Here is a 42,973-nt window from a genome sequence, read left to right on the forward strand (position 1 = left end):
CAGGCCACCGAGCCTGTCCGTCCATGTCCGCCGTCCGACGAGGAAGGGGTGAGCGGCGTGCTCAGGACCGTCAACCGGGTGCTGCTCGGCCTGGCCGGACTGGTACTCGTCTGCGTGGGCGGCGGGGTCCTGGCCGCGGCCACGGGACTCTCCGTACCGTCGTGGTGGCCCTGGTCCGGCAAGAACGACGTCCTGCTCACTCAGGCGGACCGGACCCGCTGGCGCTCCGAGGGCTGGTGGTGGCCGGTGGTGATCGCGGTCCTCGCCGTCCTGGTGGTGCTCGCCCTGTGGTGGCTGCTGGCGCAGCTGCGCCGCGCCCGCCTCGCCGAAGTGCTCGTGGACAGCGGCGACGGCGAGGGCGCACTGCTGCGCGGCCGTGCCCTGGAGGGCATGCTCGCGGGAGAGGCGGGCGCCCTGGACGGGGTGGACCGCGCCCACGTCGTCCTGACCGGCCGGCGCAGCGCTCCGCAGACCAGGATCCGGCTGCTGATGGAGCCGCACGCCGCACCCGACGAGACGCTGGGCCGGCTCAGCGACGAGGCGCTGGCCCATGCCCGGGACTCGGCGGGGCTGGAGCGACTCCCCGCCGAGGTGCGGCTGAAGGCGGTCAAGCACCGGGCGGAACGGGTGAGCTGACGGGTACGCGACGGCCCGGGGGCCGGACGATCGCCCTGTCGCGGTCGTCCGGCCCCCGGCGCATCGTGTCTTCCGCCGGGCACCCGGCTCAGAAGCCGCGCCGGGACCCGCCGTCGACCGGCACCATGATGCCCGTCAGGTACGAGGCGGCGGGCGAGAGCAGGAAGGCCGCCGTCCGGCCGAACTCCTGCGGAGTGCCGTAGCGGCGCAGCGGGATGGCCGCCTCGTTGGCCGTGCGCGAGGCCTCCGCGTCGCCGGACAGCGCGTCCAGTTCACGGACCCGGTCCGTGTCGATCCGGGCCGGCAGCACGCCCAGCACCCGGATGCCCCGCGGGCCGAGCTCGTCGGCCAGCGACTTGGCGAAGCCCGCCAGGCCGGGGCGCAGCCCGTTGGAGATGGTCAGTCCCGCGATCGGCTCGTGGACGGAGCCGGAGAGCACGAAGCCGATGACACCGCCCTCGCCGAGCGCCGCGGCCGCCGCCCGGGCCAGACGCACCGCGCCCAGGAACACCGATTCGAAGGACGACCGCCACTGCTCGTCGGTGTTGTCCGCGGCGGAGCCCGGCGCCGGGCCCCCGACGCTGATGAGGATGCCGTCGAGCCGGCCGAGCCCCTCCAGCGCGGACTCCACGAGCCGCTGCGCCGCCGCGGGGTCGGCGTTGTCGGCGGCCAGCCCGACGGCGTCCGGCCCCAGTTCGGCGGCGGCCGCCTCGGCGCGCTTCTCGTCACGGCCGGTGATGATCACCTTCGCGCCGTCGGCGACGAGTGCGCGTGCCGTGGCGTTGCCGAGTCCCCGGGTCGCTCCGGTGACGATGTACACACGGTCCTTCAGTCCAAGATCCATGGCCCTATCCTGCCGCGTCGTCTCGCGCCGTGTCCTCGGCGGTCCGCTCCTCGGTCAGGGCCACCGCCGTCCCGACCAGCCCGATGTGGCTGAAGGCCTGCGGGAAATTGCCCAGCTGCCGCATGCCGGCGGTGTCGTACTCCTCGGCCAGCAGCCCCACATCGTTGCGCAGCGCCAGCAGCCGCTCGAAGAGTTCGGTGGCCTCGTCGGTGCGCCCCGTCATCCGCAGCGCGTCCGCCAGCCAGAACGAGCAGGCCAGGAACGCGCCCTCACCGCCGGGCAGTCCGTCGACCGAGGTGCCGTCGGTGCTGTAGCGGCGCACCAGACCCTCGCTGTCCAGCTCGTCCCGTACGGCGTCCACCGTCCCGATGACGCGCGGATCGTCCGGCGGCAGGAACCCGGTCCGGGCGATCAGGAGCGTCGCGGCGTCCAGCTCCCGTGACCCGTAGGACTGGGTGAAGGTGTTGCGCACCGGGTCGTACCCCTTCTCGCACACCTCCCGGTGCACGGCGTCCCGCATCGCCCGCCAGCGGTCGGCGTCGCCGGACAGTGAGGGGTCCTCCTCCAGACTGCGCACCGCCCGGTCGGCCGCCACCCAGGCCATGACCTTGGAGTGCACGAAATGGCGCCGCTGCCCGCGGATCTCCCACAGTCCCTCGTCCGGCTCGCGCCAGGTGGACTCCAGGAAGCCGAGCAGGCTGAGCTGCAGGCTCCAGGCGTGCGGTTTGTCGTCGAGTCCGGCGTCCCGGGCCAGCCGGAGCGAGTCGATGACCTCCCCGTACACATCCAGCTGACGCTGGCGGACCGCGGCGTTGCCGATCCGGACCGGGGCGGAGTTCTCGTAGCCGCGCAGCCACGGCAGCTCCGACTCGGGCAGTCTGCGCTCGCCCGCCAGCCCGTACATGATCTGCAGATCGGCCGGGTCCCCGGCGACGGCGCGCAGCAGCCAGTCCCGCCAGGCGGCCGCCTCCTGCACATAACCGGCCGAGAGCAGCGCGCCGAGGGTGAGGGTGGAGTCCCGCAGCCAGCAGAAGCGGTAGTCCCAGTTCCGTACGCCTCCGATCTCCTCCGGCAGCGAGGTGGTGGGAGCCGCCACGATGCCGCCGGTCGGGCCGAAGGTGAGCGCCTTGAGGGTGATCAGCGAACGGATCACCGCCTCCCGGTAGGGCCCCTGGTACTTGCAGCGCGCGGACCAATCGGACCAGTCGGACAGCGTGTTCTCCAGCGCCTCGTACGGGTCGACGAGATCCGGGCGGGGGGAGTGCGAGGGGTGCCAGGTCAGGACGAAGGCCACCCGCTCACCCGCGGAGACGCTGAACGAGGAACACGTGGAGAACTGCTGCCCCCAGGTCTTGACCGGCGGCTCGCTGCGCAGCCAGGCGGAGTCCGGTCCCGCGACCGCCACCCGGTGGCCCTGGGAGCGGCGCATCCACGGCACGATGGAGCCGAAGTCGAAGCGCAGCCGGATCACCGAGGTCATGTCGACGGTGCCGCTGACCCCCTCGACGATGCGCATCACGTCGGGTTCCTGGTCCCGCTGGGGCATGAAGTCGATGACCTTCACGGTGCCCGTGCGGGTCTCCCAGAAGGTCTCCAGGACGAGGGTGTCGTCCACGTAGGCGCGCCGGGTGCAGGTGTCCGCGCCCTTGGGGGCGATGCGCCAGTGGCCGTTGTCCTCGTCGCCGAGCAGCGCCGCGAAGCAGGCGCCCGAGTCGAAGCGGGGCAGACAGAGCCAGTCGACAGAACCGTTCCTGCCGACCAGAGCCGCTGTCTGGAGATCGCCGATGAGGGCGTAGTCCTCGATACGTGGGGTCACGTGTGGCGTGTTCCCGAACCTGGCCGTCGTTAAGCAGCCACCCGGCCAGGAGAGGCGGGAGTCACGCGCCGGGCACCCGTCCCGACGAGCCGTCAGGCCTTCGCGGGCTCGGGCTCCGCGGCGGCTGCCTGCCCGGCGGCCTCGGCCGCCGCCACCCGGTCGCGCTTCTCCCTGCGGGCCAGCACCACGAAGCCCACCGGGACGCCGGCGGCGAACAGCCACCACTGCACGGCGTACGCCATGTGCGGGCCGATGGAGCTGTCGTCGGGAGCCTCGATCAGCTCGGGGGTGTCGCCCTTCGGTTCCGGCCCGGTCTGCTCGATGTAGCCGCCGAGCACCGGCCGGGACAGGAGCTTCGCCTGCTGGGCGCTGTTGATCAGCATCACCTGGCGGTCCGGCAGGTCCGAGATGTCCTTGATGCCGCTGCTGCCCGTCGTCTCGTCGGCCTTGAGCCGCCCGGTGACGGTCACCTCGCCCCTGGGCACGGCCGGTACGTCGGGGAAGGCGTGCTGGTCGGCGGCGGACGGGACCCAGCCGCGGTTGATCATGACCGTGCCGCCGCCCTTGAGGTCGAACGGGATCAGCACGTGGACGCCGATGCTGCCGTCCGTGGCGGTCCTGCGCCGGACGACGACCTCGTGCTTCTCGTCGTACGTCCCGGTGGCCGTCACCGCGCGCCAGTAGTCCGAGCGCGGAACGGTGTGGCCGGGGGAGGTGAGGGTGGCGACAGGGACGGGCTCCGCCTTGAGGTTGTGCGAGATCAGGGCGTTCTGCGCGACCTTGTGCTCATGCCGGTGCAGCTGCCAGAAGCCCAGCTCGACCATCGTGGGAATCAGGACGAGGGTGATGAGGGCGAGAATCAGCCACTGCCGGGTCAACAGGAAGCGGTACACCCCATGACGGTACAACTGCGTCATGGGGTGCATCGCGCAGGGGGTGGGGGCGGGGGCGTGGAGCCCGGTGCTCAGACTTTGTCGACGATGCCCACCTTTCCCTCCGCGCGGGCGCAGTGACCGCCGCAGAACCAGTGCCCGTCGACCTCGACCCCCTGGCCGATGACCTGGACCCGGCAGTGCTCACAGATGGGCGCCATGCGGTGAATGGCGCAGGAGAAGCAGTCGAAGACGTGAATCGCGCCCTGCGCGTGCACCTCGAAGGACATGCCGTAGTCGTTTCCGCATACTTCGCAACGTGCCATGCGCCACAGGGTGGGACGCCGGGGCGGGGGCGGGCGAGCGGCGGGCGGGCGAGTCGCCCCCGGTTCACTCCGATGACCGCGTCGGCGCCGGGACCTGACGGGCCCGTTCGTCCGTCGCCGCGGCCACGTCCCTCAGCAGATGGGTGAAGGCGCTCTCGTCCAGGATCGGCGTACCGAACGACTTCGCCTTCACCGTCTTCGACGTCGCCGCGTCCGGGTCGTTGGTGACGAGCAGGCTCGTCAGCCGGGAGACGCTCGTCGCCACGTGCAGCCCCGCCTCCACGGCCCGGTCCTCCAGGAGTTCGCGGTCGACCGAGGTGTCTCCGGAGAACGCCACCCGCATGCCCTGCATGAGCGGTTTGTCCTTCTCGTACCGTCCCGGATTCGGGTACGGACAGGACGGGCGCTTGCGCGAGGGGCGCCAGCTGTTCTGCGACCCGTACGAGGACTGGTAGCCGACGCGCGGGGTCACGGGCGAGTCCGACCACTCGGTCAGCGGCCGGCACTCCAGCAGCGGCAGCCGCACCCCGCCCCGCGCCGCCGCGTGCAGGGACGGGCGGAACGCCTCGGCCAGCACCCGGGCGTCGTCCAGCGCGTGGTGCGCGCGCTGCTGCACCACGCCGAAGTGCGCGGCCAGCGACTCCAGCTTGTGGTTGGGCAGCGGCAGCCGCAGCTCCTTGGAGAGCGCGATGGTGCACAGCCGCTGCTGGACGGGGGCGACGACGGCGGCCCGTGCGTACTCCCGGGCCAGCATCGACCAGTCGAAGGCGGCGTTGTGCGCGACCAGGACGCGGTCGGCGAGCCGCTCGGAGAGCTGGGCGGCGACCTCGGGGAAGAGCGGGGCGCCTTCCAGGACGTCGCTCGTCAGTCCGTGGATCCAGACGGGACCGGGATCGCGCTCCGGGTTGACGAGGGTGTACCAGTGGTCCTCGACGTTGCCCAGGGCGTCCAGGCGGTAGACGGCGGCGGAGATGATCCGGTCGTCCCGTGCGAGTCCGGTGGTCTCCACGTCGACGACCGCGTACCCCTGTGGGTAGGCGGTCGGCCACGGTGCTGCGGTCTGGCGGTCGTCGAGCATGGTCACAGACAATACGGGCCGCCACCGACAGTCCCCTATTCGGCCGTCAACCCATCCCCGGCCGCCGCTGGTCCCCGGCGCCGGCCAGCAGCCCGTCCACCAGCGCCCGCAGGGAGGTGACGAACAGCCGGTCCGGGTCGGCCGGCCGGGCCAGCGCGCGGGCCAGCGCCGGGTCGTCGCCCCCGGAGGAGGCCGACCAGAGCTCGCCCTCACCGGGGGACTGGACGGGGGACCGCTCCCGGTTGCGCTCGACGAGCAGGAAGCCGACGGTGTGGAACTGCACCGCCCGCACCGCGGCGGCCGCCCGGGCCCCGCGCAGCCCGGCGGCGTGCACCTCGTGGACGAGCGCCTGCTGGGCCGGCAGGAACATCCGTTCCGTCAGCCCCCGTTCGTGGACCATCGCGATCAGGTGCGGCCGCGCGCGCAGCTCCCGGCGCAGCACGCGGGCCACGGAGACGATCCGGCCGGCCGGGGTGCGCCCGGCCGGGCGCAGGGTGCCCACCTCCTGGACGGTGCGCTCGACGAGGGCGTCCAGCAGCGACTCGCGGTTGCCGACGTGCCAGTAGATCGAGGTGACGGCGGTGCCCAGCTCCGCGGCCAGCCTGCGCATGGTGAGGGCCTGCGGACCGTCCCGCACGAGCGCGGCAGCCGCCGCGAGGATCTCCTCGCGGGTCAGCGACGAACGGGCCACAGGTCCTCCGGGCTTTCGAGAGCTTCGTGCACGCACGCCTATTACCCTTCACGAGCTCCGGTGTAACTGTGTTACAGAACCCGGCACGGACAACCGAGAAGGGTGGCACCGCATGGCACGTGTACGGTACGGCGCGCGCACCGAGGCCGAGATCGCGGCGGCCCGCGAGGCCCGCTCCCGGCTCCCCGACATCTGGTCCACCGGCGTGAGCGCCGTCTGGGAGAGCGACCCCGACGCGGTGGCGGCCGTTCTCCCGCCACCCCTGAAACCCTCCGGGCGCCCGCTCGTCCGGGCGAGCATCAGCAAGGTCGACCTGCCGGGGTACCCCCTCGGGGCCGGCTCCGTCGCCGTCGCCGCCGTCCATGACGGACACGAGGGCTGGTACCCGCTGGTCATGCCGATGACCCACGAGCGGGCCCTGACCGGCGGCCGCGAGGTGTTCGGCGAGCCGAAGAAGCTCGGCGAGGTGAGCGTGGAGCGCGAAGGACTCCTCGTACGCGCCTTGCTCGCCCGCCACGGCATCGCCTTCGTCGAGGTCCGCGGCGCGGTCGCCGAACCCCTCCCGCTGCCCCCACCGGCCACCAAGCTCGACTTCTACTTCAAGTTCCTGCCCGCGGCGGACGGTGAGGGCTTCGACTCCGATCCCGTCCTGATCCACTGCACCCGCCACGAGAAGGTCCGCCGGCTGGAGCGCGTCACCGGCGACGTGGTGCTGCGCGAGTCCGTGTACGACCCGGTCGCCGACCTCCCCGTCCTGCGCGTCCTCGACCTCACCATCGGCGAGAAGACCAGCGACCAGCAGGGCCGGGCCGTCGAACGGGTGAGCGCCGACGCGCTGCTGCCGTACATCCACCAGCGCTACGACGACCCGCAGCAGATCCACGACGGCCCGCCGCGAGGGAGCGTCCGATGAGGCTTCAGGAGGGGCAGGTCGCGGTCGTCACCGGCGCCGCGAGCGGCATCGGACTCGCCATGGCCCGCAGGTTCGCCGCCGAGGGGCTCAAGGTCGTGCTCGCCGACGTGGAGGAGGCCGCGCTCGACAAGGCGGCCGGAGAACTGCGCCGCGAGGGCGCGCAGGTGCTGGCCGCGGTCGTGGACGTCGGCGAGCGCGACTCCGTCGACGCGCTTGCCGACGCCGCGTACGACGCCTTCGGCGCCGTGCACGTGCTGTGCAACAACGCCGGCGTCGGCTCCGGCGCCGAGGGCCGGATGTGGGAACACGACCCGAACGACTGGAAGTGGGCCTTCGCCGTCAACGTGTGGGGGGTCTTCCACGGCATCCAGGCCTTCCTGCCGCGCATGCTGGCGGACGGCGCCCCCGGCCACGTCGTCAACACCTCGTCCGGCGACGGCGGGATCGCCCCGCTGCCCACCGCGTCCGTGTACGCGGTCACCAAGTCCGCCGTCGTCACGATGACCGAGTCGCTCTACGCGCACCTGCGGGCGGAGGGCGCCCCGGTCGGCGCCTCGGTCCTCTTCCCCGGCCCGCACATGCTGCGCACCGGCCTGTGGGAGTCGCACCGCAACCGGCCCGAGCGGTACGCCAAGGAGCGCCCGCGCCGGACCCCGTACCGCAGCCTCGACCAGTGGGAGACCGCCATGCGGTCGGCGGGCCACGAGGTGGAGTTCACACCGGTGGAGGACGTCGCCGCGACCGTCGTGGACGGGATACGCGCCGACCGCTTCTGGATGCTGCCCGACAGCGAGCACAGCGACCGCCAGATCCGGGCCCGGTCGCAGTCGATGCTGGACCGGGCCAACCCGTCGTACCTGGAGAGCTTCGTACTCGACTGAGGCCCTACGTCCCGTCTGGAGTCAACGATGACCGACGACCCGTACCTGATCATCTCCTCCGACTGCCACGCCGGACTGCCCACGGAGGAGTACCGGCCCTACCTCGACCGCCGCTTCCACCGCGAGTTCGACGACTTCCTCGCCGGGCGGGACCGCCGCCGCGAGGAAATGACCCGCCTCGGCGTGCGCAACGAGGCCTTCGCCGACAAGTGGTTCCAGGACAACGAGGAAGGCCTGAGGGGTGGTTGGGACGCCACCCAGCGGCTCAAGGAACTCGACGGCGACGGCGTGGCCGCCGAGGTCGTCTTCCCCGACGCGGACGCCGTCGACAGCCGCACCGCGGCCCCCTTCGGCGTCGGCCTCGGCCTCTCCGGCGACCAGGACCCCGAGCTGGGCATGGCCGGCGCGCAGGCCCACAACCGCTGGCTCGCCGACTTCGTCGCCCAGCACCCCGAACGCCACTGCGGCGTCGCCCTGCTGCCCGTCACCGGCGAGACCGACCGGGTCGTCGCCGAGATCCACCGGGCCAGGGAGTCCGGTCTCGGGGCCCTGATGATCCCCTCCATGTGGGTGGACAAGGCCCCCTACCACGACCGTCGTTACGACCCCGTCTGGGCGGCCGCCGCCGAGACGGGCATGCCGGTCGTCACCCACTCCGGCGCCGCTCCCCGCCATGAGTACGGCGACCACCTCGGCATCTACGTATCCGAGGTCACCTGGTGGCCGTCCCGCCCGCTCTGGTTCCTCCTCTGGTCGGGCGCCTTCGAACGGCACCCCGGGCTGAAGTTCGGCATCGCCGAGTCCGGCTGCTGGTGGCTGCCGAACCTCCTGTGGTTCATGGACCGGCTCTACCTCGGCGCCCACGGCGGCAAGAAGCTCTCCCCGTTCGCCGAGCTCAAGCGCCCGCCCCACGAGTACCTGGACCGGCAGGTGTTCATCTGCGCCACCAACACCAAACGCCGTGAGCTCGCCCAGCGGTACGAGATCGGCGTCGGCAACATCCTGTGGGGCAGCGACTTCCCGCACCCCGAGGGCACCTGGCCGAACACCGCGAACTGGCTGCGCGACACCTTCCACGACATCCCCGTCGCCGAGACCCGCGTGATGCTGGGCCTCGCCGCCGCCGAGGTCTTCGGCTTCGACACGGACAAGCTCGCCCCGCTGGCCGCGCGCATCGGCCCCACCCCGGCCGACCTGGGCCAGAGCACCGACCAGAGCGCGGTCGAGGCCTCCTGGGCCCGCTCGCGCGAGGTCGGCCGGCACTGGCTGACCGACCACGACTTCCCCACCCTGGGGGTCTCGTGATGGACCGCTACACCGTCATCTCCGCCGACTGCCACGCCGGGGCCGATCTCCTCGACTACCGGCCCTACCTGGAGTCGGAGCACCACGACGACTTCGACGCCTGGGCCGCCGCCTACGTCAACCCGTACGAGGACCTGGTGGCCGACAGCGCCGACCGCAACTGGAACTCCGAGCGCCGCCTCGCCGAACTGGAGGCCGACGGCATCGTCGCGGAGGTCGTCTTCCCCAACACCATCCCGCCCTTCTTCCCCTCCGCCTCCCTGATGGCCCCGGCGCCCTCCCGGCAGGAGTACGCACAGCGCTGGGCGGGCCTGCGCGCCCACAACCGCTGGCTCGCCGACTTCTGCGCCGCGGCGCCGGGCCGGCGGGCGGGCGTCGCGCAGATCCTCCTCAACGACCCCGCCGAGGCGGTCCGCGAAGTGCGCCGCACCAAGGAGGCGGGCCTCACCGGCGGCATCCTGCTGCCGGGCGCCCCACCGGGCAGCGGCATCCCGGAGCTGTACTCCCCGGCGTACGACCCGCTGTGGGCGGTCTGCGCGGAGCTCGGCGTACCGGTCAACCACCACGGCGGCTCCGCCTCCCCGCCGCTCGGGGACGAACCCGCGGCCCGCGCCGTCTTCATGGTGGAGACCACCTGGTTCTCGCACCGCGCGCTGTGGCACCTGATCTTCGGCGGCGCGTTCCGCCGTCATCCCGGACTGAAACTGGTCCTCACCGAACAGGGCTCGGGCTGGATCCCGGGCGTCGTCGAGATGCTCGACTACTACCACGGGCGGCTTCTCGCGGCGGCCTCCCGGGCCGCGACCGCCGAGTCCAAGTTCGGTGCCGGGCTCGCCGCTTCGATGGGCGCGAGCCCCAGCGAGGTCTGGCGCGACAACTGCTACGTGGGCGCCAGCTTCATGCGGCCGCACGAGGTGCCGCTGCGGGACCGCATCGGCCTCGACAAGATCATGTGGGGCAGCGACTACCCGCACGACGAGGGCACTGCCCCCTACTCACGGGAGGGCCTGAGGATCGCGTACGCCGGACTGCCGCCCGCCGAGATCGCGGCCATGACCGGCGGCAACGCGGCCCGCGTCTACGGATTCGACCTGGCCGCACTCGACCGCGTCGCCGCCGCCGTCGGCCCGACCGTCGAGGAGATCGCCGAACCCCTGAAGGAGGTCCCGGCGGACGCGACGAGCCCCGCCTTCGCGCCGGGTGGGTCGGTACGCGTCTGGTGACGCCGCGAGGTGAGAGCATCTGCGGGTGACGGACACCCAGGCGCACCACGAACCGCACGGCAACGGCCTGGGCGCGCGGCTGAACTGGCTGCGCGCCGCGGTGCTCGGGGCCAACGACGGGGTGGTCTCCACCGCGGGCCTCGTCGTCGGCGTCGCCGGGGCCACCGGTGAGCGCGGCACGCTCCTGACGGCGGGGCTTGCGGGGCTGCTGGCCGGATCCATGTCGATGGCGGCGGGCGAGTACGTGTCGGTCTCCACCCAGCGCGATTCGGAACGGGCCGCGCTGGCGACGGAGAGGCGCGAGCTCCAGGAGACCCCGGAGGCGGAACTCGCCGAACTCACCGGCCTGCTGGAGGGCAAGGGGCTCAGCCGCGAGGTGGCCAGGGAGGCCGCCGTGCAGCTCACCGAACGCGACGCGCTGCGCGCCCACGCCGAGGTCGAGCTCGGCATCGACCCGGACGACCTGACGAACCCGTGGCACGCGGCCGGCGCGAGCTTCCTCGCCTTCACGGTGGGCGCGCTGCTGCCCCTGCTGGCGATCGTGCTGCCGCCGTCGTCGCTCCGCCTCCTGGTGACCGTGGTCGCGGTGCTCGCGGCGCTGGCGCTGACGGGCTGGTGGAGCGCCAGGCTGGGCAACGCGGCGGCGGGCCCGGCGGTGCTGCGGAACATGGGCGGGGGAGCGGTGGCGATGGCCGTGACGTACGCGGCGGGGGAGCTGCTGGGAGCGGCGGGGGTCTAAGCCGCGTTCACGCCGTGCGCACGATCCGTCCGGGCGGGAAGCCGTCGGTGCCCACCGCCCTTGAGCCGTAGGCGAGCGTGACGGTCAGGCCGGGCAGGCCGCTCAACGGCGTCAGGTCGGCGGCCCCCGCGTACGACTCGATGACGAGCGAGGTCAGGCCCGCCAGGTCCCGCAGCGGCGCCAGCCCGCCCGGGATGTCGCACTGGAACAGGGTGAGCGTGCGCAGTCCGGTGAGGGGAGCCAGCAGCCGGAGGTCCAGCGGTGACAGCTCCCGCAGACCGAGGGACTCCAGGCCGTGCAACTGCGGCATGCCTGACAGCTGCCGCAGCTGGGTGACGCCGCTCAGCGACAGCTCGCGCAGCTCCGGCCAGCGCTCCAGGCCCTCCAGGCTCACGTAGCGCGTCTGCCGCTGCAGGACGAGGCTGGTCACCTTCGGGCACACGGGGAGCTCACCGACGCTCTCGATGAGGAAGGGATGGCCGAGTGTCAGATGCCGGAGGTCGGGCATGTCCCCGATCGGCCCGGGGTCGAGCGCCGGGTTGAGCTCGATCAGTGAGAGCCACTCCAGACCCGGCCGCACCAGCGGACCGAGGTCCTCGACCCACGGGCACATGCTGACACCCAGCTCGCGCAGCCCGGTCATGGCCGCGATCTCGCTCAGGTCCTCGAGGTCCCGGTTGTGGTAGACGAAGAGCCGCTCCACGTCCGTACGGGACGTCAGGGACGAGAAGGCCTCGTGATCGCCCCGGAGATTCACCCTCCCCAGGCGCGGGATGTGGCGCAGGGCTTCCAGCTGGGCGGTGCTCTCCACGTAGGCGTACACGTCGTTCCAGGCGCCGGCTGCCATGATGTCCCGTGCGTACAGGTCCGCGTCGAAGGAACTCCAGGCGTCCGAGACGGCCGAGGCGACCTGCCTCCGTCCGTCGTCCCGGAAGCGAGCCACGACTTCGTACGCCGCGTCGCCCGAGATCCGTGCGGCCGTCCTGACGATCGCGGCCGCCTCGTCCGCCTCCACCTCGTCGGGACCCGGCAGCAGCCCGAGTACCAGCTCGCCGACCTTCGCCAGCGCCTCCACGTCGTCCAGCGTGAGGGGCGGCAGCATCCCCTCCGTACGGTCCGCCACCTCCCTGCGCACCTCGGGGTCGAGCTCCGGAGCGTGCTCCAGGCTCGCCGCCGCCAGCAACACCAGCCGGTGGCCGTACTCCGGTTCCTGGTCCGCACGCCGCAACAGCTTGTCCAGCAGCGCGGCCCGTTCGTCGACCCGTGCGTGGCCCACCGCCATCTGGACCACGTCGTCCCAGCCGTCGTCGTGCGCGTTGCGCACCAGCACCCCGAAGTCACGCGCTTCCACAGCCGCCTTCGCGCCCAGGTAGTCCAGGAACGTCCGGTGCACGAAGTCCACCGCGCCCGGCGCCGGTTCGCGCAACAGGCCGCTCCGGATCAGCAGATGCGAGAACACCTGCTCCGCCGACCCCCGGACCTGCGGCATCGCCCGCAGCCACTGCGCCGTCATCGCGACCGCCTCGTCGCGGCCCGCCTCCAGCTGTCCGTTGCGGATCAGCCAGTACGCCAGCCGCTGGAGCAGGGCCGTCTGCTCCTCCCGCGTGAGATCGACCCCCTCCACGTTCACGATCTCCCGTTCCGTGTCCCGCCGTACCAGCAGCATGTCCAGCGCCGCGTCGTACAGCTCCTTGCGGGCACGTGGCAGCTGCATCCGCCGGTCCCGGTTCAGCGCGCACAGCAGCGCGCACATCAGCGGGTTGGTCGCCAGTCGCCCGAGGTCCCGGCGCAGCCCGACCGCCCGGCGCAACGAGGCCTCGTACGCGTGCAGTTGTTCGCGCTCCTCGGGGGCCGGACACTCCAGCCGGGCGGTGTCGTGCCAGTGCCCGATGAAGGTACGGATGTCGGCCCGCTCCATCGGCAGCAGCGAGTGCGCGACGAAGTCCTGCTGCCCGAGCCAGCTCTCCGGGACGGCGGACGGCCGGGTCGTCACCACGTAGCGCGACCTCGGGTACGCGGTGATCAGATCCTGCAGCCACTTCTCGGTACGCCGGCGCAGCCGCATCGGGACCTCGTCGACCCCGTCCACCAGCACCAGGCCCAGCCCCCGGGACAGTATCCGGTCCGCCCAGCCCGCGGGCGCCGCGCCGTGCAGCGGGACGCCGGTCGCGCGCAGGAAGTCCTCCGGAGCGGGGAGCCTCTCGTCCGAGGTGAACGCGCGCAGCCGCAGGACGAACGGCACGCAGCGGTTCCAGTCCGCCAGATCGCTGCCGAACGTCCGGCGGGCGGCGTTCACCGCCAGCCACTGCACCAGGGTGCTCTTGCCCGAACCGGCCGGACCGCGCAGCAGCAGCCGGCTGCTCTCCGCGAGAGCCTGCTCGGCCCTGACGGTCACCCGCTCGGGCGCGGAGACGGGCCACCGGTCCGGGCCGGTGTCATGGGAGCTCATCGACAGGCTGATGTAGCTCGTCTCCAGGGGCCACTCGCCCGCCGACCGCCCCAGCGTCAGCCCGAACAGCCCCATCCGGCCGTGCGTCGCGGCCACGAACTCCGCGTAGCGCCGCTCGAAGTCCAGCGCCGCCGAGGCCGGGCGCGGGCCCAGCTGTTCCCGCACGTCCGCCACCAGCTTCCGGGTCCGCTCCGCCGCGCGGATCTGCTCCACCGCCGCCCGTGTCATGAAGGAGGGCTCGGCGGTCAGCTGCTCCACGACATGCGCGCAGCACCGCTCCAGCAGCTCCCCGTACAGTCCGGCCGCCCGGTCCGACAGCCCCGCCGGGGGCGCCGACAGCCCGGCGGCCAGCCGGCCCGGATCCAGGTTCAGGGCGAACAGCCGGTCCGCCCCCAGCGGCCCCGCCGCCGCGAGGGTGTCCGTGACCGCCGCCACGGCCGCCAGCCGCTCGTGCTCCGGAAGTCCGGCGTACGAGGCCTCCAGCCGGTTCCCGAGCTCCTTCGCCAGCCGGCCGGGCTTCGCCGGGCGGGGGAGGGGGCGCACCGGGTCCGGGACCAGGCCCGCGCCGGGCTTCGGGCTGAGCAGGGACCTGGCCACCGTGCCGAGCACCGTCGTGGCGAGCCGGACCAGCGCAACTTCCAGACCCTGCACCGCAGTTCCTCCCCCTGTCGGACCCTGGTGGAAGGATCGTACGACGGCCGCCCTGTCGGAAGGTGCCAAAGACTGCTGACAGCACGTCTCGCATACTTGTTGGTAACAACGTCTAGTCCGGGGCGGACCCGCCGCCCTACGGTGCAGGCATGCCGACGAACCTGCCCGATGTAGTGCTCTGGTCCATACCGGCCTTCGTCCTGCTCACCGTCCTGGAGATGGCGCTCCACCACTTCCACCCCGACGAGGACGCCGCCGGCTACGAGGCGAAGGACGCCGCCACCAGCATCACCATGGGGCTGGGCAGCCTGGCCTTCGACCTGCTGTGGAAAGTGCCCATCGTCGCGATCTACACCGCGGTGTACGAGCTGACCCCGCTCCGCGTCCCCCTCCTGTGGTGGACCGTCCCGCTGATGCTGCTGGGCCAGGACTTCTTCTACTACTGGTCCCACCGCGGCCACCACGTCATCCGGATCCTCTGGGCCTGCCACGTGGTCCACCACTCCAGCCGGAAGTTCAACCTCTCCACCGCGCTGCGCCAGCCCTGGACCTCGCTGACCGTCTGGCCGTTCTACCTCCCGCTGATCGCCTGCGGCGTCCACCCGGCGGCGCTGGCCTTCTGCTCGTCGGCCAACCTCGTCTACCAGTTCTGGGTGCACACCGAGCGGATCGGCACACTGCCCCGGCCCTTCGAGTACGTGCTGAACACCCCCTCCCACCACCGGGTGCACCACGCCTCCCAGGGCGGCTACCTCGACCGGAACTTCGGCGGCATCCTGATCGTGTGGGACCGGTGGTTCGGCTCCTTCACCGCGGAGACGGAACGGCCCGTGTACGGGCTCACGAAGAACATCGACACGTTCAACCCCCTGCGGGTCGCCACCCACGAGTACGCCGCCATCGCCCGCGACGTCCGCGCGGCGGGCAGCTGGAGCGAACGGGCCGGGCGGGTCTTCCGCGGGCCCGGCTGGCAGCCGGCCGGGGCCACGGCGGGCCAGGGCAAGGCCGCCACCGCGGCCCCCGCCCGGGAGCGCACCGGATGAGCGCCGGCCCGCTGCCCGGCCGGCCAGAGCGCCTCGTACGCCCGCTGCTCGTCGCGTTCCTGGTCGCCTGCGCCGCCGACCTCGCCGCGGTCCTCACCGACACCGGCCCCCTCCACCTCGTCGCCAAGCCGCTGCTGATGCCGCTGCTCGCCGCGTACGCCGCCGCCCGGCGCGGGCCCCGGCTGCTCATCGCCGCCCTGCTCTGCGGGTGGGCCGGGGACGTGTTCCTGCTGGCCGACGCCGACCTCGCCTTCCTCGTCGGGATGGGCGGCTTCGCCGCGGGGCACGTCTGCTACCTGGTGCTCTTCGGCCGGACCCGCGGCGCCCTGCTGCCCGGCATCGGGTACGCGGTGGTCCTGACCGTCTTCGTCGTCCTGATCTGGGACGGCCTTCCCGCCGGGCTGCGGGTCCCGATGGCCGGCTACAGCCTGCTGCTGACGTCCATGGCCTACCGGTCGGGCGTCCTCGGCCGGTACGCGGCCACCGGAGGCGCGCTCTTCCTGCTCTCCGACGCGCTGATCGCCACCGGCGTCGCCGACTGGCCGCAGCCGCCCGCGTCCGGCTTCTGGGTCATGCTCACCTACGTGGCGGCGCAGTTCCTGCTGACCCTGGGCGTGCTCGCGCCGAGGGCGAAGGGGGCCGGTGCGGTGTTCGGGGCGTACCGTGAGCGGAGTATCAGCATCTGAGACCAGCAAGGACCCCCACGCATGCGCGCCACCGTCATCCACGCCGCCCACGACATCCGCGTGCAGGAGGTCCCGGACCCGGTGATCCAGCAGCCCACCGATGTGGTGCTGCGGGTCCTGCGGGCCTGTATCTGCGGCAGCGACCTGTGGGCCTACCGCGGTGAGTCCGCCCGGCAGCCCGGCCAGCGCATCGGCCACGAGTTCCTGGGGATCGTCGAGGAGGCGGGCTCCGACGTCAACGGCTTCACCGTCGGCGACCTCGTCGTCGCCCCCTTCGTCTGGTCCGACGGCACCTGCGCCTACTGCGCCGAGGGCCTGACCACCTCGTGCCCGCAGGGCGGCTTCTGGGGCTCGGTCGGCTCCGACGGCGGGCAGGGCGAGGCCGTACGCGTCCCGTTCGCCGACGGCACCCTGGTCAAGCTGCCCGCCGCCGCGGCCTCCGACGACCGCCTGCTCACCGCGCTCCTGGCCCTCTCCGACGTCCTCGGCACCGGCCACCACGCCGCCGTCGGCGCCGGAGTCAGGCCCGGCTCCACGGTCGCCGTCGTCGGTGACGGAGCCGTGGGCCTGTGCGGCGTCATGGCCGCCAAGCGGCTCGGCGCCGAGCGGATCATCGCGCTCGGCCGCCACCGGGCCCGCACCGACATCGCCCGCGACTTCGGGGCGACCGACATCGTCGCCGAGCGCGGCGACGCGGCCGTCGCGGCCGTACGGGAACTGCTCGGTGGCGAGGGAGCCCAGGCGGTCATCGAGGCCGTCGGCACCGAGCAGTCGATGCGCACGGCCGTCGGGATCACCAGGGACGGCGGCTCGATCGGCTACGTCGGCGTGCCGCACGGCAGCGGCACCGGACTGGACCTCGGCGTGATGTTCGACCGGAACATCGCCCTGCGCGGCGGCGTCGCCCCGGTCCGCACGTACATCCCGGAACTGCTCCCCGACGTCCTGTCCGGCACCATCGACCCCTCGCCCGTCTTCGACCTGGCCATCGGCCTCGACGAGGTGCCGGCCGGCTACAAGGCGATGGACGAGCGCACGGCGCTGAAGGTCCTCATCAAGCCGTGAGCCACGCGGCCGCGTCCGCCCCCAGCGGTCCGGGCGGACGCGACCAGCCGGCGGGCGCTCCGTCGAAGGCCACCGGCGGCAGCGCGTGGCGCAGGCGCCCCAGCGGGCTGTCGGTCTCGGTGAGCCACTTCCGCGGGTCGTGGTCATCCTGCGCCGCGGGGCCCGGCGGGGCGGTGATCTCGTCGGTCAGCCAGGCCGCGGTGCGGGCGAGCGAGAGGGTGGCCAGCCGGGAGCCGCCCTCGTCGTGCTGCTCGGTCAGCGCCCGCAGCACGGCCGCTGCCAGCAGATAGCCGGTGCCGTGGTCCAGCGCCTGGGCGGGCAGCGCGCCCGGCGCGCCGTCCCGCTCTCCCGGCTCCCCCTCGGTCACGGCGATGCCGGTGGCGACCTGTACCAGGCTGTCGAAGCCGCGCCGCAGGGCCCACGGGCCGTGCCCCCAGGCCGACAGCCTGCCGATCACCAGGCCCGGCCTGCGCGATGCCAGGGACTCCGGCGTCAGCCCGAGCCCTTCCAGCGCACCGGGCCGGTACCCGGTGACGACCACGTCCGCCCCGGCCAGCAGCTCGTCGAAGACGGCGCGGCCCGCATCGCTCGCCAGGTCGATGCTCACCGACCGTTTCCCGAACCCCGTGTCGCTGTGCGCGTCCTGGCTCTCCGGGAGTTGCGGGGCGTCGACGCGCAGCACGTCCGCGCCGAGCAGCGCGAGCGTGCGGGTGGCGACCGGCCCCGCGATGACCCGGGTGAGGTCCAGGACGCGCAGCCCGGCAGCGGGCCGCAGCGGCGGGCCGGCGAGCGCGGCCGTCCGTCGCACCGGGGCGGCGCCGATCCGTTCCCGCTCCACCAGGGGCACGCCGGACAGGGCGAGACGGCGCGGGTCGGCGGCCCATTCCCCAGGGGTCCTCGCGGCGACGGCCAGCCCGCCCGCGGCGTACACCGCCTGCTCGATCTCGGCCGCCCGGCGCTCCGCGAAGGACGCGGCCACGGCACGCACGGCCAGGTCGTCGGCCGTCTCGGGGGGCAGGGCCAGGGTGCCCAGCAACCGGGCCCGGTGGTGAGGGTAGTTGGCGTGCGTACGGACCCAGCCGTCGGCCGTGCGCCAGAACCGGGACAGCGGGGCGAACGTGGTCGGCGCGCGGCCGTCGACGAGCAGATGGCGCTCGCTCACGAACGCGGTCGCCACCGCGCCGTCGTCGACCAGGACCCGCGGCACGGGGCCGCCGGTGCGGCGGGCCGCGAGCTCGGCGGCGGCCAGGGAACAGACCGCCACCGCGGCGCGCGCCAGCTCACGAACGGGCAGCCGGGAGGGCAGCAGGCCGGCCGGTCCCGAGGTTTCGATACGGCCGATCAGCGCGGGGTCGCCACCGAGGGCGGACCAGGCCTGCTCGGTGGCGGAGGCGGGGGCAGACGTCATCCCCGCACTATGGCACTGAGTGCCACGTGAGGGGTAGGGCCCGGGGCCGCACGCGCTTCGGCCGGTGCGGGGGGGGGGTGCGTGCCGCGCCCCCCGCACCGGCCGTCCGCTACCAGCGCACCGCGTCCAGCGCGTCCACCACTCCGGCTCCGTAGAAGCCGTTGCGGTTCTTGCCGCCCTCGCAGACCGCGTCGACCGTGCCGTCGCCGTTGATGTCGTACGGGTCACCGCACGCGGTGGCGTCGGCCTCCAGCGTCAGCAGGGCCTTGACCGCGGCAGCCGACGCGTGCGGGTGCTTCGACTTGATCAGGGCCACGACCCCCGCGACATGCGGGGAGGCCATCGAGGTGCCGGCCTTGTAGCCGTACTTGCCGCCCGGCAGCGTGGAGAGGATCAGACCGCTCGTCGCGGGCGGTGCGGGCGTCTGGTAGACCGTCGAGTCGCCGCCCGGAGCGGCCACGTCGATGACACCGTTCCCGTAGTTCGAGTACGAGGCCTTCAGCCCCTTCGCACCCGTCGCCGAGACCGTCACCACGCCCGGCAGCATCGTCGGGATGTCGAGGCACTGCCTCGGGTCGACGGTCCGGGTGACCGGCGTGGTGTCGTTCGGGCTGGTCGAGTCCTCGATCGTGTCGGCCGCCAGGTCCTCGGCCGAGTTGCCGGCCGCGGCGACGTTGACCGTGCCCTTGCTCTCGGCGTACCGCGTGGCCCGGGCGACCGCCTCGACCAGAGCGCCCTGGTCGGGGTCGTTCTTGCAGTTGTACATCCACGGGTCGGTGTAATAGCTGTTGTTGGTGACGTCCGCGCCGTGCTCGGCCGCCCACATGAAGCCGCAGACCACGGCCTCGGTGTAGAAGAAGCCGTTCGGGTTGCCGACCTTGATCCCGGAGACCTTCACGCCCGGCGCGACCCCCGTCACCCCGATGCCGTTCTTCGCGGCGGCTATCGTGCCCGCGACGTGCGTGCCGTGGTCGCTCTCACCGGCCGCCGGACGCCAGGCCCCCTCCGTGGTGTCCGGGGCCCCGGACACACAGTTCGCCGAGCCGGAGCGGTCGAAGTTCGCAGCGAGGTCCGGGTGGGTGTCGTCGACGCCCGTGTCGATGACCGCGACCGTGACCTTCGAGCTGCCCAGCGACTTCTCGTGCGCCTTGTCCGCCTTGATGGCGGGCAGGTCCCACTGCAACGGCTCCAGCGGATCCTGGGCCGCCGTCGCCTGCGCCGCGGCCGTACGCCCCTGCTCCGCCGTCAGGGGCTGATCGACGCCGATGTCCTTGGTCGCCTGCGGGACGATCGGGTTGGTACGGGTGGCGCCCGCCGAGTCGACCCCCTTGGCGCGGCGTATCGCCTGCGCGAACTCCGGGTTCTGCGAGTGGGCGACGATGACCCCTATCCGGTCGTAAGCGATCACCACCGTGCCGCCGGCCCGCTCGATCGCCTTGCGCACCTGCTTGACGGTGCCGGGACCGCCGTGCGTGTTGACCACGTACGACAGCTTCGGACCGTCCGTCGCGACCGCCGCCGGGGGCACGTCCCGCACCGGAGCGGCGGAGGCGGTGCCCGTCGGCAGGAAGCCGAGCGATGCGGTGAGGGCCAACCCGACGGGCAGCGTCAGTGCGCGCGTGCGTCCGGATCCCAGATGAGCCATGGGGTCTCCACTTCATCCGTGCCAGTGGACCGGACACGAAGTGTGCCCAGTCGCGTACATGACGAGTGAAGCTACCGCTGATCATCCCGGCTCATCAATGAGTTCGGGAGAACCGATCCGGGCCGGAGCGCCCGAAGGGGTGACGCACAGGAGGCGGAAACCGAGATGAACCGCTTCGCCGCGCGCCGCGTGCCGTTGTCAGGGGAGGCGTACCCCGACTCCCCGATAACGAGGTCCTCAGTGAAATCCACCGTCCCCACCACCACCGCACCCGCGTCGCGAGGAGATTCCGTGGCTACCGATGCACCGCCGCCCGAGGGCAGTACGGAGACCGGCCCCGCCCAGCCCACGACCGAGGCGTTCCTCGCGGAGCAGGCGAGCCAGGAATTCGGCGAACTCCGCCGCTCCTACCGCTCGTTCGCCTTCCCGCTGACCATCGCCTTCGTCCTCTGGTACCTGCTGTACGTGCTGCTCTCCAACTACGCCGGCGGCTTCATGGGCACCAAGGTGTACAGCAACTTCAACGTGGCCTTCGTCTTCGGCCTGGCCCAGTTCCTCACCACCTTCCTCATCGCCTGGTTCTACTCGCGGCACGCCAACGCCAAGCTCGACCCGAAGGCCGAAGCCATCAAGTCCCGTATGGAGGCCGACGCATGAGCGCCGCGTACCACTCCCACACCGCCGTGACGCTCGCCGCCTCGTCCACCAGCGAGCACCGGCCGCTGATCATCTCGCTCTTCGCGGTCTTCGTCGCCGCGACCCTCGGCATCACCGTCTGGGCCGGCCGCCAGACCAAGAGCGCCTCCGACTTCTACGCGGGCGGCCGCCAGTTCACCGCGTTCCAGAACGGCCTCGCGGTCTCCGGTGACTACATGTCCGCCGCGTCGTTCCTCGGCATCGCCGGAGCCATCGCCCTCTTCGGCTACGACGGCTTCCTCTACTCGATCGGCTTCCTCGTCGCCTGGCTGGTGGCGCTCCTCCTGGTGGCCGAACCGCTGCGCAACTCAGGCCGCTATACCATGGGCGACGTCCTCGCCTACCGGATGCGCCAGCGCCCGGTCCGCACCGCCGCGGGCGTTTCCACCATCGTCGTCTCGATCTTCTACCTGCTCGCGCAGATGGCGGGCGCGGGAGTTCTGGTCTCGCTGCTCCTCGGGATCACCAGTGACGCGGGAAAGATCCTCATCGTTGCGCTGGTCGGCGTATTGATGATCGTGTACGTCACCATCGGCGGCATGAAGGGCACCACCTGGGTGCAGATGGTCAAGGCCGTGCTCCTCATCGCCGGCGCCATCCTGATGACCCTCATGGTGCTGTGGAAGTTCGACTTCAACGTCTCCGACCTGCTGGGCACCGCCGCCGAGAAGAGCGGTCACGGCGCCTCGTTCCTGGAGCCCGGCCTGAAGTACGGGGCCACCGGCACCTCGAAGCTGGACTTCCTCTCGCTGGGCATCGCCCTGGTGCTGGGCACCGCCGGCCTGCCGCACATCCTGATCCGCTTCTACACGGTGCCGACCGCCAAGGCCGCCCGTAAGTCGGTCAACTGGGCCATCGGCATCATCGGCGCCTTCTACCTGATGACGATCGCGCTCGGATTCGGCGCCGCGGCCCTCATCGGGCCCGAGGAGATCAAGGCGAAGAACCCCGCGGGCAACGCGGCGGCCCCCCAGCTCGCCGAGTACCTCGGCGGGGTCGGCAGCACCGGCGGCGCCGTCATGCTCGCCGTGATCTCCGCCGTCGCCTTCGCCACCATCCTCGCCGTCGTCGCGGGACTCACCCTCGCCTCCTCGTCCTCCTTCGCCCACGACATCTACGCCAACGTCATCCGCAAGGGAAAGGCCACCGAGAAGGAGGAGATGAAGGCCGCCCGCTGGGCCACCGTCTTCATCGGCGCCGTCGCGATCCTCCTGGGCGCCTTCGCCCGCGACATGAACGTCGCCGGCCTGGTGGCGCTCGCCTTCGCCGTCGCCGCCTCGGCCAACCTGCCGACGCTCCTCTACAGCCTCTTCTGGAAGCGGTTCACCACCCAGGGCGCGCTGTGGTCGATCTACGGCGGTCTCGCCTCCTCGGTGCTCCTGGTGCTGTTCTCGCCGGTCGTGTCCGGAAACGCGAAGACCTCGATGTTCAAGGGCGTCGACTTCGCCTGGTTCCCGCTGGAGAACCCGGGCCTGATCTCCATTCCGCTGGGCTTCCTGCTCGGCTGGATCGGCTCCCTCCTGTCGAAGGAGGAGCCGGACAAGGGCAAGTACGCCGAACTGGAGGTCAAGTCCCTCACCGGCATCGGAGCCCACTGAGAGCAAGAGTTCACACGGGAAGCGGGTTCCCGTGTGCCCCGCACGCCCGGCCGCGTCGTAGAGTCCTACGACGCGGCCGCGCCGCTCCTCGTGCCAAACGGGCCCCTCCGTTGTCACAGGTCTCGCGTAGTCTCGGAAGAGTCAGATTCCGCAACCGGGAAGTCGCCGGGGGAGGGGGCCCACCACATGCTCATCGACACCTACGACCGGGTCGCCACCGACCTGCGTGTCTCTCTGACCGACCGCTGCAATCTGCGCTGCACCTACTGCATGCCCGAAGAGGGCCTCCAGTGGCTGGCGAAGCCCGACCTGCTGAGCGACGACGAGATCGTCCGGCTCGTCAGCATCGCCGTCACGCAGCTCGGCGTCACCGAGGTCCGCTTCACCGGCGGGGAGCCTCTGCTGCGCCCCGGACTCGTCTCCATCGTCCAGCGGTGCGCGGCCCTGGCGCCCCGCCCGAAGATGTCGCTCACGACCAACGGCATCGGGCTGAAGCGGACCGCCACCGCGCTGAAGGCCGCGGGCCTCGACCGGGTCAACGTCTCCCTGGACACCCTGCGCCCCGAGGTGTTCAAGACCCTCACCCGCCGCGACCGCCACCACGACGTCCTGGCCGGACTCGAGGCCGCGCGCGACGCAGGCCTCACCCCCGTCAAGGTGAACACCGTCCTGATGCCGGGGCTCAACGACGACGAGGCGCCCGACCTGCTCGCCTGGGCCGTGGACAACGGCTACGAGCTCCGCTTCATCGAGCAGATGCCGCTCGACGCCCAGCACGGCTGGAAGCGCGACGGCATGATCACGGCAGGCGACATCCTCCAGTCGCTGCGCACCCGCTTCGACCTCACCGCCGAGGACGACGGCGAGCGAGGCTCCGCCCCCGCCGAGCGCTGGCTGGTGGACGGCGGACCCCACCGGGTCGGCGTCATCGCCTCGGTCACCCGGCCGTTCTGCCGGGCCTGCGACCGCACCAGGCTCACCGCCGACGGACAGGTGCGCACCTGCCTGTTCGCCCGTGAGGAGACCGACCTGCGCGGCGCACTGCGCTCCGAGGCTCCGGACGAGGAGATCGCCCGGCTCTGGAAGCTCGCCATGTGGGGAAAGAAGGCCGGATCCGGCCTCGACGACCCGTCGTTCCTCCAGCCCGACCGCCCGATGTCGGCGATCGGCGGCTGAAAAGGGCGGTCCGGCAGCAGTACCGCCCGCCCGAAGGAGGACGGACGGGGACTGCCCCATCCGGTCAGGGGACGGCTACGCGGGCGGCGACTGCGGCGACTCCCACTCGGCCAGCGTCACCACGTCCTTCAGGAAGCCCCGGACCCCCAGGAACGAGGCGAGGTGCTCCCGGTGCTCGTCACAGGCCAGCCACGTCTTGCGGCGCTCCGGAGTGTGCAGCTTCGGGTTGTTCCAGGCGAGCACCCACACGGCATCGGCGCGGCAGCCCTTGGCCGAGCAGACGGGGGCGGTGGCAGCACCCGGGGAGGCGGAATCGGATTCGGGGGAGTTCACGTACTCAACCCTAGAGCCTGATCAGCGGGGCGGGCCCTGCGGCATCCCCGCCGGAGAAATGGCGACGCCGAGCAGCCACGGGGGGAGCTGCCCGGCGTCGGTCCGTCGCTCCGACGGGGGATGCGGAGCGCTCATGAAGTATGTCACGCAGACCGGGGTGCGGTGCACTGGAACTTCATGATTGATCTGAGCTTTTCTTGAGCTTCGGCCTGCTCCGGCTCAGCCGTGCTCCTGCGGGTCCGGGCTCCGGAAGGCGTGTCCGGTTTCCGGAGCGGACTCCGCCGGAGCGGCCATCGGCGCGGCGCCCAGAGCGAGCCGCGTCGGGGCGGGCACGAAGGTGGAAGGAAGGGCAGGACTGTTCTCCCGGCCCGCGTTGGCGATGACGACCGCGACATAGGGGAGCAGCACCCCCAACGCGAGCGCCACGATCGCCACATGGCGCTCCACGTTCCACAGGGCCGCCGCGGCGACCACCGAAACCGTGCGCACGGACATCGAGATCACATAGCGCCGCTGTCTGCCGCGCACATCCTCCGCGAGGCCCTGCCGCGCCCCCGTGATCCGGAAGACCTCCGCACCGCTCTGCTTCCCCAACACGTCTCCACCAACCTTCCCCGAGCTCCGACGAACTGGGGGAGACTCCGTTCCTGCGCCGGACGCCTCCCGGACCGGACCCGTCCACGGTACGCCCGGCGCCCCCCTGGCCGGAGACCGGGGCGCGCCGCATGCGTACACTTCCGCCCTCTGCGCACATACGGACCTGTCCGACATGCGGCGTAGCCGCACAGCGCTGAGACTGGGCCGTGCGCGACACCGCGTCGCACGAGGAGACGACATGAGCTGGTTGTGGGCAATCATCGTGGGCCTGGTGCTCGGTCTGATCGCGAAGGCGATCCTGCCGGGGAAGCAGGAGATCCCCCTGTGGCTGACGGTCATTTTCGGCATGATCGGCAGCATCCTCGGCAATGCTGTCGCCACCTGGATCGGTGTCAACGACACCAAGGGCATCGGCTGGACACGTCATGTGCTCCAGCTGATCGGAGCCGTGGTGGTGGTCGGTGTCGGCGACATGCTCTGGGCCTCGATCCGGGGCACCAGGCAGAAGACCTGAGCCCCGGGCCACCGAACGGCCGCGGCCGGACACGCGTCACGCGTGTCCGGCCGCAGTGGTGTCGTGGCGACGCGTCACGCTCCTCGCGGAGGCGCCGGACGCCTTGAGGCTCAGCCGGCCGCGACCTCGATCGCCGCCAGGTTCTTCTTGCCCCGGCGCAGCACCAGCCAGCGCCCGTGCAGCAACTCCTCGCGGGCCGGTGCCGCCTCGCCGTCGACGGCCTTCACGTTGTTCACGTAGGCGCCGCCCTCCTTGACCGTGCGCCGGGCGCCCGACTTGCTCGGCGCCAGACCGACCTCGACCAGCAGGTCGACGAGGGGGCCGAGCTCGGTGACCCGCGCGTGCGGCACCTCGGAGAGCGCCGCGCTCAGCGTCGCCTCGTCCAGCTCGCCGAGCTCGCCCTGACCGAACAGCGCCTTCGACGCGGCGATGACCGCGGCGCACTGGTCCGCGCCGTGCACCAGCGTCGTCAGCTCCTCGGCCAGCGCGCGCTGCGCCGCCCTCGCCTGGGGCCGCTCCTCGGTGACCTTCTCCAGCTCCTCCAGTTCGGCGGGGCTCAGGAAGCTGAGGATGCGCATGTAGCGCGAGATGTCGCGGTCGTCCACGTTCAGCCAGAACTGGTAGAACGCGTACGGCGTGGTCATCTCCGGGTCCAGCCAGACGGCGCCGCTCTCGGACTTGCCGAACTTGGTGCCGTCCGCCTTCGTCATCAGCGGGGTCGCCAGCGCGTGGACCTCGGCGCCCGGCTCCAGCCGGTGGATCAGGTCGAGACCCGCGGTGAGGTTGCCCCACTGGTCGCTGCCGCCCTGCTGGAGGGTGCAGCCGTGGCGCCGGTACAGCTCCAGGAAGTCCATGCTCTGGAGCAGCTGGTAGCTGAACTCGGTGTAGCTGATGCCCTCGTCGGACTCCAGCCGCCGGGCGATGGACTCCTTGGTGAGCATCTTGTTGACCCGGAAGTGCTTGCCGATGTCCCGCAGGAACTCGATCGCGGACATGCCCGCGGTCCAGTCCAGGTTGTTCACCATGACCGCCGCGTTCTCGCCCTCGAAGGACAGGAACGGCTCGATCTGGGACCGCAGCCGTGCCACCCAGGCGGCGATCGTCTCCGGGTCGTTCAGCGTGCGCTCGGCGGTCGGCCGGGGGTCACCGATCTGGCCGGTGGCCCCGCCCACCAGGGCGAGCGGCCGCAGACCGGCCTGCTGGAGCCGGCGCATGGTGAGCACCTGGACCAGATGACCGACGTGCAGGCTCGCCGCGGTGGGGTCGTAACCGCAATAGAACGTGACGGGACCGTCCGCGAGAGCCTTGCGCAGTGCGTCCTCATCGGTGGACTGGGCGAACAGCCCGCGCCACTTCAGCTCGTCGACGATGTCCGTCACGGTTCCGGTGCTCCTTGTGAGATAGGGGGCAGTGGTTGCCACGCTCAGTCTAGGTGGGTCATACGCCCCGGCTCACCGAGCTCATGTTGAAGTCCGGGACGCGCAGCGCGGGCATCGCGGCCCGGGTGAACCAGTCGCCCCACTCCCGCGGCAGCGTCTTCTCGGTGCGCCCCGCCTCGGTGGCCCGCGACAGCAGGTCCACGGGTGACTCGTTGAAGCGGAAGTTGTTCACCTCGCCGACCACCTCGCCGCCCTCCACGAGGTACACCCCGTCGCGGGTCAGCCCGGTCAGCAGCAGCGTCGCCGGGTCGACCTCGCGGATGTACCACATGCAGGTCAGCAGCAGACCCCGGCCGGTGGTCGCCGCCACCATGTCGTCCAGGGACCGCTCACCACCGCCCTCCAGCAGGAGGTTGTCGATGGCGGGGGCGAGCGGCAGCCCGGTCAGCCCCGCCGTGTGCCGGGTCGTCGTCAGCTGCTCGAGCCGGCCGTCCCTGATCCAGTCGGTCCGGGTCAGCGGCAGTCCGTTGTCGAAGACCGAACCGCCGTCCCCCGAGGAGTGGGCGATGACGAACGGCGCCGATTCCAGACCCGGCGCGTACGGGTCGCTGCTCAGCGTCAGCGGCAGCCCGGACAGCGTCTCGCCGAGCCGGGTCCCCCCGCCCGGCTTGGAGAACACCGTCCGGCCCTCGGCGGCGTCCCGGGCGGTCGCCGACCACAGCTGGTAGATCAGCAGGTCGGCGACGGCGGTCGGCGGCAGCAGCGTCTCGTACCGTCCGGCGGGCAGCTCGATCCGGCGCTCCGCCCAGCCCAGCCGCTGGGCCAGCTCGGCGTCCATCCCGGCCGGGTCGACGTCCTTGAAGTCACGCGTCGAGCGCCCCGCCCACGCCGAGCGCGACCGGTCGGGCGACTTGGCGTTCAGCTCCAGCGTTCCGTTCGGCTGGTCATGGCGCAGCCGCAGTCCGGTCGACGTGCCCAGGTAGGTCGACGTCATCTCGTGGTTCGCGAAGCCGTACAGCTCGCGGCCGCCGGAGCGGGCCCGGGCGAAGGCGTCGCCGAGCGCGGGGGCGAAGGCCGCGAAGACGTCCGAGCCCGTCTCCGCGGGCGCGTCCGTGAAGTCGGGCGACTCCGGCACCCCGGTGACCAGCGGCTGGGCGTCCTCGGCCGGACCGGCCCCCCGGGCGGCCGCCTCGGCGGCCCGCACCAGCGGCTCCAGATCGGCCGCGGTGACGGCGGACCGTGACACCACACCGGAGGCCGCCCCCTCGGCCCCGTCGACGGTGGCGATGACGGTCAGGGTGCGGCCCCGGGTGACCCCGTTCGTGGTGAGCGCGTTGCCCGCCCAGCGCAGATTGGCCGACGACTCCTCGTCGGCGATGACCACACAGCCGTCGGCGGTGGACAGTTCGAGCGCGCGCTCGACGATCTCGTGCGGCTTGCTGACGCGGCTCATCGTCCGGCCTCCTGCGTCGTGTTGAGGATGTTCACGCCTCGGAAGAGGGCGGAGGGGCAGCCGTGCGAAACGGCCGCGACCTGGCCCGGCTGGGCCTTGCCGCAGTTGAAGGCGCCGCCCAGGACGTACGTCTGCGGGCCGCCCACCTTCTCCATCGAGCCCCAGAAGTCCGTGGTCGTCGCCTGGTAGGCGACATCGCGCAGCTGCCCGGCGAGCCTGCCGTTCTCGATCCGGAAGAACCGCTGCCCGGTGAACTGGAAGTTGTACCGCTGCATGTCGATGGACCAGGACCGGTCGCCGACCACGTAGATCCCGCGCTCCACCCCGCCGATCAGGTCCTCCGTGGAGAGCCCGCCCGGGTCCGGCCGGAGCGACACGTTGGCCATGCGCTGCACGGGGACGTGGCCGGGGGAGTCCGCGTAGGCGCAGCCGTTGGACCGGCCGAGGCCCGTCAGCTTCGCGATCCTGCGGTCCGTCTGGTAGCCCACCAGCGTGCCGTCCTTGACCAGGTCCCAGGACTGCGCCTCGACACCCTCGTCGTCGTACCCGATCGTCGCGAGCCCGTGCTCGGCGGTGCGGTCGCCCGTCACGTTCATCACGGGCGAGCCGTACGCGAGCTTGCCCAGCTGGTCGAAGGTGGCGAACGACGTCCCCGCGTACGCCGCCTCGTACCCCAGCGCCCGGTCCAGCTCGGTGGCGTGGCCGATCGACTCGTGGATCGTCAGCCACAGGTTGGACGGGTCGACGACCAGGTCGTACGTCCCCGCCTCGACGTTCGGTGCCCGCATCTTCTCGGCCAGCAGCCCCGGGATCCGCTCCAGCTCCGCGTCCCAGTCCCAGCCGGTCCCCGTCAGGTACTCCCAGCCGCGCCCCACCGGCGGGGCGATCGTGCGCATGGAGTCGAACTCACCGGTCGTCGCGTCCACGGCGACCGCGGTGAACTGCGGATGCAGCCGCACCCGCTGCTGGGTGGTGACCGTCCCCGCCGTGTCGGCGTAGAACTTGTTCTCGTGAACGGTCATCAGGGAGGCGTCCACATGCGCCACGCCCGGGGCCGCCAGCAGCCGGCCGCTCCACTCGGCGAGCAGCCCCGCCTTCTCCTCGGCCGGTACGTCGAAGGGATCGACGTCGTACGCCGAGACCCAGCTCCGCTCCCCGTGCACCGGCTCGTCGGCGAGCTCGACCCTCTCGTCCGAGCCCGCCGCCGCGATCACCTTCGCCGACAGCTTCGCCATGGCGACGGCCTGCGACGCCACCTTCGCCGCGGCGTCCATCGTCAGGTCCACGCCGGAGGCGAACCCCCACGCCCCGCCGTGCACCACCCGCACCGCGTACCCCAGGTCGGTGGTGTCCGACGACCCGGCGGGCCGGGCGTCCCGCAGTCGCCAGGTGGCGCTGCGCACCCGCTCGAAGCGGAAGTCGGCGTGCACGGCGCCGAGCGCCCGCGCGCGGGCGAGCGCCGCGTCGGCGAGGGCCCGCAGCGGGAGGGCCAGGAACGACTGATCTACCTCATGGGCCACGAAGGGCTCCCCTTCTTCTCTCTTGGTACCTCGGAGTGAACCATGCAACGGAACGCCTCCGGTCGGCTACACGTTTCCCGGGCCCCGTCGCCGTTCGACGACGCGGGGGTGACGCGCCCTGACGGGGCGCCACGGGCCGCGGCCCGTGGCGGGACCGGTCCTCGGGGGCCGCGGGAGCGCCGGCGATCTGCGGGTGGTCACGGTGAACGGTGCCGGGGAGACGGCCGCCACCGCCGTCCCCGGCCGGGCGCTTTCCGGCAGTGCTTGTGGAAACCCGACAGTCGCGGCCCGGCCGCGCTGTCAGGGGCCGATTCCTCGCGGAGCACCTGGTACCGATAGGTTTTCGATGTACCAGACCGCTAGGGAAAGGGTGATCCGTTGAGCCGCTCGGTTCTCGTCACCGGAGGAAACCGGGGCATCGGCCTCGCCATCGCCCGCGCTTTCGCCGACAACGGCGACAAGGTCGCGGTCACCTACCGTTCCGGCGAGCCGCCCGTGGCGCTCACCGAGGCGGGGGTTCTCGCGGTCCGTTGCGACATCACCGACGCCGAGCAGGTGGAGCAGGCCTACAAGGAGATCGAGGAGAAGCACGGCAACGTGGAGGTACTGGTCGCCAACGCCGGTATCACCAAGGACCAGTTGCTGATGCGGATGTCCGAGGACGACTTCACGTCCGTGGTCGAGACCAACCTCACCGGCACCTTCCGGGTCGTCAAGCGCGCCAACCGCGGCATGCTGCGCGCCAAGAAGGGCCGCGTCGTCCTCATCTCCTCCGTCGTCGGTCTCCTCGGCTCGGCCGGACAGGCCAACTACGCCGCGTCCAAGGCCGGTCTGGTCGGCTTCGCCCGTTCGCTGGCCCGTGAGCTCGGCTCGCGGAACATCACCTTCAACGTCGTCGCGCCCGGCTTCGTCGACACCGACATGACGCAGGTGCTCACCGAGGAGCAGCGCAAGGGCATCGTGTCCCAGGTGCCGCTCGGCCGCTACGCGCAGCCCGAGGAGATCGCCGCCGCGGTGCGCTTCCTCGCCTCCGACGACGCGTCGTACATCACTGGAGCCGTCATCCCCGTTGACGGCGGATTGGGCATGGGTCACTGATCACCATGAGCGGAATTCTCGACGGCAAGCGCATCCTCATCACCGGGGTGCTGATGGAGTCGTCCATCGCGTTCCACGCCGCCAAGGTGGCCCAGGAGCAGGGCGCGGAGGTCATTCTGACCGCCTTCCCGCGGCCCACGCTGACGGAGCGCATCGCCAAGAAGCTGCCTAAGCCGGCCAAGGTCATCGAGCTGGACGTGACCAACGCCGAGCACCTGGACCGGCTCGCCGGACTGGTGCGGGACGAACTCGGTTCGCTCGACGGTGTCGTCCACTCCATCGGCTTCGCGCCGCAGGACGCGCTCGGCGGCAACTTCCTCAACACGCCGTTCGAGTCGGTCGCCACGGCGATGCACGTCTCGGCGTTCTCGCTGAAGTCGCTCGCCATGGCGTGCAAGCCGCTGATGAGTGAGGGCGGCTCGATCGTCGGGCTCACCTTCGACGCCCAGTACGCCTGGCCGCAGTACGACTGGATGGGTCCGGCGAAGGCGGCCCTGGAGGCCACCTCCCGCTACCTCGCCCGTGACCTGGGCAAGGACGGCATCCGCTGCAACCTGATCTCGGCCGGACCGATCGGCTCCATGGCCGCCAAGTCCATCCCCGGCTTCGGTGAGCTCGCCGACGTGTGGAACACCCGCGCGCCGCTGGCGTGGGACATGAAGGACCCGGAGCCGGCCGGCCGTGGCATCGTCGCGCTGCTCTCGGACTTCTTCCCGCGGACGACGGGCGAGATCATCCACGTCGACAGTGGCGTGCACATGATGGGTGCCTGACACCCCTCTGCGTTCCGGCCGCGCACCGCCTCCCCGGAGGCGGTGCGCGGCCGTTTGCGCCGCCCTGGCGAGGTCCCCCGGCGCTCAGGTCGAAAAGCTGGCCGATCCACCGCAGAATGTGGAGGAACCGGACTTCTGGTCGGGCCCGGCCCGATCGGAACGCAAGGCCCTAGGGGAGGAGATCGCTGTGCGCGGCACACGTCACCGAACCCGTTCCCTGCTCGTGGCCTCCGCCGTCGTCGCCGGGCTGCTCGTGCCCGTGGGCCTGTACGCGGCGGGTCACGTCACAGCCGCCGGCGGGGCCGCCCCCGGCGCGGCCGGTCCCGGCCCTTCCGGCGCCGAATGCCGTACGTCGGTGAAGGGCTCCCGGGTCGTCGCCTACTGCCACAACCCGTATCCCTCCACGGACCGCGTCCAGCTGCACACCGAGTGCGCCCGCTGGTGGGACATCGACGCGGACTCCAAGCCGGTCGACGTCCGGCCTGGGCGCACCGTACGGATGGACGACCGCTGCTGGAAAGAGGTCCGCGCCGTGTGGATCACCCACGGCCATGAGGCGTCCAAGGCGTCCTGACTTGATCTTTAACTTCGAGGTCAAAGATCAAGTCAGACCCGGTCCACCAGACAGCTCAGCGCATGGCTCGCGGCCTCGGCCGCCGCCGTCTCCGCGTCGCCCGCCCGGATCGCCTCGACCAGCCGGCCGTGGTCCATGAGGTCCTGCGGCCCCAGATCATGGCCGACGTCGTCCCGCAGGTAGTCCTTCAGCAGATCGCCCAGGTCGGCGTAGAGGCCGGTCAGCACCTCGTTGTGCGAGGCGGCGACCACGGCCAGGTGCAGCGTCGCGTCCGCCGCCACGAACGCCTCGGCGTCCCCCGCCGCCCAGGTCTCCTCCCGGCGCCGCATGAGCGCGTCCAGTTGCCTCAGGTCCCGCTCGGTGCGCCGGGCGGCGGCCAGGCGCGCCGCCGACGACTCCAGCGTCGAGCGCAGCTCGGCCACATGGCGCGGATCGGCGGACGCGAACCGGCGGTGCATCACCCCGGCGAGCTCGCTGACGGCCACCACATACGTGCCCGAGCCCTGCCGGATGTCGAGCAGCCCGTTGTGCGCGAGCGCGCGCACGGCCTCGCGGACGGTGTTACGGGCCACCCCCAGCTGCTCGACCAGTTCGGGCTCGGTGGGGATGCGCGAACCCACGGGCCACTCGCCCGACGTGATCTGGTTCCTCAGCTGGGCAATCACCTGGTCGGCGAGTGCCGAACGCCGCGGGGACGTCAGCGCCATGGTGCTCCTTGCTCGGGTGTGCGGCGGGCGGCGGGCCGCCCCGCCGTCTCGCGGAGGTATCCGAATCTTCTCAGAGGATTGGACAGGCAATCATCCCATGATTCTATGATGGCGCCATGCATGACGACGAAAGCCCTTCCCGGACCCCGGCCCGGACGCTGGACCCCGCGGCCCCGGCGGTTCCCCGCACCGAGGTCCCCGCACGGGGGACCGGCCCCGCCCCCTGGGTCTTCCGCCTGGTCGCCGTCGGGCTCGTCCTCACCGCGCTCAACCTCCGGCCCGCCATCACCAGCCTGGGCGCCCTCCTGGAAGAGGTGCGCGACGGGCTGCACATGAGCGGCAGCGTCGCCGGGGTGCTCACCTCCGTACCGCCGCTCTGCTTCGCGGTCTTCGGAGTCATGGCACCGCGCCTCGCCCGCCGCTTCGGCCCCGGCGCGGTCGTCTGCGCGGGCATGGCCGCCATCACCGCGGGACTGGTGATCAGGCCCCTCGTCGGCGGCACGGCCGGATTCCTCGCCGCGAGCGCGCTCGCCCTGATGGGCATCGCCGTCAGCAACGTCCTGATGCCGGTGATCGTCAAGCGCTGGTTTCCGGACCGCGTCGGCTCCATGACCGGCCTCTACTCCATGGCCCTGGCCCTCGGTACCTCACTGGCGGCGGCCGTGACCGTGCCCATGACCGAGGCGATGGGCGGCAGTTGGAAGGCCGGTCTCGGCGTGTGGGCCGGCCTCGCCGCCGCCGCGATCCTGCCCTGGATCCCGCTGGTACGGGAGCGCGGCGGCGCCGCCGGGCACCCCGCGGCCCACCGGGGCCAGGCCGACGCCCCCGACCTCCGGATCACCCGCAGCCGCACCGCCTGGGCGCTGGCCTGCTTCTTCGGCCTCCAGGCCACCGCCGCCTACATCACCATGGGCTGGATGCCCCAGATCTTCCGCGACGCCGGGGTCTCGGCCGGCACGGCGGGCGTCCTGCTCGCCCTCACCATGGCCATGGGCGTGCCGCTCGCCTTCGTCATCCCGAGGGTCGCCGCCCGCATGAAGCACCAGGGGGCGATCGTCGTCTGCCTCGGCGCCTGCGGCCTCATCGGCTACGCGGGCCTCTACCTCGCCCCCTCCGGCGGGGCATGGGCCTGGGCGACGCTCCTGGGGATCTCGAACTGCGCCTTCCCCCTCGCGCTCACCATGATCGGCATGCGCTCCCGCAGCGGCGCCGGAGTGGTCAGGCTGTCCGCGTTCGCCCAGTCCACCGGCTATCTCATCTCGATCCCCGGCCCCCTCCTGGTCGGCGTGCTCTACCAGCACAGCGGCGGCTGGGGACTGCCGATCGCGCTCATGGCGGCCCTGATGGTGCCGCAGGTGGTGGCGGGCGTCCTGGCCGGACGGGACCGGACGATCGAGGACGAATGCTGAGATGCGAGACTGGAGCCATGTCTCCTGTGCTCGATCCGAATCCCCAGAACGGTCAGAAGAAGCTGCTCCTCGTCTTCGGGACGATGCTGCTGATCACGGTCGTCGTCGGCATCATCGCCTCCATCGCCTCCCCGTGAGGCACGGCTCCCGGCGGGATGGTGGGGCTGGCCCCACCATCCCCTAGGGGGCCAGGGTCAGGGTGAAGTGGGTGGGTCACCGGATGGGAGCGGCGTCCGCTGAACCGTAGGTTCTGAGGACCGGAACCCAGCACCCACGGAGGCGGACATGCCGGCCCGTACGCACACCCGCACCACCCGCCCGGCCACCGCCGGTGTCGAGGTCCGGCTGCCGTGGTGGGCCGTCGCGCTGCCCGCCGTGGCCTTCGGCGCGCTCCTCCTGCTGATCGCCGGACCGGGCCAGGCGCACGCCGCCACGGGCGACCCCGTCGTCGGCCGGTTGCTGGAGCGAATCGTGGACCTGCTGACCCGCTGACCTCCGGCGCCCGGCGCGGGGAGCCCTCCAACACCCTGCGCCAGGTGGCACGTTTCATGCGAAGCTGAGATGTATGAGCGTCGATACACCTCGCAGGGTCGTCCTTCTCAGGCACGCAAAGGCGGAATGGTCGCAGGACTCCGACCATGAGCGGCCGCTCGCGGAACGGGGCCGCAAGGACGCCCCCGTGGCGGGCCGCAAACTCGCCGACTCCGGGATCGTCTTCGACCTGGCCCTCTGTTCGACCGCGGCCAGGACGCGCGAGACGTGGAAGCTGGCCGTCCACGAGATGCCGGAGCGCCCCAGGACCGTGTACGAGGAGAGGCTCTACGAGGCCTCGCTCGGGGAGCTGATCGCGCTGATCGACGAGACCTCCGACGACGTCCGCAATCTGCTGGTGATCGGCCACAACCCTGGCATGCACGCCGTCGCCGACGCCCTGGCGGGCTCGGCGGAGGGTGACGCCCTGGCGCGGATGACCAGCGGCGGCTTCCCGACCGCCGCGTTCGCCGTGGTCGAGTTCTCCGGGGCCTGGAAGGACGCGGAGCACGGCGTCGGCAAGCTCGTCGAGTACTGGACTCCGAACGACTGACCCCACCGGCCTTGCACGGGGCCCGGCTGCGCGACGCCTCGGCGTGCGCACCCGGGCCCCGTGCACGTGCCGGGCCCGCGCCGCTATTCGACGAGGCCGTCGGCGGCCTCGACCTCCTCGCGGGTGATGCCGAGCAGATAGAGCACGGTGTCCAGGAACGGCACGTTCACCGCGGTGTGCGCGGCCTCGCGGACCACCGGCTTGGCGTTGAAGGCGACCCCGAGCCCCGCCGTGTTCAGCATGTCCAGGTCGTTCGCCCCGTCACCGATCGCCACCGTCTGTGCCAGCGGCACGCCGGCCTCCGCGGCGAAGCTGCGCAGCAGCCGGGCCTTGCCCGCCCGGTCGACGATGTCCCCGGTCACCCGCCCGGTGAGCTTCCCGTCGACGACTTCCAGGGTGTTGGCAGAGGCGAAGTCGAGCCCGAGCCGCTCCTTGAGGTCGTCCGTCACCTGTGTGAACCCGCCCGAGACGACGCCCACTTGGTAGCCGAGCCGCTTCAGCGTACGGATCAGGGTGCGGGCGCCCGGCGTCAGCCGTACGTCGGCGCGCACCTTCTCCACCACGGACACGTCGAGCCCCGCCAGCAGCGCCACCCGCGCGTGCAGCGACTGCTCGAAGTCGAGCTCGCCGCGCATCGCCTGCTCGGTCACCGCGGCGACCTCGGCCTCGCAGCCGGCGTGCGCCGCGAAGAGCTCGATGACCTCGTCCTGGATGAGCGTCGAGTCGACGTCCATCACGACGAGCCGCTGCGCCCGGCGGCTCAGCCCGGCCGAGACGACCGCCACATCGACGCCGATCCCGGCGGACTCGGTGGCCAGCGCGGTGCGCAGCGTCTCGGTCCGGGTGCCGGACACCGCGAACTCCACCGCGGTGACCGGGTACTTCGCCAGCCGGAAGATCCGGTCGATGTTGCCGCCGGTCGAGGTGATGGTGGCCGCTATGGCGGCGGTCGACTCCGCGGTCAGGGGGTGCCCGAGCACCGTCACATGCGAACGGCCGTCACCGCGCGGGCGGTTGTCGCCCGTACCGGAGATGATCTCGGCCTGCAGCTTCAGCGACTCCGCCCAGCTGTGCACGGTGGCCCGCAGGTCGCCCTCGGTGGTCCCGCCCGCGGTCGGGGCGGTGACCAGTGCGCACAGGACGATGCGGCCACGGGTGACGACCTGCTCGATGTCGACGACGTCGACCGAGTAGGCGGCGAGGGTGTCGAAGAGCCCGGCGGTGATCCCGGGCTGGTCCTTCCCGAAGATCTTCACGAGAAGGGTCGGCGTGTCCGCGTCCCGACGTGACTCAGGAGGCTCAGGAGACAGGGGAGGCTGAGGGGGCTGAGATGCGCTCATGGTGCTCCCACCGTATCGGTCCGCGGTACGCCTCCGATGGCCCGTCCCGAGGACCGGACAGCCGACCGAATGTCCGTGATGCTGTTATATGTACCATCTGTCGCCGTCGGGGGTGGTTACGGCGTTGGGGGGTGGTGCGGCCCGGGGCGTTCGCAACGGTGCGGTCTCGGTTCGGTCAACCTCCCGCCCGGCTTTCGCATCCGGGACTGCTCCTGGAATAGTTCCCCACGATGTTCAGCATCCCTAGACTCCCTGCAACGGGGGTAATTCGGGGGACAACTAGTGGGGCGCGGAGTGCCGGAACTCGTACTGGAATTGAATGGCAGGACCTGGACGCTCGATCCGTCCAGGCCGTACACCCTCGGACGTGATCCGCAGGGCGACATGACGATCGACGACGCCAGAGTCTCGTGGCGGCATGCCACGATCAGCTGGAGCGGACGCGGTTGGTTCATCGAGGACCACGGCAGCACCAACGGCACGTATGTGCAGGGCCAGCGGATCCATCAGATGGAGATCGGGCCCGGCTCCACCGTGAACCTGGGCAACGCCACCGACGGACCGCGGCTGAGCTTCAGCGGCGCCGACGTGTACAGCGGGCAGGCCGCCGCGGGCGCCCAGGCCCCCGCCCAGCAGCCGCAGCAGGCCCCGCAGCAGCAGCCGGGGCCCGGCGCCCAGCAGCCGCCCGCCCAGCCGCAGGCCTGGCAGCAGACACCGCAGGCCCAGCCGCCGCAGCCCCATGTGCCGCAGCAGCAGGGCAGGGCACCGGCTCCCCACGGCGGCGCGGCGGGGGCGCCGCCGGTGTACGGCGACCGGAGCCCCACCACGTTCCACCACCTGGCGCTCGGCCGGGTGATGCGGATCGGCCGTGCGCTGGAGAACGAGCTGGTCGTCTCCGACCTGCAGGTCTCGCGCCACCACGCCGAGTTCCACGCGACGCCCGACGGCCGTTTCGAGATCCGCGACCTCGGAAGCCACAACGGCACCTACGTCAACGGCCAGCCGCTGTCGAAGTCCGGCTCCGCGCTCATCGGCGCGAACGACATCGTCGGCGTCGGTCACTCGACCTTCCGGCTGGTCGGCGACCGGCTCGAGGAGTTCGTCGACACCGGCGAGGTCTCCTTCGCGGCCCGCCACCTCACGGTGACGGTCGACGGCGGCAAGCAGATCCTCAAGGACGTGTCGTTCGGCGTCCCGGAGAAGTCGCTGATCGGGGTCATCGGACCGTCCGGCTCCGGCAAGTCCACCCTGCTCAAGGCGCTCACCGGCTACCGGCCCGCCAACCAGGGCGACGTCCTCTACGACAACCGGAACCTGTACAAGCAGTTCGCCGAGCTGCGCCAGCGCATCGGCCTGGTCCCGCAGGACGACATCCTGCACAAGGAACTGACCGTCACCCGGGCCCTGAAGTACGCGGCCAAGCTCCGCTTCCCCGCGGACACCACCGAGGCCGAGCGCCAGTCCCGGATCCACGAGGTCCTCGCCGAGCTCAAGCTCGACATCCACAAGGACAAGAAGGTCACCTCGCTCTCCGGCGGCCAGCGCAAGCGCGTCTCCGTGGCCCTGGAGCTGCTGACCAAGCCGTCGCTGATCTTCCTGGACGAGCCGACCTCGGGTCTCGACCCGGGCATGGACCGCGATGTCATGCAGCTGCTGCGCGGCCTGGCGGACGACGGACGCACCGTCCTCGTCGTCACGCACTCGGTCGCCGAGCTGGCCATCTGCGACAAGCTCCTGGTGATGGCGCCGGGCGGTTCCGTCGCCTACTTCGGCCCGCCGGAGGAAGCGCTCAACTTCTTCGGCTACACCACCTGGGCCGACGTCTTCTCCGCGTTCGAGAACTACCGCGACTACGACTGGGCGGGGCGCTGGCGCGGTTCGCAGCACTACCAGATGTACGCCGCGGACATCGACGCCGTCGCCGCGCAGCCCGTGCACATGCCGCCGCACCAGCAGATGCGCCCGCCGAAGCCGCAGGGCTGGATGACCCAGCTGTGGACGCTGATGCGCCGCTACGTCTCGGTGATCGCGTCCGACAAGGGCTTCATGGGGCTCATGGTGATCCTGCCGGCGGTGCTCGGCATCGTCAGCGTGGTCATCCCCGCCGACTTCGGCCTCGCCCCGCCGAAGCCGCCGTCCCGGTTCAACGGCGACGCCGGCACGATCATGCTGATCCTGGTGATCGGCATGACGTTCTCCGCCGCGGCCAACTCCGTACGAGAGCTGATCAAGGAACGCGTCATCTACGAACGGGAACGGGCCACCGGCCTCTCCCGCTCGGCCTACCTGATGTCCAAGGTGATCGTGCTCGGCGTGATCACGGCCATCCAGGGCGTCATCATCTGCGGCATCGGCTTCGCCACCCGCGATCTTCCGGCGGAGGGTCTGATCATGCCGCCGGCCGTGGAGCTCTGCGTGACGATCATCGCGCTCGGCTTCACCTCGATGATGTTCGGCCTGGTGATCTCCTCGCTGGTGAAGACCGCCGAGAAGACCATGCCGCTGCTGGTCATGTTCGCGATCGTCCAGGTCGTCTTCACCGGCATCCTCTTCCAGGTCTACGGTTCGCCCGGCCTGGAGCAGTTCGCCTGGCTGATGCCGTCCCGCTGGGCCATCGCGGGCGCGGGCTCCACGCTCGACCTCGCGCACCTCATGCCGCCGTGGGACCAGAAGAACCCCACGGACCTGGACCCGCTGTGGGAGCACACGGCCGGCCAGTGGGGGATGAACATCGCGGTGCTGCTGGTCCTCGGCATCATCTGCGGGGTGGCGGTCGCACGGCTGCTGCGCCGCCACGAACCCGAGGTCATGCGCAAGTAACGGGCGCCCCGCGCCCGGCACGACGCCGAAGGGCGGCGCCCCCCACGGGGGGTGCCGCCCTTCGGCGTGATCCGGACCGGTCAGTACGCGCTGTCGACGTTGTCGATCGAGCCGTACTTGTCGGCGGCGTAGTTGGCCGACGCGGTGAGGTTGGCGACCGGGTCGTACTGGGTGTGGGGGGTACCGCTGACGTGGTAGGCGTCGAACGTCGGCTTGATGATCTGGAGCAGACCGATCGACGGAACACCGTTGATCGCGTTGATGTCCCAGTCGTTGATGGCGTTCGGGTTGCCGCTGGACTCACGCATGATGTTGCGGTGCAGGCCCTCGTAGGTGCCCGGGATGCCCTTGGCCTTCATGATGGACAGGGCTTCCCTGATCCAGCCGTCCAGGTTGTTCGCGTACACGTGGGTACGGGTCTCGGAGCGGCTGGCGGTGTGCGTGCTGCGCTTGGCGGCGGCCTTCTTGGCCTTCCACTGCGCGGCGGCCTTCTCCTTGGCCTCGGCCTTCTTGGCGTTCGCCTCGGCGACGGCGACGGCGTTGATCTTCGCCTTCACGGCGGCGGCCTTCTTGGCCTTCGCGGCGTCGATGGCCTTGACCATCTTCTCGGCGCTGGAGTGCTGCTCGATGAGGCTGGCCTGGATGGTCCTGGCCTGCGGGGCGCCGGCGGCGGACCCGAAGACGACCGGGGAGGCGGAGAGCGCCTGGGGCTCGGTCTCGGCTTCGGCGTTACCCGGCACGAGGGACAAGGAGAGGGCAGCGGCGGCGACGGCGGAGATGCCGGCGACGGAGAGCTTCTGGGTCTTGTTCAGACGGCGGAAACGGCCGGAGATGCTGGACGCGGACATACAGGCGTACCTCTTCGAATCGCGGAAGTCCTCACGGAGGACGAAGACGGGAAGCGACATCGCATCTCCGTCGGGGACGAGTGCAATTGTTAGCGGCCGCAAAATGGCGTGGCAAAGGTGTGACGTACGAAGCCGGATAGTGGAACACGGAGGCGTTGGCGGCCATGAATCCTCGCCCATGACCACCCAAATCGCCCTTATCGCTCCACTAGGCGGCTTCGTAAGTGACGTGGGTCCTATGCGCGGCCTCACATCGAGCGGGTAACGGAATCACCGTTAGTTGCTCAAGCGATTCGGAGTGTGAGGTTCCGGTCCAAGACCGGTCCTGGGAGAAACGGCCCCGGGGCCGGACAGCCCCTAGGCGGAAGGTCCTAGTCCCTGCGCCCCGGTCAGGGCCGTCCACAGGCGGATACGGGGCGCGCGGCCCGCCGGTACCTTGAGGCCATGAGCCATCGCCCCCCGTCGGGCCTCGCAGCAGTGAGCGCCGCGCTGCTCGCCATGAGCAGGCACCTCGAGATGCGGGACGTCCTGAAGACGATCGTCGCCTCGGCCCGCGAACTCCTGGACGCCGAGTACGCGGCCCTCGGGGTCCCCGACGACCACGGGGGCTTCGCCCAGTTCGTCGTCGACGGCGTCAGCGACGAGCAGTGGAAGGCCATCGGCCCACTGCCACGTCAGCACGGCATCCTCGCCGCGATGCTCCACGAGGCGAAGTCCGAGCGCCTGGCCGACGTCCGCAAGGACCCGCGCTTCGAGGGCTGGCCGGACGCCCACCCCGACATGTCCGACTTCCTGGGGCTGCCGATCAGGGACGGCGACGACACCATCGGCGCCCTCTTCCTCGCCAACAAGCGCTGTCCGAAGCCCGAGGGCACCTGCGGATTCACCGCCGAGGACGAGGAACTACTGGCGATCCTCGCCCAGCACGCGGCGATCGCCCTCACGAACGCCCGGCTGTACGAACGCAGCCGCGAGCTCACCATCGCCGAGGAGCGCTCCCGGCTCGCCCACGAGCTGCACGACGCGGTCAGCCAGAAGCTCTTCTCCCTCCGGCTCACCGCCCAGGCCGCCGCCGCCCTGGTGGACCGGGACCCGGCACGCGCCAAGGGCGAGCTCCAGCAGGTCGCCGCCCTGGCGGCGGAGGCGGTCGACGAACTGCGCGCCGCCGTGATCGAACTGCGCCCCGCCGCACTCGACGAGGACGGCCTCGTCGCCACCCTCCGCACCCAGATCCAGGTCCTGGACCGCGCCCACACGGCCGCCGTCACCTTCGGGAGCGTGGGCGTACGGGCCCTGCCCGCCGCCCAGGAGGAAGCACTGCTCCGGGTCTCCCAGGAGGCCCTGCACAACGCCCTGCGCCACTCGGGGGCCGAGCACGTCGACGTCACCCTCACCCGCCGCGACGGCGGCACGGTGCTGCGGATCACGGACGACGGCCGCGGCTTCGAACCGGCGGCCACCCGCCGGGCCGGGCGGCACCTGGGCCTCGTCTCGATGCGGGACCGCGCCGACGGTGTCGGCGGGAAGCTCACCGTTGAATCGGCGCCCGGCAAGGGCACCACGATCGAGATGGAGGTGCCCGGTGGCTGACAGGCTCATCAGGGTGCTGCTGGTCGACGACCACCAGGTGGTCCGCCGCGGCCTGCGCACGTTCCTGGAGATCCAGGACGACATAGAGGTCGTCGGCGAGGCGGCCGACGGCGCCGAAGGGGTGGCCAGGGCGGAGGAGCTGCGTCCCGACGTCGTCCTGATGGACATCAAGATGCCGGGCACCGACGGCATAGAGGCCCTGCGCGGGCTCCGCGAGCTGGAGAACCCGGCCAAGGTCCTGATCGTCACCAGCTTCACCGAACAGCGCACCGTCGTCCCCGCCCTGCGCGCCGGCGCCTCCGGCTACGTGTACAAGGACGTCGACCCGGACGCGCTGGCCGGTGCCATCCGCTCGGTGTACGCGGGCCATGTCCTGCTCCAGCCGGAAGTGGCCGGTGCGCTGCTCGCCCAGGACGAGCCCGGCACGGGCACGGGCCGGGGGAGCACCCTCACCGAGCGGGAGCGGGAAGTCCTCGGCCTGATCGCCGACGGCCGGTCGAACCGGGAGATCGCACGGGCTCTGGTGCTCTCCGAGAAGACCGTCAAGACGCACGTCTCGAACATCCTGATGAAGCTGGACCTGTCGGACCGCACCCAGGCGGCACTCTGGGCCGTGCGGCACGGGGCGGCGGGCTGAGAAGACGAGGAACGGGGCGTCACCTTCGGGGCCCCGTTTTCATACTCCCGGGTGCACGTCACCCGAACGGCGCATCCTCTTTCGGCCAGGGGCGTTCTCCAGGCGTGCTGCGGCGGTCGGCCGCGGCGACGCGAGGAGGATCCTGAAGTGAAGAACCTGAAGAAGGCTGCCGCCGTCACCCTGATCGCCGGTGGCATCATCGCCGCCGGTGCCGGAGCGGCCTCCGCCACCGGTCACGGCGGCGCCGGCGCCCACGGTGTCGCGGCCCACTCCCCGGGTGCGGCCAGCGGCAACCTCATCCAGGTCCCGGTCCACGTCCCGGTGAACGTGGTCGGCAACACCGTCAACGTGATCGGCCTGCTCAACCCGGCCTTCGGGAACTTCGGCCTGAACGGCTGACGCCCCGCACCCACGGCGATGCCGCCGGCCGGCCCCACGGAGGACCGGCCGGCGGCACCGCGCCGTCCGCCTCCATCCGCGCCCACCGTCTCCCGGAACGCGAGCCCGCCCCGCAGCCGCACCTCGCGCCCCGCACCACCGTCGAGCGGCAGCGCCG

The 42,973-nt window shown here is 71.6% G+C and carries 42 protein-coding genes and 1 pseudogene (1 of these 43 only partly in view); 25 read left to right on the plus strand and 18 right to left on the minus strand.

What is annotated here, in order from left to right; genetic code table 11:
- Positions 1–52 carry the 3' portion of a DUF6286 domain-containing protein gene (locus ABZ454_RS32400; protein ID WP_356322532.1) on the plus strand. It extends 635 nt beyond the left edge of the window, so 52 of the gene's 687 nt are visible here — the last part of the coding sequence; its start codon lies off the left edge, out of view; it ends in the stop codon at positions 50–52.
- Positions 49–636: an alkaline shock response membrane anchor protein AmaP gene (gene amaP / locus ABZ454_RS32405; RefSeq protein ID WP_356322531.1), complete on the plus strand. Its 588-nt coding sequence runs from the start codon at positions 49–51 to the stop codon at positions 634–636. Before ABZ454_RS32400 ends, amaP begins: the two co-directional genes overlap by 4 nt.
- Before the next feature lie 88 nt (positions 637–724).
- On the opposite strand, the gene ABZ454_RS32410 is transcribed toward amaP, so the two are convergent.
- The 6 genes from ABZ454_RS32410 to ABZ454_RS32435 form a co-directional block, all read right to left on the minus strand.
- Positions 725–1,480: an SDR family oxidoreductase gene (locus ABZ454_RS32410; RefSeq protein ID WP_359543153.1), complete on the minus strand. Its 756-nt coding sequence runs from the start codon at positions 1,478–1,480 to the stop codon at positions 725–727.
- Positions 1,481–1,484: 4 nt separating this feature from the next.
- Positions 1,485–3,296 (minus strand): glycoside hydrolase family 15 protein, encoded by a 1,812-nt coding sequence (locus ABZ454_RS32415; protein ID WP_359543154.1) that lies wholly within the window; start codon positions 3,294–3,296, stop codon positions 1,485–1,487.
- 92 nt (positions 3,297–3,388) lie between these two features.
- Entirely contained in the window at positions 3,389–4,189 is an 801-nt protein-coding gene (locus ABZ454_RS32420) for an SURF1 family protein (protein ID WP_359543178.1), read from the minus strand.
- A 71-nt stretch (positions 4,190–4,260) separates the two neighbouring features.
- Positions 4,261–4,494, minus strand: a complete 234-nt coding sequence (locus ABZ454_RS32425) for a hypothetical protein (RefSeq protein WP_311313163.1) — start codon at positions 4,492–4,494, stop codon at positions 4,261–4,263.
- Between the two features lie 64 nt (positions 4,495–4,558).
- Positions 4,559–5,578, minus strand: coding sequence for a DEDDh family exonuclease (locus ABZ454_RS32430; RefSeq protein ID WP_359543156.1), 1,020 nt, complete (start codon positions 5,576–5,578; stop codon positions 4,559–4,561).
- A 40-nt stretch (positions 5,579–5,618) separates the two neighbouring features.
- Positions 5,619–6,263, minus strand: a complete 645-nt coding sequence (locus ABZ454_RS32435; protein ID WP_359543157.1) for a TetR family transcriptional regulator — start codon at positions 6,261–6,263, stop codon at positions 5,619–5,621.
- Between the two features lie 112 nt (positions 6,264–6,375).
- Between ABZ454_RS32435 and ABZ454_RS32440 the strand changes: the two genes are divergently transcribed.
- Genes ABZ454_RS32440 through ABZ454_RS32460 form a run of 5 tightly spaced genes read left to right on the plus strand, consistent with a single transcriptional unit; the run spans position 6,376 to position 11,324 of the window.
- On the plus strand, positions 6,376–7,176 hold the full coding sequence (locus ABZ454_RS32440; protein WP_356322526.1) for an acetoacetate decarboxylase family protein: 801 nt from the start codon (positions 6,376–6,378) through the stop codon (positions 7,174–7,176).
- Entirely contained in the window at positions 7,173–8,057 is an 885-nt protein-coding gene (locus ABZ454_RS32445; protein ID WP_359543159.1) for an SDR family NAD(P)-dependent oxidoreductase, read from the plus strand. The genes ABZ454_RS32440 and ABZ454_RS32445 overlap by 4 nt, the downstream gene beginning before the upstream one ends.
- Positions 8,058–8,084: 27 nt before the next feature.
- Positions 8,085–9,362 (plus strand): amidohydrolase family protein, encoded by a 1,278-nt coding sequence (locus ABZ454_RS32450; protein WP_356322524.1) that lies wholly within the window; start codon positions 8,085–8,087, stop codon positions 9,360–9,362.
- Entirely contained in the window at positions 9,362–10,585 is a 1,224-nt protein-coding gene (locus ABZ454_RS32455; protein WP_359543161.1) for an amidohydrolase family protein, read from the plus strand. The genes ABZ454_RS32450 and ABZ454_RS32455 overlap by 1 nt, the downstream gene beginning before the upstream one ends.
- A 25-nt stretch (positions 10,586–10,610) precedes the next feature.
- Positions 10,611–11,324: a VIT family protein gene (locus tag ABZ454_RS32460; protein WP_356322522.1), complete on the plus strand. Its 714-nt coding sequence runs from the start codon at positions 10,611–10,613 to the stop codon at positions 11,322–11,324.
- 7 nt (positions 11,325–11,331) lie between these two features.
- Here the strand turns inward: ABZ454_RS32460 and ABZ454_RS32465 are convergent, their stop codons facing one another.
- A complete protein-coding gene (locus ABZ454_RS32465; protein ID WP_359543162.1) occupies positions 11,332–14,424 on the minus strand; it encodes an NACHT domain-containing protein in 3,093 nt (1,030 codons plus the stop codon).
- Positions 14,425–14,573: 149 nt separating this feature from the next.
- On the opposite strand from ABZ454_RS32465, the gene ABZ454_RS32470 reads away from it, so the two are divergent.
- Genes ABZ454_RS32470 through ABZ454_RS32480 form a run of 3 tightly spaced genes read left to right on the plus strand, consistent with a single transcriptional unit; the run spans position 14,574 to position 17,218 of the window.
- The gene (locus ABZ454_RS32470; protein WP_356322520.1) at positions 14,574–15,467 is read left to right on the plus strand and encodes a sterol desaturase family protein; all 894 of its coding nucleotides are present in this window, start codon (positions 14,574–14,576) and stop codon (positions 15,465–15,467) included.
- A complete protein-coding gene (locus ABZ454_RS32475) occupies positions 15,464–16,153 on the plus strand; it encodes a lysoplasmalogenase (RefSeq protein WP_356322519.1) in 690 nt (229 codons plus the stop codon). Before ABZ454_RS32470 ends, ABZ454_RS32475 begins: the two co-directional genes overlap by 4 nt.
- 21 nt (positions 16,154–16,174) lie before the next feature.
- Positions 16,175–17,218, plus strand: coding sequence for a zinc-dependent alcohol dehydrogenase family protein (locus ABZ454_RS32480; protein ID WP_356322518.1), 1,044 nt, complete (start codon positions 16,175–16,177; stop codon positions 17,216–17,218).
- On the opposite strand, the gene ABZ454_RS32485 is transcribed toward ABZ454_RS32480, so the two are convergent.
- Both ABZ454_RS32485 and ABZ454_RS32490 read right to left on the minus strand, forming a co-directional pair.
- On the minus strand, positions 17,208–18,626 hold the full coding sequence (locus tag ABZ454_RS32485) for a CoA transferase (RefSeq protein WP_359543163.1): 1,419 nt from the start codon (positions 18,624–18,626) through the stop codon (positions 17,208–17,210). The two genes, ABZ454_RS32480 and ABZ454_RS32485, sit on opposite strands and share 11 nt — an antisense overlap.
- Before the next feature lie 109 nt (positions 18,627–18,735).
- Positions 18,736–20,271, minus strand: a complete 1,536-nt coding sequence (locus ABZ454_RS32490) for a S8 family serine peptidase (protein ID WP_359543164.1) — start codon at positions 20,269–20,271, stop codon at positions 18,736–18,738.
- A gap of 291 nt (positions 20,272–20,562) precedes the next feature.
- Here ABZ454_RS32490 and ABZ454_RS32495 point away from each other — a divergent pair, with 291 nt between their 5' ends.
- From ABZ454_RS32495 to moaA, 3 genes are all read left to right on the plus strand, one after another.
- On the plus strand, positions 20,563–20,928 hold the full coding sequence (locus ABZ454_RS32495; protein WP_356322515.1) for a DUF485 domain-containing protein: 366 nt from the start codon (positions 20,563–20,565) through the stop codon (positions 20,926–20,928).
- Positions 20,925–22,565: a cation acetate symporter gene (locus ABZ454_RS32500; RefSeq protein ID WP_356322514.1), complete on the plus strand. Its 1,641-nt coding sequence runs from the start codon at positions 20,925–20,927 to the stop codon at positions 22,563–22,565. The genes ABZ454_RS32495 and ABZ454_RS32500 overlap by 4 nt, the downstream gene beginning before the upstream one ends.
- 186 nt (positions 22,566–22,751) lie before the next feature.
- The gene (gene moaA, locus ABZ454_RS32505) at positions 22,752–23,741 is read left to right on the plus strand and encodes a GTP 3',8-cyclase MoaA (protein ID WP_356322513.1); all 990 of its coding nucleotides are present in this window, start codon (positions 22,752–22,754) and stop codon (positions 23,739–23,741) included.
- Between the two features lie 75 nt (positions 23,742–23,816).
- On the opposite strand, the gene ABZ454_RS32510 is transcribed toward moaA, so the two are convergent.
- Together ABZ454_RS32510 and ABZ454_RS32515 are read right to left on the minus strand one after the other, a co-directional pair.
- Positions 23,817–24,074: a hypothetical protein gene (locus ABZ454_RS32510; RefSeq protein WP_359543166.1), complete on the minus strand. Its 258-nt coding sequence runs from the start codon at positions 24,072–24,074 to the stop codon at positions 23,817–23,819.
- 219 nt (positions 24,075–24,293) lie between these two features.
- Positions 24,294–24,671 carry a DUF3099 domain-containing protein gene (locus ABZ454_RS32515; RefSeq protein WP_356322511.1) on the minus strand — a complete coding sequence of 126 codons (378 nt, stop codon included), beginning with the start codon at positions 24,669–24,671 and terminating at the stop codon, positions 24,294–24,296.
- A 238-nt stretch (positions 24,672–24,909) separates the two neighbouring features.
- On the opposite strand from ABZ454_RS32515, the gene ABZ454_RS32520 reads away from it, so the two are divergent.
- Entirely contained in the window at positions 24,910–25,185 is a 276-nt protein-coding gene (locus ABZ454_RS32520) for a GlsB/YeaQ/YmgE family stress response membrane protein (RefSeq protein WP_359543167.1), read from the plus strand.
- A 110-nt stretch (positions 25,186–25,295) separates the two neighbouring features.
- Here the strand turns inward: ABZ454_RS32520 and tyrS are convergent, their stop codons facing one another.
- The 3 genes from tyrS to ABZ454_RS32535 are packed head-to-tail and all read right to left on the minus strand — an operon-like array spanning position 25,296 to position 29,537.
- Positions 25,296–26,564 (minus strand): tyrosine--tRNA ligase, encoded by a 1,269-nt coding sequence (tyrS, locus tag ABZ454_RS32525; protein ID WP_356322509.1) that lies wholly within the window; start codon positions 26,562–26,564, stop codon positions 25,296–25,298.
- 58 nt (positions 26,565–26,622) lie between these two features.
- Entirely contained in the window at positions 26,623–28,017 is a 1,395-nt protein-coding gene (locus ABZ454_RS32530) for a metallopeptidase TldD-related protein (protein WP_356322508.1), read from the minus strand.
- Positions 28,014–29,537, minus strand: coding sequence for a TldD/PmbA family protein (locus ABZ454_RS32535; RefSeq protein ID WP_359543169.1), 1,524 nt, complete (start codon positions 29,535–29,537; stop codon positions 28,014–28,016). Before ABZ454_RS32535 ends, ABZ454_RS32530 begins: the two co-directional genes overlap by 4 nt.
- Positions 29,538–29,915: 378 nt before the next feature.
- Between ABZ454_RS32535 and fabG the strand changes: the two genes are divergently transcribed.
- The 3 genes from fabG to ABZ454_RS32550 all read left to right on the plus strand — a co-directional run bounded on the left by fabG (position 29,916) and on the right by ABZ454_RS32550 (position 31,982).
- On the plus strand, positions 29,916–30,635 hold the full coding sequence (fabG, locus tag ABZ454_RS32540) for a 3-oxoacyl-[acyl-carrier-protein] reductase (RefSeq protein ID WP_356322506.1): 720 nt from the start codon (positions 29,916–29,918) through the stop codon (positions 30,633–30,635).
- A gap of 5 nt (positions 30,636–30,640) precedes the next feature.
- A complete protein-coding gene (gene fabI / locus ABZ454_RS32545; protein ID WP_356322505.1) occupies positions 30,641–31,408 on the plus strand; it encodes an enoyl-ACP reductase FabI in 768 nt (255 codons plus the stop codon).
- Between the two features lie 187 nt (positions 31,409–31,595).
- On the plus strand, positions 31,596–31,982 hold the full coding sequence (locus ABZ454_RS32550) for a hypothetical protein (RefSeq protein ID WP_356325882.1): 387 nt from the start codon (positions 31,596–31,598) through the stop codon (positions 31,980–31,982).
- Between the two features lie 32 nt (positions 31,983–32,014).
- On the opposite strand, the gene ABZ454_RS32555 is transcribed toward ABZ454_RS32550, so the two are convergent.
- Positions 32,015–32,689: an FCD domain-containing protein gene (locus ABZ454_RS32555; RefSeq protein ID WP_356325880.1), complete on the minus strand. Its 675-nt coding sequence runs from the start codon at positions 32,687–32,689 to the stop codon at positions 32,015–32,017.
- A 116-nt stretch (positions 32,690–32,805) separates the two neighbouring features.
- Between ABZ454_RS32555 and ABZ454_RS32560 the strand changes: the two genes are divergently transcribed.
- The 4 genes from ABZ454_RS32560 (at position 32,806) to ABZ454_RS32575 (ending at position 35,182) form a co-directional block, all read left to right on the plus strand.
- Positions 32,806–34,098, plus strand: coding sequence for an MFS transporter (locus ABZ454_RS32560; RefSeq protein ID WP_359543171.1), 1,293 nt, complete (start codon positions 32,806–32,808; stop codon positions 34,096–34,098).
- Between the two features lie 26 nt (positions 34,099–34,124).
- Positions 34,125–34,235, plus strand: coding sequence for an SGM_5486 family transporter-associated protein (locus ABZ454_RS32565; RefSeq protein WP_326740547.1), 111 nt, complete (start codon positions 34,125–34,127; stop codon positions 34,233–34,235).
- A gap of 148 nt (positions 34,236–34,383) precedes the next feature.
- Complete coding sequence (locus tag ABZ454_RS32570; RefSeq protein ID WP_359543172.1) at positions 34,384–34,590, plus strand: hypothetical protein; 207 nt, start codon at positions 34,384–34,386, stop codon at positions 34,588–34,590.
- 73 nt (positions 34,591–34,663) lie between these two features.
- Positions 34,664–35,182 carry a histidine phosphatase family protein gene (locus ABZ454_RS32575; protein WP_359543173.1) on the plus strand — a complete coding sequence of 173 codons (519 nt, stop codon included), beginning with the start codon at positions 34,664–34,666 and terminating at the stop codon, positions 35,180–35,182.
- 83 nt (positions 35,183–35,265) lie between these two features.
- Here ABZ454_RS32575 and serB read toward each other — a convergent pair whose 3' ends face one another.
- The gene (serB, locus tag ABZ454_RS32580; RefSeq protein WP_356325871.1) at positions 35,266–36,522 is read right to left on the minus strand and encodes a phosphoserine phosphatase SerB; all 1,257 of its coding nucleotides are present in this window, start codon (positions 36,520–36,522) and stop codon (positions 35,266–35,268) included.
- Between the two features lie 282 nt (positions 36,523–36,804).
- Here serB and ABZ454_RS32585 point away from each other — a divergent pair, with 282 nt between their 5' ends.
- Positions 36,805–39,342 (plus strand): FHA domain-containing protein, encoded by a 2,538-nt coding sequence (locus tag ABZ454_RS32585; protein ID WP_356325869.1) that lies wholly within the window; start codon positions 36,805–36,807, stop codon positions 39,340–39,342.
- Positions 39,343–39,422: 80 nt separating this feature from the next.
- On the opposite strand, the gene ABZ454_RS32590 is transcribed toward ABZ454_RS32585, so the two are convergent.
- A complete protein-coding gene (locus ABZ454_RS32590; protein WP_359543179.1) occupies positions 39,423–40,190 on the minus strand; it encodes a transglycosylase SLT domain-containing protein in 768 nt (255 codons plus the stop codon).
- A 444-nt stretch (positions 40,191–40,634) separates the two neighbouring features.
- On the opposite strand from ABZ454_RS32590, the gene ABZ454_RS32595 reads away from it, so the two are divergent.
- The 3 genes from ABZ454_RS32595 to ABZ454_RS32605 all read left to right on the plus strand — a co-directional run bounded on the left by ABZ454_RS32595 (position 40,635) and on the right by ABZ454_RS32605 (position 42,816).
- A complete protein-coding gene (locus ABZ454_RS32595) occupies positions 40,635–41,780 on the plus strand; it encodes a GAF domain-containing sensor histidine kinase (RefSeq protein ID WP_359543174.1) in 1,146 nt (381 codons plus the stop codon).
- The gene (locus ABZ454_RS32600; RefSeq protein WP_356326046.1) at positions 41,773–42,417 is read left to right on the plus strand and encodes a response regulator transcription factor; all 645 of its coding nucleotides are present in this window, start codon (positions 41,773–41,775) and stop codon (positions 42,415–42,417) included. The genes ABZ454_RS32595 and ABZ454_RS32600 overlap by 8 nt, the downstream gene beginning before the upstream one ends.
- Positions 42,418–42,564: 147 nt before the next feature.
- Positions 42,565–42,816, plus strand: coding sequence for a chaplin family protein (locus ABZ454_RS32605; RefSeq protein WP_356326044.1), 252 nt, complete (start codon positions 42,565–42,567; stop codon positions 42,814–42,816).
- 77 nt (positions 42,817–42,893) lie between these two features.
- Here ABZ454_RS32605 and ABZ454_RS32610 read toward each other — a convergent pair.
- Positions 42,894–42,973 (minus strand): annotated as a pseudogene (locus ABZ454_RS32610) (SRPBCC family protein); the annotation flags it as partial.

Source organism: Streptomyces sp. NPDC005803 (genome assembly GCF_040630435.1).
GTDB lineage: Bacteria > Actinomycetota > Actinomycetes > Streptomycetales > Streptomycetaceae > Streptomyces.

What these genes read in the sequence shown, in the direction of transcription:
- ABZ454_RS32410 (WP_359543153.1), bottom strand. Translation starts at nt 1,480, where the DNA reads ATGGATCTTGGACTGAAGGACCGTGTGTACATCGTCACCGGAGCGACC.
- ABZ454_RS32425 (WP_311313163.1), bottom strand. Translation starts at nt 4,494, where the DNA reads ATGGCACGTTGCGAAGTATGCGGAAACGACTACGGCATGTCCTTCGAG.
- ABZ454_RS32440 (WP_356322526.1), top strand. Translation starts at nt 6,376, where the DNA reads ATGGCACGTGTACGGTACGGCGCGCGCACCGAGGCCGAGATCGCGGCG.
- ABZ454_RS32445 (WP_359543159.1), top strand. Translation starts at nt 7,173, where the DNA reads ATGAGGCTTCAGGAGGGGCAGGTCGCGGTCGTCACCGGCGCCGCGAGC.
- ABZ454_RS32450 (WP_356322524.1), top strand. Translation starts at nt 8,085, where the DNA reads ATGACCGACGACCCGTACCTGATCATCTCCTCCGACTGCCACGCCGGA.
- ABZ454_RS32455 (WP_359543161.1), top strand. Translation starts at nt 9,362, where the DNA reads ATGGACCGCTACACCGTCATCTCCGCCGACTGCCACGCCGGGGCCGAT.
- ABZ454_RS32470 (WP_356322520.1), top strand. Translation starts at nt 14,574, where the DNA reads ATGCCGACGAACCTGCCCGATGTAGTGCTCTGGTCCATACCGGCCTTC.
- ABZ454_RS32475 (WP_356322519.1), top strand. Translation starts at nt 15,464, where the DNA reads ATGAGCGCCGGCCCGCTGCCCGGCCGGCCAGAGCGCCTCGTACGCCCG.
- ABZ454_RS32480 (WP_356322518.1), top strand. Translation starts at nt 16,175, where the DNA reads ATGCGCGCCACCGTCATCCACGCCGCCCACGACATCCGCGTGCAGGAG.
- ABZ454_RS32485 (WP_359543163.1), bottom strand. Translation starts at nt 18,626, where the DNA reads ATGACGTCTGCCCCCGCCTCCGCCACCGAGCAGGCCTGGTCCGCCCTC.
- ABZ454_RS32490 (WP_359543164.1), bottom strand. Translation starts at nt 20,271, where the DNA reads ATGGCTCATCTGGGATCCGGACGCACGCGCGCACTGACGCTGCCCGTC.
- ABZ454_RS32500 (WP_356322514.1), top strand. Translation starts at nt 20,925, where the DNA reads ATGAGCGCCGCGTACCACTCCCACACCGCCGTGACGCTCGCCGCCTCG.
- moaA (WP_356322513.1), top strand. Translation starts at nt 22,752, where the DNA reads ATGCTCATCGACACCTACGACCGGGTCGCCACCGACCTGCGTGTCTCT.
- ABZ454_RS32520 (WP_359543167.1), top strand. Translation starts at nt 24,910, where the DNA reads ATGAGCTGGTTGTGGGCAATCATCGTGGGCCTGGTGCTCGGTCTGATC.
- ABZ454_RS32530 (WP_356322508.1), bottom strand. Translation starts at nt 28,017, where the DNA reads ATGAGCCGCGTCAGCAAGCCGCACGAGATCGTCGAGCGCGCGCTCGAA.
- fabI (WP_356322505.1), top strand. Translation starts at nt 30,641, where the DNA reads ATGAGCGGAATTCTCGACGGCAAGCGCATCCTCATCACCGGGGTGCTG.
- ABZ454_RS32555 (WP_356325880.1), bottom strand. Translation starts at nt 32,689, where the DNA reads ATGGCGCTGACGTCCCCGCGGCGTTCGGCACTCGCCGACCAGGTGATT.
- ABZ454_RS32560 (WP_359543171.1), top strand. Translation starts at nt 32,806, where the DNA reads ATGCATGACGACGAAAGCCCTTCCCGGACCCCGGCCCGGACGCTGGAC.
- ABZ454_RS32570 (WP_359543172.1), top strand. Translation starts at nt 34,384, where the DNA reads ATGCCGGCCCGTACGCACACCCGCACCACCCGCCCGGCCACCGCCGGT.
- ABZ454_RS32575 (WP_359543173.1), top strand. Translation starts at nt 34,664, where the DNA reads ATGAGCGTCGATACACCTCGCAGGGTCGTCCTTCTCAGGCACGCAAAG.
- serB (WP_356325871.1), bottom strand. Translation starts at nt 36,522, where the DNA reads ATGAGCGCATCTCAGCCCCCTCAGCCTCCCCTGTCTCCTGAGCCTCCT.
- ABZ454_RS32590 (WP_359543179.1), bottom strand. Translation starts at nt 40,190, where the DNA reads ATGTCCGCGTCCAGCATCTCCGGCCGTTTCCGCCGTCTGAACAAGACC.
- ABZ454_RS32595 (WP_359543174.1), top strand. Translation starts at nt 40,635, where the DNA reads ATGAGCCATCGCCCCCCGTCGGGCCTCGCAGCAGTGAGCGCCGCGCTG.